Source organism: Streptosporangium sp. NPDC049248, from assembly GCF_040678965.1.
GTDB classification, from domain to species: domain Bacteria; phylum Actinomycetota; class Actinomycetes; order Streptosporangiales; family Streptosporangiaceae; genus Streptosporangium; species Streptosporangium fukuiense.
This window is the reverse complement of sequence record NZ_JBFAQY010000006.1, coordinates 63,695-120,388: the sequence shown is the minus strand read 5'-3', so window position 1 is coordinate 120,388 and position 56,694 is coordinate 63,695. Positions and strand designations below refer to the sequence as shown.

Annotated in this window: 51 protein-coding genes (1 of these 51 running past the window's edge); 20 read left to right on the top strand and 31 right to left on the bottom strand. The window is 70.1% G+C overall.

What is annotated here, in order from left to right; translation table 11 throughout:
• From AB0K21_RS14055 to AB0K21_RS14030, 6 genes are all read right to left on the bottom strand, one after another.
• Positions 1–352: the 5' portion of a hypothetical protein gene (locus AB0K21_RS14055; RefSeq protein WP_343974871.1), read on the bottom strand. 674 nt of this gene lie to the left of the window's left edge; the window shows 352 of its 1,026 coding nt (coding positions 1–352); the start codon lies at positions 350–352; its stop codon lies beyond the left edge, outside the window.
• Positions 353–438: 86 nt separating this feature from the next.
• Positions 439–1,407, bottom strand: coding sequence for a PDR/VanB family oxidoreductase (locus AB0K21_RS14050; protein ID WP_343974874.1), 969 nt, complete (start codon positions 1,405–1,407; stop codon positions 439–441).
• Complete coding sequence (locus AB0K21_RS14045; RefSeq protein ID WP_364149846.1) at positions 1,391–2,581, bottom strand: Gfo/Idh/MocA family oxidoreductase; 1,191 nt, start codon at positions 2,579–2,581, stop codon at positions 1,391–1,393. The genes AB0K21_RS14050 and AB0K21_RS14045 overlap by 17 nt, the downstream gene beginning before the upstream one ends.
• Positions 2,582–2,591: 10 nt before the next feature.
• Positions 2,592–3,941 carry a Rieske 2Fe-2S domain-containing protein gene (locus AB0K21_RS14040; protein WP_343974880.1) on the bottom strand — a complete coding sequence of 450 codons (1,350 nt, stop codon included), beginning with the start codon at positions 3,939–3,941 and terminating at the stop codon, positions 2,592–2,594.
• A gap of 72 nt (positions 3,942–4,013) precedes the next feature.
• A complete protein-coding gene (locus tag AB0K21_RS14035; protein ID WP_343974883.1) occupies positions 4,014–4,796 on the bottom strand; it encodes a citryl-CoA lyase in 783 nt (260 codons plus the stop codon).
• Positions 4,793–6,934, bottom strand: coding sequence for an acetate--CoA ligase family protein (locus tag AB0K21_RS14030; protein WP_364149844.1), 2,142 nt, complete (start codon positions 6,932–6,934; stop codon positions 4,793–4,795). The genes AB0K21_RS14035 and AB0K21_RS14030 overlap by 4 nt, the downstream gene beginning before the upstream one ends.
• A 1,425-nt stretch (positions 6,935–8,359) precedes the next feature.
• On the opposite strand from AB0K21_RS14030, the gene AB0K21_RS14025 reads away from it, so the two are divergent.
• From AB0K21_RS14025 to AB0K21_RS14015, 3 genes are all read left to right on the top strand, one after another.
• On the top strand, positions 8,360–9,460 hold the full coding sequence (locus AB0K21_RS14025) for a hypothetical protein (RefSeq protein WP_343974889.1): 1,101 nt from the start codon (positions 8,360–8,362) through the stop codon (positions 9,458–9,460).
• A gap of 120 nt (positions 9,461–9,580) precedes the next feature.
• Positions 9,581–10,363, top strand: a complete 783-nt coding sequence (locus AB0K21_RS14020) for an ABC transporter ATP-binding protein (protein ID WP_343974892.1) — start codon at positions 9,581–9,583, stop codon at positions 10,361–10,363.
• A gap of 42 nt (positions 10,364–10,405) precedes the next feature.
• Complete coding sequence (locus AB0K21_RS14015; RefSeq protein WP_343974895.1) at positions 10,406–11,275, top strand: ABC transporter permease; 870 nt, start codon at positions 10,406–10,408, stop codon at positions 11,273–11,275.
• Between the two features lie 64 nt (positions 11,276–11,339).
• Here AB0K21_RS14015 and AB0K21_RS14010 read toward each other — a convergent pair whose 3' ends face one another.
• The 4 genes from AB0K21_RS14010 to AB0K21_RS13995 are packed head-to-tail and all read right to left on the bottom strand — an operon-like array spanning position 11,340 to position 18,025.
• Positions 11,340–12,524: an acyl-CoA dehydrogenase family protein gene (locus AB0K21_RS14010; RefSeq protein ID WP_343974898.1), complete on the bottom strand. Its 1,185-nt coding sequence runs from the start codon at positions 12,522–12,524 to the stop codon at positions 11,340–11,342.
• Positions 12,525–12,548: 24 nt separating this feature from the next.
• Complete coding sequence (locus tag AB0K21_RS14005; RefSeq protein WP_364149841.1) at positions 12,549–14,882, bottom strand: CoA transferase; 2,334 nt, start codon at positions 14,880–14,882, stop codon at positions 12,549–12,551.
• Positions 14,879–15,712: an enoyl-CoA hydratase-related protein gene (locus AB0K21_RS14000; protein ID WP_343974904.1), complete on the bottom strand. Its 834-nt coding sequence runs from the start codon at positions 15,710–15,712 to the stop codon at positions 14,879–14,881. Before AB0K21_RS14000 ends, AB0K21_RS14005 begins: the two co-directional genes overlap by 4 nt.
• A gap of 39 nt (positions 15,713–15,751) precedes the next feature.
• Positions 15,752–18,025: a CoA transferase gene (locus AB0K21_RS13995; RefSeq protein WP_343974907.1), complete on the bottom strand. Its 2,274-nt coding sequence runs from the start codon at positions 18,023–18,025 to the stop codon at positions 15,752–15,754.
• A gap of 571 nt (positions 18,026–18,596) precedes the next feature.
• Here AB0K21_RS13995 and AB0K21_RS13990 point away from each other — a divergent pair.
• The 5 genes from AB0K21_RS13990 (at position 18,597) to AB0K21_RS13970 (ending at position 23,414) form a co-directional block, all read left to right on the top strand.
• Positions 18,597–19,766: a homogentisate 1,2-dioxygenase domain-containing protein gene (locus AB0K21_RS13990; protein WP_364150320.1), complete on the top strand. Its 1,170-nt coding sequence runs from the start codon at positions 18,597–18,599 to the stop codon at positions 19,764–19,766.
• Between the two features lie 53 nt (positions 19,767–19,819).
• Positions 19,820–20,671, top strand: coding sequence for a hypothetical protein (locus tag AB0K21_RS13985; protein ID WP_364149839.1), 852 nt, complete (start codon positions 19,820–19,822; stop codon positions 20,669–20,671).
• Positions 20,671–21,813 (top strand): fumarylacetoacetase, encoded by a 1,143-nt coding sequence (gene fahA / locus AB0K21_RS13980; RefSeq protein WP_364149837.1) that lies wholly within the window; start codon positions 20,671–20,673, stop codon positions 21,811–21,813. Before AB0K21_RS13985 ends, fahA begins: the two co-directional genes overlap by 1 nt.
• Before the next feature lie 82 nt (positions 21,814–21,895).
• Positions 21,896–22,333, top strand: coding sequence for an NfeD family protein (locus AB0K21_RS13975; RefSeq protein ID WP_343974916.1), 438 nt, complete (start codon positions 21,896–21,898; stop codon positions 22,331–22,333).
• 4 nt (positions 22,334–22,337) lie between these two features.
• Positions 22,338–23,414 (top strand): SPFH domain-containing protein, encoded by a 1,077-nt coding sequence (locus AB0K21_RS13970; protein ID WP_364149835.1) that lies wholly within the window; start codon positions 22,338–22,340, stop codon positions 23,412–23,414.
• A 149-nt stretch (positions 23,415–23,563) separates the two neighbouring features.
• Here the strand turns inward: AB0K21_RS13970 and AB0K21_RS13965 are convergent, their stop codons facing one another.
• A complete protein-coding gene (locus tag AB0K21_RS13965) occupies positions 23,564–24,313 on the bottom strand; it encodes a hypothetical protein (RefSeq protein WP_364149833.1) in 750 nt (249 codons plus the stop codon).
• Positions 24,314–24,631: 318 nt separating this feature from the next.
• On the opposite strand from AB0K21_RS13965, the gene tdh reads away from it, so the two are divergent.
• Both tdh and AB0K21_RS13955 read left to right on the top strand, forming a co-directional pair.
• Positions 24,632–25,660, top strand: coding sequence for an L-threonine 3-dehydrogenase (gene tdh, locus AB0K21_RS13960; RefSeq protein ID WP_343974925.1), 1,029 nt, complete (start codon positions 24,632–24,634; stop codon positions 25,658–25,660).
• Between the two features lie 141 nt (positions 25,661–25,801).
• Positions 25,802–26,974: a glycine C-acetyltransferase gene (locus AB0K21_RS13955; RefSeq protein WP_364149831.1), complete on the top strand. Its 1,173-nt coding sequence runs from the start codon at positions 25,802–25,804 to the stop codon at positions 26,972–26,974.
• A 135-nt stretch (positions 26,975–27,109) separates the two neighbouring features.
• Here the strand turns inward: AB0K21_RS13955 and AB0K21_RS13950 are convergent, their stop codons facing one another.
• A complete protein-coding gene (locus AB0K21_RS13950; RefSeq protein ID WP_364149829.1) occupies positions 27,110–27,505 on the bottom strand; it encodes a VOC family protein in 396 nt (131 codons plus the stop codon).
• A gap of 210 nt (positions 27,506–27,715) precedes the next feature.
• On the opposite strand from AB0K21_RS13950, the gene AB0K21_RS13945 reads away from it, so the two are divergent.
• Complete coding sequence (locus AB0K21_RS13945) at positions 27,716–28,630, top strand: LysR family transcriptional regulator (RefSeq protein WP_364149827.1); 915 nt, start codon at positions 27,716–27,718, stop codon at positions 28,628–28,630.
• A 634-nt stretch (positions 28,631–29,264) separates the two neighbouring features.
• Entirely contained in the window at positions 29,265–29,639 is a 375-nt protein-coding gene (locus AB0K21_RS13940) for a nuclear transport factor 2 family protein (protein ID WP_364149825.1), read from the top strand.
• 318 nt (positions 29,640–29,957) lie between these two features.
• Here AB0K21_RS13940 and AB0K21_RS13935 read toward each other — a convergent pair whose 3' ends face one another.
• The gene (locus AB0K21_RS13935; RefSeq protein WP_343974940.1) at positions 29,958–30,518 is read right to left on the bottom strand and encodes an ATP-binding protein; all 561 of its coding nucleotides are present in this window, start codon (positions 30,516–30,518) and stop codon (positions 29,958–29,960) included.
• 254 nt (positions 30,519–30,772) lie between these two features.
• On the opposite strand from AB0K21_RS13935, the gene AB0K21_RS13930 reads away from it, so the two are divergent.
• Positions 30,773–31,645: a Scr1 family TA system antitoxin-like transcriptional regulator gene (locus tag AB0K21_RS13930; protein ID WP_364149823.1), complete on the top strand. Its 873-nt coding sequence runs from the start codon at positions 30,773–30,775 to the stop codon at positions 31,643–31,645.
• The gene (locus AB0K21_RS13925) at positions 31,633–31,845 is read left to right on the top strand and encodes a DUF397 domain-containing protein (protein WP_364149821.1); all 213 of its coding nucleotides are present in this window, start codon (positions 31,633–31,635) and stop codon (positions 31,843–31,845) included. Before AB0K21_RS13930 ends, AB0K21_RS13925 begins: the two co-directional genes overlap by 13 nt.
• A gap of 112 nt (positions 31,846–31,957) precedes the next feature.
• Here the strand turns inward: AB0K21_RS13925 and AB0K21_RS13920 are convergent, their stop codons facing one another.
• The 6 genes from AB0K21_RS13920 to AB0K21_RS13895 all read right to left on the bottom strand — a co-directional run bounded on the left by AB0K21_RS13920 (position 31,958) and on the right by AB0K21_RS13895 (position 37,157).
• Entirely contained in the window at positions 31,958–32,443 is a 486-nt protein-coding gene (locus AB0K21_RS13920; protein WP_343974949.1) for a hypothetical protein, read from the bottom strand.
• Complete coding sequence (locus AB0K21_RS13915; RefSeq protein ID WP_343974952.1) at positions 32,440–32,694, bottom strand: hypothetical protein; 255 nt, start codon at positions 32,692–32,694, stop codon at positions 32,440–32,442. Before AB0K21_RS13915 ends, AB0K21_RS13920 begins: the two co-directional genes overlap by 4 nt.
• Positions 32,695–32,840: 146 nt before the next feature.
• Positions 32,841–34,259, bottom strand: a complete 1,419-nt coding sequence (locus tag AB0K21_RS13910) for an aldehyde dehydrogenase family protein (protein WP_343974955.1) — start codon at positions 34,257–34,259, stop codon at positions 32,841–32,843.
• A gap of 350 nt (positions 34,260–34,609) precedes the next feature.
• Complete coding sequence (locus tag AB0K21_RS13905; RefSeq protein WP_343974958.1) at positions 34,610–35,638, bottom strand: NAD(P)-dependent alcohol dehydrogenase; 1,029 nt, start codon at positions 35,636–35,638, stop codon at positions 34,610–34,612.
• Positions 35,635–36,846: a cytochrome P450 gene (locus AB0K21_RS13900; protein ID WP_343974961.1), complete on the bottom strand. Its 1,212-nt coding sequence runs from the start codon at positions 36,844–36,846 to the stop codon at positions 35,635–35,637. The genes AB0K21_RS13905 and AB0K21_RS13900 overlap by 4 nt, the downstream gene beginning before the upstream one ends.
• Positions 36,847–37,025: 179 nt before the next feature.
• Positions 37,026–37,157 carry a hypothetical protein gene (locus tag AB0K21_RS13895; protein WP_364149818.1) on the bottom strand — a complete coding sequence of 44 codons (132 nt, stop codon included), beginning with the start codon at positions 37,155–37,157 and terminating at the stop codon, positions 37,026–37,028.
• Here AB0K21_RS13895 and AB0K21_RS13890 point away from each other — a divergent pair.
• On the top strand, positions 37,144–37,308 hold the full coding sequence (locus tag AB0K21_RS13890; RefSeq protein ID WP_364150317.1) for a zinc ribbon domain-containing protein: 165 nt from the start codon (positions 37,144–37,146) through the stop codon (positions 37,306–37,308). The genes AB0K21_RS13895 and AB0K21_RS13890 overlap by 14 nt on opposite strands.
• Positions 37,309–37,416: 108 nt before the next feature.
• Here AB0K21_RS13890 and AB0K21_RS13885 read toward each other — a convergent pair whose 3' ends face one another.
• Positions 37,417–37,947: a pyridoxamine 5'-phosphate oxidase family protein gene (locus tag AB0K21_RS13885; RefSeq protein ID WP_343974964.1), complete on the bottom strand. Its 531-nt coding sequence runs from the start codon at positions 37,945–37,947 to the stop codon at positions 37,417–37,419.
• A gap of 287 nt (positions 37,948–38,234) precedes the next feature.
• Between AB0K21_RS13885 and AB0K21_RS13880 the strand changes: the two genes are divergently transcribed.
• On the top strand, positions 38,235–39,701 hold the full coding sequence (locus AB0K21_RS13880; RefSeq protein ID WP_364149816.1) for an ATP-binding protein: 1,467 nt from the start codon (positions 38,235–38,237) through the stop codon (positions 39,699–39,701).
• Between the two features lie 158 nt (positions 39,702–39,859).
• Here the strand turns inward: AB0K21_RS13880 and AB0K21_RS13875 are convergent, their stop codons facing one another.
• Positions 39,860–40,519, bottom strand: a complete 660-nt coding sequence (locus AB0K21_RS13875; protein ID WP_364149814.1) for a TetR family transcriptional regulator — start codon at positions 40,517–40,519, stop codon at positions 39,860–39,862.
• Between the two features lie 99 nt (positions 40,520–40,618).
• Between AB0K21_RS13875 and AB0K21_RS13870 the strand changes: the two genes are divergently transcribed.
• The 3 genes from AB0K21_RS13870 (at position 40,619) to AB0K21_RS13860 (ending at position 42,366) form a co-directional block, all read left to right on the top strand.
• Positions 40,619–41,548 (top strand): zinc-binding dehydrogenase, encoded by a 930-nt coding sequence (locus AB0K21_RS13870; RefSeq protein WP_343974973.1) that lies wholly within the window; start codon positions 40,619–40,621, stop codon positions 41,546–41,548.
• A gap of 261 nt (positions 41,549–41,809) precedes the next feature.
• Entirely contained in the window at positions 41,810–42,019 is a 210-nt protein-coding gene (locus AB0K21_RS13865) for a hypothetical protein (RefSeq protein ID WP_343974976.1), read from the top strand.
• A gap of 2 nt (positions 42,020–42,021) precedes the next feature.
• Positions 42,022–42,366: a DUF1036 domain-containing protein gene (locus AB0K21_RS13860; RefSeq protein ID WP_343974979.1), complete on the top strand. Its 345-nt coding sequence runs from the start codon at positions 42,022–42,024 to the stop codon at positions 42,364–42,366.
• 260 nt (positions 42,367–42,626) lie between these two features.
• On the opposite strand, the gene AB0K21_RS13855 is transcribed toward AB0K21_RS13860, so the two are convergent.
• The 7 genes from AB0K21_RS13855 to AB0K21_RS13825 form a co-directional block, all read right to left on the bottom strand.
• Positions 42,627–44,360: a GTPase gene (locus AB0K21_RS13855; protein ID WP_364149811.1), complete on the bottom strand. Its 1,734-nt coding sequence runs from the start codon at positions 44,358–44,360 to the stop codon at positions 42,627–42,629.
• Entirely contained in the window at positions 44,357–46,282 is a 1,926-nt protein-coding gene (locus AB0K21_RS13850; RefSeq protein WP_343974984.1) for an ABC transporter, read from the bottom strand. The genes AB0K21_RS13855 and AB0K21_RS13850 overlap by 4 nt, the downstream gene beginning before the upstream one ends.
• Positions 46,283–46,618: 336 nt before the next feature.
• Positions 46,619–47,317: a response regulator transcription factor gene (locus AB0K21_RS13845; protein WP_343974987.1), complete on the bottom strand. Its 699-nt coding sequence runs from the start codon at positions 47,315–47,317 to the stop codon at positions 46,619–46,621.
• A 67-nt stretch (positions 47,318–47,384) separates the two neighbouring features.
• Positions 47,385–47,957, bottom strand: coding sequence for a hypothetical protein (locus AB0K21_RS13840; protein ID WP_343974990.1), 573 nt, complete (start codon positions 47,955–47,957; stop codon positions 47,385–47,387).
• Positions 47,958–47,985: 28 nt separating this feature from the next.
• On the bottom strand, positions 47,986–49,260 hold the full coding sequence (locus AB0K21_RS13835; RefSeq protein WP_343974994.1) for an ABC transporter permease: 1,275 nt from the start codon (positions 49,258–49,260) through the stop codon (positions 47,986–47,988).
• Positions 49,257–49,988, bottom strand: a complete 732-nt coding sequence (locus AB0K21_RS13830) for an ABC transporter ATP-binding protein (protein ID WP_343974997.1) — start codon at positions 49,986–49,988, stop codon at positions 49,257–49,259. Before AB0K21_RS13830 ends, AB0K21_RS13835 begins: the two co-directional genes overlap by 4 nt.
• Positions 49,985–51,130: a biotin/lipoyl-binding protein gene (locus tag AB0K21_RS13825; RefSeq protein WP_343975000.1), complete on the bottom strand. Its 1,146-nt coding sequence runs from the start codon at positions 51,128–51,130 to the stop codon at positions 49,985–49,987. Before AB0K21_RS13825 ends, AB0K21_RS13830 begins: the two co-directional genes overlap by 4 nt.
• A 148-nt stretch (positions 51,131–51,278) precedes the next feature.
• Between AB0K21_RS13825 and AB0K21_RS13820 the strand changes: the two genes are divergently transcribed.
• Positions 51,279–53,138 (top strand): efflux RND transporter periplasmic adaptor subunit, encoded by a 1,860-nt coding sequence (locus AB0K21_RS13820; RefSeq protein WP_364149809.1) that lies wholly within the window; start codon positions 51,279–51,281, stop codon positions 53,136–53,138.
• Between the two features lie 89 nt (positions 53,139–53,227).
• On the opposite strand, the gene AB0K21_RS13815 is transcribed toward AB0K21_RS13820, so the two are convergent.
• The 3 genes from AB0K21_RS13815 to lhgO are packed head-to-tail and all read right to left on the bottom strand — an operon-like array spanning position 53,228 to position 56,542.
• A complete protein-coding gene (locus AB0K21_RS13815; protein WP_343980801.1) occupies positions 53,228–54,610 on the bottom strand; it encodes a HAMP domain-containing sensor histidine kinase in 1,383 nt (460 codons plus the stop codon).
• Complete coding sequence (locus AB0K21_RS13810; protein WP_364149808.1) at positions 54,610–55,341, bottom strand: response regulator transcription factor; 732 nt, start codon at positions 55,339–55,341, stop codon at positions 54,610–54,612. Before AB0K21_RS13810 ends, AB0K21_RS13815 begins: the two co-directional genes overlap by 1 nt.
• A 10-nt stretch (positions 55,342–55,351) precedes the next feature.
• Complete coding sequence (gene lhgO, locus AB0K21_RS13805; RefSeq protein ID WP_364149807.1) at positions 55,352–56,542, bottom strand: L-2-hydroxyglutarate oxidase; 1,191 nt, start codon at positions 56,540–56,542, stop codon at positions 55,352–55,354.
• Positions 56,543–56,694: the final 152 nt, after the last annotated feature.

Here is a 56,694-nt window from a genome sequence, read left to right as displayed (position 1 = left end):
CCGGGCCGTTGTAGACGGCGATCGCCGGCATGTGCGCCCGGCTGAACAGCTCCTCCTGGTCGTCGCCGATGACGACCAGGGCGTCCAGCTCGGCCTCGGCGATGGCCGCGGCCAGCCGGTCCAGCGCCTGCTGCGCCCGCAGGGCCTGCTTCTCGAAGTTCTCCGGCACGGCCCGGTCGGCGTACCGGCCGGCGGTCTCCTCGGCCAGCTCCGCGTAGGACACCACCCGGCCGTCGGCCAGGTACAGCTCCTGCTTGCGGTGGTCGTCCTTGGCGCGTTCGGCCCACAGCGCGGGCTCGATGGCCAGCAGCGGGCTGTGTGAAGTGCCGATGCCCAGCACTATCTCAGCCACTCGTTCCTCCTTTTCGGCCTTGCCGGCCCAGCCGGCCCTGTCGGCCCGTCGGTCGCGGTCCGCCCGCGGGCCCGTTCACGGGCTGCTCACAGCTCCAAGACGAGCCGGGCGCTTCTGCTGCCGGAGCAGCAGATCATCATGGTCTCGCCGGCCTCCCTTTCCTGGTCGGTGAGGATCAGGTCCCGGTGGTCGGGCGTGCCGGAGATCACCCGGGTCTCGCAGGAGCCGCAGACGCCCTCGCCACACGAGTACGGCATGTCCACCCCGGCCTCCAGCACCGCGTCAAGGATGGTGGACCCCTCGGGAATGGTCAGCGTGATCCCGGTGCGGGTCAGCTCGACCTCGAAACCGCCCTCGGTGGCCGCGTCGTCCTTGCCCGCGAAGTACTCCAGGTGGCGGCGCTCCGGAGGCAGCCCCGCGGTGGCCTTCTCGAACGCCTCCAGCATCGGCACCGGCCCGCAGCAGTACAGGTGCGCGGTGTCGCCCGCAGCGGCGACCACGGCCTCGATGTCCAGGAAAGCCCCGTCGTTCTCCTCGTCGACGTGCAACCGCACCCGGTCGGGCCGGTCACCGGCCAGCCTGGTCAGCTCGTCCAGGAACGCCGCCTGGCCACGAGCGCGCACCGCCAGGTACAGCGTCCAGTCACGGCCGAGCGCGGCCAGCCGACGCACCATGCCGAGCATCGGCGTGATCCCGATGCCGCCGGCGATGAGCACGCTGTGCTCCGCGTCCTCGGCCAGCGGGAAGTTGTTGCGCGGCGTGGACACCGTGATCGTTTCGCCGGCATGCACGTTGGCGTGAATCCACTCCGAGCCGCCGCGGCTGTTCGGGTCGCGGTTGACCGCGACCACATAGCGGTCGGTCTCGGCCTGGTCACCGCAGAGCGAGTAGCCGCGCACCAGGCCGTTCCCCAGGTGCAGGTCGATGTGGGCACCGGCGGTGAACGCCGGCAACGCCGCCCCGTCCGGTCTGCGGAACTCATAGGAGAGGACCGAGTCGGCCTCCCAGCGCACCGCCTGCACACGGACCGTCAGCGGCTCAACGGACTGGGACATGGATGGACACCTCCTGGGTGCTGAGGAAGACCTCGCGCCGCTCGCGGGCGGATTCGGCGATGGCCAGGCAGGTCCGAACGGTCTCCCGGCCGAACGCGCCGTCGTGCTGGGCGGGCCGGCCGTGCACGACCGCGTCCACCAGTTCCTGCAGGACGTTCCCCCGGCCCGGCCACCACCGCGTCCGCGGCACGGCCAGCTGCTCGACGCCGCGGTCTGTGTAGGCGGTGACGCCGTCGGCCGAGCAGCGCAGGTCGGCGCCGGCACAGGTGACCACCAGCTCGCCGAAGTGCGGCTGGTGCGGCGGGGGCAGCGGGGAGCGAGCGCCGTACCCGAAGTCGGCGGTGCGCGACCGCTGTTCCTGCTCGGGGGTGAGCGCGGCCAGCCTGCGCCGCGCGGCGCCGTGCGCGGGTGTCTTGGGGCCCCCGCCCTCGGCGATCCAACCGTGCAGTTCGTCGCTGTCGAAGTGGTCGTAGCCGCTGTACACCAGGTTGGCCGCGCCGCCGCCCTCGAACTCGATCAGCGCGGCGCACGCCCCCTCGGTGGGGCGGTCCGGGTCGAGTATGGCGGCGGTGGCGCGCACCGAACGCACCGGCCGGTCGGCGACGGTGCGGGCGATGTCGACCTGGTGCGGGATCTGGTTGTACAGGATGCCGCCGCCGCGGGCGCTGTCCAGTTCCTCGGGGCGGCGCGGCCGGTACAGGAAGTCGGTGTAGTTCCAGAGCGCGATCATGCCGAGCGGGCCGTACCCGCCGGAGCCGACCAGGTCCCGGATGAGCGCCACCGCCGGGTCGAACCCGTGGGTGTGCCCGACGACCAGGACCACGCCGGCCGCCTCGGCCGCCTTGATCATGGCGTCGCAGTCGGCGACCGTCAGTGCCATCGGCTTCTCGACGATGACGTGCTTGCCGGCCCGGGCCGCGGCGACGGTGTGCTCGCGGTGCAGTTGGTGCGGCGTGGCCACGTACACCGCGTCCACGTCGGGCTGGGCCAGCAGCCCCTCGATGCCGGGATGGACCGGCAGCCCCTCCGCGCCGGCGAACCGCTCCCTCAGTGTGGGGTCGGGGTCGGCCGCTCCCGCCAGCCGGATGCCCGGGTGGGTGCGGGCGGCCGACGCCATAACGCCTCCGGCGAGACCGAGCCCGACCAGGCCGAGCCCGAGCGTGCGTGCGCTCATCCGACGACCCCTACTCGACCGGGACCGGTCGGCATACGCCGGTCGCCCGGGTCTCCTCGCCGTAGACCGCCATGAACTCGTCGAAGCTCGCGATGGGGGTGAGCTTGCTGATCGCGCGAACGCCGAACGCGTCCGGGTCGGCGACGACGGCCGGTTCCACGCCCTTCTTCAGCGCGTCGGTAAGGTTGATCAGGATTCGCCGGGCGGCGACCACCGCCCGGTCGGAGCTGACCAGGTGCTCGGCGGACCGGTCGATGATGCCGGGGTCGGCACTGCCGATGCTGCGCGAGTTCTCGGCGAGCGCCCGGTCCTGGTCGTGCACGCCCCAGATGCCGGTGAAGTTGACGGTGCGCTGCACCTCCCGGTCCAGCAGGTAGTCGTTCTCCTTGCTGGCGAGCGGGAGCCAGGTGTCGATCGCGTACCCGCCGGGCAACACGTACCGGCCGCGTTCCATCCGCGGCGGGAACAGTGCGCCGCTGTTGTAGTAGCTGTCCAGTTCCTCCTGCCCGATGGGCTGGTCGACCCGGTAGCCGAAGGTGAAGACGGTGGTGTGGTTGTCGTCGACCGGCACCCAGGCCCGGCCGCCGCCCGAGACGAAGCCGCCCGGTGCCCGCGGGATGAGGCTGAACATGGGCAGGATGAACTGGGTGACCCGCCACAGGTATTGACCTTCGTGCTCACGGCGGGCGCCGTAGACCAGGCCGTACTCGGTCTGCCGCAGCTCGATGTGCGGGGCGGCGTCGCTGGACATCTGCGCGCCGGTCGATTTCTGCTTGGTTGTGTTCTTGTCGAAGTCGCGGTGCAGCCAACTGATGTGCGAGCTGTCGATCTCGCCCTCCATGCCCTGCGACCAGTTGGTGCGCTGCAGCCAGCGGGCGGCGAACGCGTGCTCGGCCGGGACGTTGGCGTACTCCAGTGCGGGGAACGGCGGCTGCGTCTCCTTCGGCCCCATGTAGATCCAGACGACCCCGGCGCTCTCGTGCACCGGGTAGGCGGTGATGCCCACGTTCCTGCGGATGTCCGGGGCACCGGGCGGCACGTTGGGCGTCTCCATGCACCGGCCGCCGGTGTCGAACTTCCAGCCGTGGTAGACGCAGCGCAGCCCGCCCTCCTCGTTGCGCCCGAAGAACAGCGGCGCCAGCCGGTGTGAGCAGTACGCGGCGACGATGCCGACCTTGCCGGAGGAGTCCCGGAACGCGACCAGGTCCTCACCGAGGATGCGCAGCCGCACCGGGGGACAGTCCGGCTCGGCGACTTCGGAGGTCAGCACCGCGGGCAGCCAGAACCGGCGGAACAGCTCGCCCATCGGCGTGCCCCGCCCCACCCGGGACAGGGTCTCGTTCATGTCAGCGCGCAGCATGGCGGCACTCCTCGGCGGCTCTGCGGCCCGGGTTCTCCGCCCGGTTCGCGTTCCTCTTCAGGTCCGGACTCCTCATCGGGGATCCCCTGGCAGCTTGTTCCGCTCGTCCTGGCGCAGCACCAGATCCCACAACTCCTGGCCGATCGGGGCCTGCTCGTCCTCGATGAGGTGGCCGAGCAGTCCGGCGCACCGGCCGACCAGGGCCAGGCCCCGGGCCAGGTGCAACGGCAGGTCCATGCTGAGCACCATGGCGCCGACCGCCCCGGCGGTGTTGGCGGGCAGCCGCCGCGAGTACACCGTGGAACTGGTCTCGTCCAGGGCCAGCAGCAGCCGCCAGTACCGACCGAAGTAGCCGTTGCGCTCGGACACGGCGCGCAGCACCGGGATCCGCGGATCGCCGTCGACGTGGATGTTGTGGCCGAGCCCGTACAGCGGCGCCCGGGCGGCCCGGCGCGCGGCGGCGAACTCGCGCGCGGTCTTGGCGACCTCCTCGTCCGAGCTGTCCTCGGTGAGGTCCCGGCCGGCCTCGCGGAGCATGACCGCCGCGTCCTGCATGGCGCCGAGGAACACGCTGCCGGCCCCGAGCAGGCCCGCCGCCACCGCCGCCTGCGGCGCCTCGGGGGCGCCGAGGTAGGTGAGCCGGGCGGCCAGCGCGCTCGGGGTGAGCCCGTGGTCGGTGACGGTCACCATGATGGCGTTGAGCATGTCCTTCTCGTTGCCCTCGCACCGGCGCCCGATGGTGACGAGCAGGATCATGTCCACGAAGTCGATTTGCCCGATCAGCTCGTTCGCCAGGTCGTGGCCACGGACGGTGATGCGGTCCGGGGTGGTCTGCCCGATTTCGGTCTTGATCACTGGGTTGCCTCCACGGACCCGGCGGTGACCAGCACCGCGTCCAGGGCGACGACGCCCTGTCCCGCGGGCAGCACCCGCACCGGGTTGAGTTCGAGTTCGTCCACGACCGCGGCATTGGCCTCGACGAAGCGGGACACGTTGACCAGCAGGTCGACCAGGGCGTCCACGTCGCCGGGCTCGCCGCCGCGCACACCGTGCAGCAGGGCGGCGCAACGCGGCTCGTCGACGAGGGCGCGGGCCTGGTCCGGGGTGAGCGGCAGCAGCCGCCGGGACACGTCACCGAACAGCTCGACCAGGACGCCGCCCAGGCCGAAGGTGACGACCTGGCCGAACACCGGGTCGCGGGAGACACCGACCAGGACGTCCAGGCCGGCCGAGGCCATGGCCTCCACCAGCACGCCGCCGACCTCCGCGTCCGGCCAGGCGGCCGGCACGGCCTCCCGGATCCGGTGGTAGGCGGCGCGGACCTGCCCGGCGTCGGCGAGGCCGACGGCGACGCCGCCGACGTCGCTCTTGTGGGTGATCTGCGCGCTGACCACCTTGAGGACCACCGGGTACCCGACGCGCTCGGCGACGGCGACCGCCTCGTCCGCGGTCGTGGCGACTCCGGAGGCCGGGACGGGTACACCGTGCCGGCCCAGCAGTTCCTTGGCCATCGGCTCGGTGTGCACGATCCGCTCGCCGCCGGACGACGCGACACCGAGTGGGCGCCAGCCCTCCTGGTGGGTCCAACGGCCCCGCTCGACCCAGCGGCGCAACGCCGCGGTGCCGTTGCGAACGCTGCGCACCGGGACCAGCCCGCCCTTGACCAGCTCGTCGTAGCCGGGGCCGAGCCGGTCGCTCATCCACACCGGCAGGATCGGCGTCTCGGTCTCCCGCTGGACCTGGGCGATGGACGCGCCGATCGCCTCGGTCAGCTCCTCGTAGTCGCAGGGGAACGGGTAGAGCACCAGGCCCACGTCGGGGTCGTCGGCGACGGCGCGCAGGCTCTCGTAGCCGATCTCGGTGCGGGTGAGGATGTCGGAGGTGGCGTCGACCGGGTTGGCCACCGCGGCGTAGTCCGGCAGCACCTCGCGCACCCGGGCCAGCGTCTTGTCGGAGAACTCGGCCAGCTCCAGCCCGGCGTTGCCGACGGCGTCGGCGCCGAGCGCGCAGCCGCCGCCGGAGAACCCGTACACGGCGATCCGCTCACGCCCGGTGGGCCGCTTGCGGGCGAACAGCGCGGCGGTGTCGATCAGCTCGTCCATGTCGTCGACCTCGACGACCCCGGCCTGCCGGAACACCGCGCTGTTGACCTCGGCGGCGCCGGACAGCGAGCCGGTGTGCGAGGCGACGGCCCGCGCGCCGTAATCGGAGCGGCCGACCTTCAGCGCGATGACCGGCTTGCCGCGCTCGGCGGCGTACAGCGCGGCGTCCACGAAGGCAGGGCCGTCCTTGACACCCTCCATCGTGCTGGCGATGACGGTGATGGCGTCGTCGTCGGCGTAGTGGCGGATGAAGTCCGCGACGGTCAGGTCGACCTCGTTGCCGGTGGACGCCCACAGCCCGACGCCGACGCCGCGCTCCATGGCCTGCAGGAAGCAGCGGCCGATGCCGCCGCCCTGGGTGGCCAGGCCGATCGGGCCGGCGAACTGGTCCAGGTGGAACGATGGGGAGAACATCAGGCCGAGCCGCCGGTTCAGGTTGCACAGGCCCGGCGAATTGGGTCCGTAGATGCGCATCCCGGACTCGCGGCCGATCTGCGCCATTTCCGCCTCGGCCCGCTTGCCCTCCTCGCCCATCTCCCCGAACCCGGAGGTGAAGACGATGGCGAACCGGGTCCCCTTCAGGGCGCACTCGCGCAGCACGGAGAGCGTCTGCGCGGCGGGGACGACCAGCAGGGCGACGTCGGGGGACTCCGGCAGGTCCAGCACGCTCTGGTAACAGGGCAGGTCGTGGATGGTCTTCTTGCTCCGGCTGATCAGGTACGCCGTACCAGTGAAGTCCGAATGGTCGAGGAGGTTTGCGACTGTTCGTGATCCAAGGCTGCCCGGGCGGTCCGATGCCCCAATGATCGCCACAGATGAAGGGTTCACCAGCCGGGACAGGTCCACCCGTCCGACCAGACCCGTGGCCGCCTCGCTACCGGCCGCTCCCATGCGCTACCCCGCTTCCATTTCATGTTATTTCGTTGCACCTTACGAGATATCGCGGCTTTGAGGCAATGACCCCGACTCATCCGACCGCCGGACAGCCCCACCGGACACACCCAGGCGCATGTCCAGGGCGGACTCCTCGGTCGCGACGAAGCGCCCGAACTCGCACGAGCAGGCGGACACGCCGGCCCACGTGACGGTGAGGCAGTGCTCACAGCTGGTCACCAGCGGAGGGACCGGACCCGCGGCGGGGTCCCCAAGGAGGGGGCGGGCGCTCATCACGACCCCGCCCCGGCGACTACTGCGCCTACTGACACGATAACCCCCAAGGATCGACTACTGCGACCTTTCGTGATGTTACACGAAATATCGCTGTTTGTGGGGGGCGCCGAAGCCGAAGGCCGACCAGGGCGGCCAGGTGCGGTCGAACCTGCTTCGACATATGGGAAAGCACTCTCAGACCGGCCTGTCGATCCCACCGGGGTCCACCTCTCCCGCCATACGGCACCACCTGACTACGGGGAGTCGTGACTTAAACCGGGATTACGGGATCTATCCATAAGGTCCGAAGGCGCTGCCCGACAGCGCGCCGGGCATCGGCCCCACGGGGATTCGGTGTCGGCAGGACGGTGCCGGCAGGACGGTGCCGGCGGAACAGGGCCGCCCGCCGCGGAACACGGGACCGGCCACCGCGGCGCGGACGCCGGAACCGGCGCCCCGGACGAACACGGGGCCCGGCGAGCGTGTCCGGGCCGCCAGGCCGCCCGTATCCGCGATCGACACGCCCGACTACACCCTCTGTGGGCGTTTCATTACTATTTCGTCAAGACACGTAGTATTTCATCGTTATTTCGGGATACGCTACGGCACGTCGTTACCCAAGACAAGGGTGCCGGCACCGCGGCGCACGACCGTTCGCCCGCCGTCGGCACCGTTCCGGAGCGGACACACCAACCCACCGCCCCACCCGGAGCTCGGCCCGTCATCGCAGGACGAGTCGGACAACCAAGCGGAACGCCGGATACGGTCCTCCGCAGAGACGAGGCCGCCGCATCCTTGACGCGGTGCGCCTCAGACCATATTTTTGCACGAGATATCGTCATACATTGTGAGATATCGAGGTCGAGATGCTCGACGAAGTATCTGACTGACCGGTAGCCGGACCTCCCGGCCCGGTCGGCTCCGGCACCGCGAGGACACCTGGGCGTGTCACCGGCACGTCCGCCCGCGCCGCCAGCGACCACATCCCCAAAACGACAAGTCACCAGCCGACCGTGAGCGCCATACCGGCGAGCCAGCAGTGCCGCGCCGGTGTCAGGCGACCCCTGATCCCCCCGTCATCGAAATCCCGCCATCACCGGCCGTCATCTCCTCCCCAGCGATGAACGGCCTGCGGGATTGATCCGCAGCCCATGAGGAGGCTGAACGATGCGTCCCAGCTTGAGGCTGATGGCAGTGGCGATGCCGCTGGCCCTCACCCTGGCCACCGCCGCCTGCGGCGGCGACTCCGGCGCCACAGAGAAGCGAGAGGTCAGTGCCTTCTCCGCCACGGGCGACGACGCCCTGGCCGCGCAACTGAAGCCCAAGCCACTCGCCGAGCGCAAGACGATCAAGATCGGCATCTCGTCGATCGTCGGCTCCTACGCCGCGGTCGCGCTCGCCGACAGCCTCGGGGAGTTCGAGAAGGAGAACATCCAGATCCGGTTCGAGTTCCTGCAAACGCAGGATGCGCTGGTCATGATGACACAGGGCAAGGTGGACGTGCTGGCCACCCAGGTCTCCCCCGGCCTGCTCAACCTCATCGCGTCCGGCGAGGACATCCGGATCGTGTTCCCCGGCGGCGGCCGGCCCGAGAGCACCGACCAGGGCCTGTACGTCAACAAGAGCATCTTCGGCGACAACGGGAAATTCGACCTGACCGACCTCAAGGGCGTCAAGCTCGCCGGTCCCGGCGGCAACCGCCCCGCACTGTGGGCCTCGCTGTTCGAGCACCTGAAGAGCAACAACGTCGCCATCGGTCCCAAGGACGTCGAGTGGCAGGACCTGACCTCAGCCGACTCGGTCAACGCGCTGCGCAACGGCGCGGTCGGCGCCGCCTACGCCTCGACCCCACACCAGAAGGTGGTGGCCGATGACGCGTGCTGCGAGTTCGTCAAGGGTGCGATCGCCCCGACCACCGGCGTCTTCTACATGTTCGACGACCGCCTGATCAAGGAAGACCGGGAGACCGGGCTGGCCTTCACCAGGGCGATGGCCAGGACGACCCAGAAGTACCTGCTCAAGGACTACCGGCAGACCAAGGAGGTGGTCGCCGCCCTCGCCGCGGCGCAGAAGATCCCCGAGGACTCCATCCGCACCACCGAGCCCTCGGCCTTCGAAGCGGACTACAACCTGCACACCGAGAACGCCTCGATCTACCAGGGCTACTACCGCGACATCGACAGCGGGCTGCTCCAGTACAAGGACGATCTCGGTGAGCAGGACCTCTTCAACACCTCCTTCGCCGAGGAACTGAAGAACGCCGGCTGAGCCTGGCGGCGGGGCCCCGCTGCGGCGGGGCCCCTTTTCACCTATCGGGCACCGGATGACGACGGCAGGGAGCGACCGCCGCCGGCCGGAAGAGCCGAGAACCGGAAGAGCGGAGAAGTCGTGAACGACAGTAGAGTCGCGGTACGCGGCGTGGAACGGGTGTTCGCATCCGGTGGTTCCAGCGTCCAGGCCCTGGGGCCCATCGACCTCGACGTCAGGGACGGGGAGTTCCTCTGCATCGTCGGCCCGTCGGGGTGCGGGAAGTCCACCCTGTTGCGCGTCATCGCCGGGCTGCTGAGCCCCAGCGCCGGCGAGGTGTCACTGCGCAGCACCAGCAGGGAGGCCCCGCTGACCTCGGTGGTGTTCCAGGACTACAGCATCTTCCCGTGGAAGACCGTCGAGGCCAACGTCCGCTTCGGCCTGGACATCGCCAAGATCCCGGCGACCGTGTCCAGGGAGCGGGTCTCCCGGTGGCTGACCCGGCTGGGCCTCGCGGACTTCGCGTCCGCCTACCCGTCCACACTGTCGGGGGGCATGAGGCAGCGGGTCTCCATCGCCCGCGCCTTCGCGGTGGAGCCGCAGATCCTGCTCATGGACGAGCCGTTCGCCGCGCTGGACGCGCAGCTGCGCCAGATCATGCAGGCCGAGCTGCTCGAGCTCTGGCAGGAGGACCGCAGGACCGTCATCTTCATCACCCACAACCTGGACGAGGCGATCCTGCTCGGCGACCGGGTGATGGTGATGAGCTCCCGGCCAGGGCGCGTGGTGGCCGAGTTCGAGGTGCCGTTCGAGCGGCCCCGCTCGGCCGACATCCGCCGCAGCTCCGAGTTCGCGGAGCTGGAGGGCGAGATCTGGGACCGGTTGCGGTCCGCGATGGAGCCGCGCTCCCAGGTGTCCGCGTGAGCGGGCGGCCGGAAACCGTGGGGAAGTGAAGAGGTGGGAACGATGACCGACCTGGTACAGACGGAGAAGCGGGCGCGGGCCGGCGGGGAGGGCGGTGACACCGTCCTGCGCCGACCGGACCTCGCCGAACGCGACCCCGTCCGGTTCCAGCGGCGCCGGGTTCTGGTCGACAACCTGCTGCGGTTCGGCACGCCCGTCCTCATCCTCGCCGTATGGCAGGCGATCTCCAGCAGCGGGCTGGTCGACCAGCGGTTCTGGCCGCCGCCGAGCGAGATCGTGGTCTCCTTTGTCGAGCTGCTCTCCTCCGGCCTGGTGATCGAGGCGGCGTCCAGTACGCTCCAGGTGCTCATGCTGGGCTACCTGGGCGGATCGCTGGCCGGCATCCTGCTCGGCGTGCTGCTCGGCAGCATCCGCAAGCTGCGCACCGCCATCGAGCCGATCATCAGCGCTCTGTACACCGTGCCCAAGCTCGCGGTGCTCCCGCTGCTGCTGATGGTCTTCGGGCTGGGCATGACCCCGAAGGTGCTGCTGGTGGCGTTCGGCGTCTTCTTCATCGTGGTGATCTCCACCATGTCCGCGGTGGCCGGCATTCCCGAGGGCTACCTGGAGCCGGCCCGGTCCTTCGGGGCAAGCCGGCTGCAGACGTTCCGGCACGTCACCCTGCCGGCGATGGTGCCCGAGGTGTTCACCTCACTGCGCATCGCCATCGGGACCGCGGTGCTGCTGGTCATCGGCATCGAGTTCGTGCAGGGCCGGGACGGCCTGGGCTTCCTCATCTGGAATTCCTGGCAGGTGTTCCTGGCGGACCGGATGTACGCGGGCATCGTGACGGTGTCGCTGATCGGCGTCGCGCTGCAGTCCGCGGTCACCTGGATCGGCCGCCGCGTCGCCCCCTGGGCCCCGCGCCGGTAGCACATGCGAGAAGGCCGCCGTCCCTTGGCAGGGGCGGCGGCCTTCTCGCATGTGCGCGGCCGGGTCAGAGGTCGCGGGCGATGGACTGTTTCATGATCTCCGAGGTCCCGGCGTAGATCCGCAGTACCCGATTGGAGGTGTAGATCCGCGAGATGGGCGTCTCGTCCATGAAGCCCATGGCGCCGAACAACTGCACGCACCCGTCGATGACCCGGTTGGACATCTCACACAACCACAGCTTCCCGACGGACCCCTCGGTGGCGGTGGCGACGCCGCTGCGCACCTTGCGCACCATCTCGTGCAGGTACGCCCGACCGACCTCGATCTCGCTCTTCATGTCGGCCAGCGCGAACTTCGTGTTCTGGAACTCGAACAGCGGGCTGCCGAACACGACGCGCTGCTTGACGTACTCCACCGTCTGCTGGAACGCCAGCTCGGCCTGGCCGAGGGCGCGGAAACCGATCTGCAGCCGGTCCAGCGCCAGCGAGCCCATCATGATCCGCATCGCGCCGCCCTCACCGCCCAGCACGTGCGAGGCCGGGATACGCACCCGGTCGAAGTGCAGCTCGGCGGTGTTGCCGGCCGGGAAGCCGGTGGTGGCCAGCTTCCGGCGGGTCACTCCGGCCATCTCGGGCGTGACCAGGAACATGGTCAGGCTGCGCCCGCGCCGCTCCTTCGACGTCTTGGCCACCACGTACAGCATGTCCGCGATGTCGCCGTTGGTGATGTACGTCTTGTCACCGGACAGCACGTAGTCGTCGCCGTCTCGCTCCGCGAAGCTGCGCATGGCCAGCACGTCGCTGCCCGCGTCCGGCTCGGTGATGGCCATCGACTGGATGGCCTCCCCGGCCAGGATCCTCGGCGCCCACTCCCGGATCAGCTCCGGCGACGCGCCGTCCAGGAAGGCACCGGTGGCGAGGTCGGTGCAGTACAGGCTGCCCACGGTGCCGTAGCACTGCGAGCGGGCGATCTCGTAGGAGAGGATGACGTTGGCGATGGGGCTCGCGCCGGGACCGCCGTACTCCTCAGGGATCACCGCGCCCAGGATGCCGGCGCGGCCGGCCGCCCGCCACACCGCGTGCCGGGACGCGCTGTCGGTGCCCAGTTGGTGGAAGGCGGGCTCGATCTCCTTGTCGAGGAAGGTCCGGACAGTCTGCCGGTACAGCTCCTCCTCCTCGTCGAACGGCGCGTGGTAGGCCAGCTCGGGCGCGACCGACGGACCGTCGAACGCTCCAAAGTCAGCGGTCATGGTGGAACTCCTCGGTTGGATATGTCATCGGACGACACCGGCCCGCAGCAGCTCCTCGGCCTCGGCATCGGTGTAGCCGAGTTCGGCGAGGACCTGCCGGGTGTGCGCGCCATGGCCGGGACCGCCGGGCAGGTCGTCGGCCGGGGTCTCGGTGCGGGAGAAGGAGACCAGCGGGCCGAGGCAGCCGGTCAGCCGGCCGTACCGGTCGTCGGCGCGGTCGGCGAGCAGACACGCGACGGCAGGGTCGCGTTCCGGCCCGGCCCGTTCCACCCGCTCCAGCTCTGCCAGGCCGTCGGTGCGGCACTCCTCGGCCCAGACGCCCACCTCCGCCAGGGCGGTGAGCAGGGCCGCGGCGGTACGCCCGGCGCAGACCTCGTCGAAACGGGCCGCGACCGCACCGTCCCAGGCGGCACGCGGCAGCGGCGGCTCCCCCGGCAACATGACCCGCCACATGGCCAGCGCGGCCTCCTCGGTGCGCGCGGCGATCGCGATCCAGCCGTCCGCGGTCCGGTACAGCCGCTCTCCGGGGTGCACGCCCTGTAGCGCCCCGTCCAGCGGCGGCGCCCCGCGCAGCGTACCGTCGGCCTCCCGCAGCAGGTCGGACAGCAGGAACATGCCGGCGTTGAGCAGGCTGACCCACATGTCTCCGGCCCGGCCCGCGGTCCGGCGCCCGTACAGCGCCATCAGCACGGCGACCGCGCCGAGTGCGCCGGACACGTAGTCCAGGTAGGGCGTCCTGATCCACAGCGGCGGGCCGTCCGGTCCGCCGGCACGGCGCTCCAGACCGAGCAGCGCCTGGATGACCATGTCAAAGCCGGGTGCGTCGGCCCGAGGACCGGTCGGCCCGAACGCGAACGCCTGGAGGGTCACCGCGTCCGGCCTCACCGCGCGCACCGCCTCGGGCGAGACGCCCATCCGCTCGGCCGCCTTGGGGCGCAGGTTGTGCATGACCACGTCCGCGCGGGCCAGCAGGCGGCGCAGCACCTCGGCTCCCTCGGGGGTCTTCACGTCGACTGCCAAGGCCCGCTTGCCCACGTGCGCGGCCAGGAAGTGCCGTTGCAGGCCGCGGTTGGGGTCGCCGCCAAGCGACTCGACCTTGAGCACGGAGGCGCCCAGGTCGGCGAGCAGCCGGCTGGCGAACGGACCGGCCACATAGGAGCCGAAGTCGAGGACGGTCACCCCGGCCAGCGGCGGCCCGCCTCCGGTAGGGCCGGTTCCCGCCGGACCATCCGTCTCCACCGGAGCGCGCGCCGAACCGAGGAAGCCGATCACGTTTCCGGGCCCGGTGGCCCCGCCCCGGTCGACCAGTAACCCGTTGGCGGCGAGCTGCTCGTCGTCCAGGAACTCGCCCAGATCGAGCACGGGCGCCGCGGGCAGCCCCTCGACCTCGGCTGCGGCCAGGATGCCGGCCCGGTCCAGCTTCGCCACGTGCGCCGCGATCAGCGGCCGATCGCCGAAGTAGGTGTCCGGTGAGGCGCCCACCCGGGGTATGCCCCTGTCGGCCGGGTCGACCGGCACGTCGATGCCGAGGATCCGGTACAGCTTGGCCACCGCCGACGGCACACCCATCACGAACTGCACGTAGCCGCCGTCGGCGCACTGGAAGATCAGGTGTTTGACGTCCTTCGGGGTGACCTTGCCGAACTCGGCGTCCGGCCGCTCGGCCCGCATCCAGAACGGCGTCATGAACAGCGCCGCCCCCTGCTGGAGGGAGGCGCCCACCACCTGACCGCGCCCGCTGCCGGCCCGCTCCAGCAGTGCCGTCCATACCCCGAGTGCGGCCAGCATGGCCTGCCCGTAGGTGGGGAACGGCACGGCGAAGTACAACGGCCGGTCGCTGAAGTGCTCGGCGACCATCCCGGTGCGGGCCTGCACCAGCAGGTCCACTGCGGGTGCGCCCGGCGCGTGCCCGGCGGCGTAGCCGGTCAGGTGCGCCACGACGAGCCGCGGGTACCGGTCTGCGAGGTCCGCGGCGTCGTGCCGCGGGGTGACCGCCGGATGATCCTCGCCGCCGACCAGGCATACGTCGGCCTGTGCCAGCAGGACGTCCAGGTCGGCCGGGTCCGCCGGGACGGTCACCGACCGCCAGCCACGGTGCGCCGGATAGACCTCGTCGAAGACCTCGTCGCCGGACGGGGCGACCCGGTGCACGACCGCTCCGGCGTCGGCGAGCAGCGTGCTCACCAGTGCCGCGGCCATCCCGGTGCCCAGGTCGACGACGCGCAGCCCGTGCCCCGGCAGCCCGCCGCCGGACGCCGCCGGGCCCGCGCCGCCACCTCCGGGGTTCCCGTCTCCGTGCCCTCCGGGGGAATGGCCGCCGAAAGGGTGCTCGGCGCCCATCCGGTCCTGCCCGCTCACCTGGCCTGGAAATTCGGCAGGCGCTTCTCGGCGAAGGCCCGGCCGGCCTCGCGGAAGTCCTCGGTGAGATCGAGCCGGGACAGCTGCATCTGCTCGTCCAGCGCGGTCGCGATCGGCACCCACTGCTTCCGGGTCACCCGCACCGCGTCCCGGGTGGCCAGCGGCGGCGCCTTGAGCACCTCGCGGGCCAGTTCCTCGGCGGCCTTCAGGTGCTCGCCCGCCGGGACCAACCGGTTGACCAGGCCGAGCCGGTGCAGTTCCTCGGCCTTGATCCGGCGGCCGGTGATGAGCATCTCCGAGGCGAGCTTCGACGGCATGAAGGTCTTGATCTTGGCCCAGGTGCGCGAGCCGGACATGCCGGTCGTGGTCTCGCTGATGGCGAACCGGGCGTCCTCGGCGGCCACGATCAGGTCGCACTCGGCGGCCAGGTGCGCGCCGCCGCCCAGCACATAGCCGTGCACCGCCGCGATGACCGGCTTGTAGTTGGCCGTCCGGCCCAGCCAGCCCTCGCCGCCGGTGCCGCGCAGGTGCTGGGCGCCACCGACATGGCCACTGCGCACCGCCTCCAGCGCCTTGGCCTTGCGGGTGGCGTCGTCGGCACCGAACGAGAACGAGCTGTGCTCCTTGACGTCGAGCCCGGCGCAGAACGCCCTGCCCTCACCGTGGATGATCAGTACCCAGAGATCGTCGTCCAGGTCGAACTCCAGCAGTGCGGTGCGGATCTCGGACTCCAACTCGTCACTGAGCGCGTTGAGCCGCTCGGGGCGGTTCAACTTCAGGTAGGCCAGACGCCCGTCGGCGGTGAACTCGATGGTCTTGTACTCGGTCATGCGGTCATACCGTCCTTGAAATCGTGCTGCGGATGCCGTTCAGGTGGCGGGAATCTGGTCTGTGAGCATCCGGCCGCCGGGGGCGGCTCGGACGATCCCGGCGCGCTCCAGGCGGGCTCGCTCGTCGGCGGAGTAGCCGGTCTCGGCCAGCAGGGCGGCAGTGTGCTCACCGGAAAGCGGCGCCGAGCGGAAGCCATCCGGAGCCGGGGTCCAGCCGGAGAAGCCGATCAGCGGACCGAAGCAACCGGTGACCCGGCCGTACCGGGGGTCCGGCGCGCTGATCACCAGACCGGACCGGCGCGCCGCGTCGTCGGCGAGCATCGCCGCGAAGGCGTCGCCGGTGCACCGCGTCGCCCACACTCCCGCGGCGCCGAGCAAACTCAGAGCTTCGTCGCAGGTCAGGCGGCCTATAGCGGCGGCGATGGCGTGGGCGGCCGCCTCGCTCCATTTCGATGGCGGGCCGAGCCCGGTCAACTCCAGCGCGTCCGAGAGCGCGGCGGCCATCGACTCGCCGTACGCGGCGACGGCAAGCCAGCCGTCCATGGCCCGGTACAGCGCCTCGGTCGGATGGAAACCGGTGCGGTCCGCGGACAGCACCGCGGCGCCCGCGATCGAACCATCCGGCTCCCGCACCAGTTCCCCTCGCAGGAACATCGCCGCGCCGAGCAGGCTGGTGTGCGCGTCCACCGGGGCGCCGGTCGCGTCCCGCTCGTACAGGGCCGTGAGCAGGGCGATCGCGCCGAGCGCGCCGGCGCAGTAGTCCACGAACGGGGCGCGGTACCACAGCGGCTCGTTTCCCTCTCCGCCCGCACGCACCTCGTGCCCGCACAGCGCCTGCATCACCATGTCGAACCCGCCGCGCAGCACACGCGGCCCGGTTCGCCCGTAGGCGGTGGTGTGCAGATACACCAGGCCGGGCCGGCGCTCCCGTAACGAGGCGGCGTCCACACCAAGGCGCTCGGCGACGCCGGGCCGGAAGTTGTGGTGCACCGCGTCGGCCGTGGCGGCCAGCCGCCGTACGATCTCACGCCCCTCGGGGGTCTTCATGTCGACGACGATGCTGCGCTTGCCGCGGTTGGAGGTCAGGGTATTGCGGACGCCGGTCAGATTGGACAGCCCGGTCGGCGGCTCGACCTTGATCACGTCGGCGCCGAGGTCGGCGAGCAGCTTGGAGGCGAACGGCCCGGCCACCCAGTTACCCAGGTCGATGATCCTCAGACCGGCCAGAGGTGCGCTCTCGCCGCACCGCGCCCGCCGCGGGACGGGTCGCGCCACCGGCGGGTCCCCCGCCACCGAAAGGTCCACCGGCCCAGCCGGATACTCCCGCCCGTCCGGGGCGGTGGTGACCAGCCCTGCCGCGCGTACCTGCGGGTCGTCGAAGAACTCCCCCGGTGCCAGCACCGGCTCCACCGGGACACCGGCCGCGGCGAAGGCCTCGACCAGTTCGTCGCGCGGGAAGCGTGCCGCGTACCGGCCGAACAGGTCACGGTCGGCGAAGTAGTTCTCCGCGCCGCGGGCCAGGCTGGGGACACCCCGGTCGGCGGGGTCGACGGGGCCGGGGATGCCCAGCACCCGATGCACCCGGGCCACTGCCCCGGGCACGCCGAGCACGATCTGCAGATATCCGCCGTCCGCGCAGCGCAGCACGAGGTGCTTCACATCCCGCGGCGGCACCGTGTCGAACGCCTGGTCAGGGCGTTCGGCGGAGAGCCACAGGTGCGGCCAGAACAGCGCCAGCCCCTGCTGCATGGAAACCCGGACCCGGCCACCGCGCCCGGTGCGCCGGCGTGCGTGCAGCGCCGCCCACACGCCTATCGTGCCGAGCAGGGCGGCACCGTACAACGAGGGGGCGAACGCGAGCTGCGTCGGCCGGTCGCTGAACTGCTCGAACACGAGCCCCGTCCGAGCCTGCACCAGCAGGTCTACGGCGGGCGTGGGGTCGTTCGTGCCCTGGACGTAACCACCGATCTCCAGCACGATGAGCCGGGGATGCCTGGAGAGCAGCTCAGCGAGCTCAAGGCGCGCCGGCGGTCCCGCGTCCGGGTGGTCCTCAGCGCCGACGAGAAGGACATCGACCGAGGCCAGGACATCGTCCATGCCGTTTTCGACATCGACCTCCGTCCAGTCGCGGGACCATGACCGCAGCGCGGGATATCTCTCGGTGAACGGGTCGGGTCCCGTCCGCGCGGTCCGCAGGACGGTCACCCCGGAGTCGTGCAGCAATCGCGCCACGATGGCCGTCGGAAGTCCGCTCCCGGCTTCCAGCACACGTAGTCGCGTGATCGAACCGGGGCGCTGTACGACTCGGCTCACGCCGGGCTCCCCCACTCGTTCACCGGGCGACCGTCTTCCCGCCGACACACCGACAGCCGGACACCGCGCGTCGACTCACGCATCGACGGCTCTCACAAGCCTCGGAACGGCTTCTCTGCCCCTCGGAGTCCACGGCGGCCTTCCAGACATACCAGCAACTTCGATATTTCGTTACACACTACGACACCTCGCATACGTGAGCAAGGGTGCCCACAAAACCACTCAATGGGCATAAAACCTGACATCACCCCGTGTCACAGCCCCTCCCACCACGGCCCGCAGACCAGAGTCGGCCGATACCCGCGACCCAGGGCGAGGGGAGGGTGTCCGACGGACCAACCCGCACCACCACACAGGGATGCGTCGCGCCACAGGCCGCGACCGCCGGGTTCCCGTTCTCCCGTTACGAGAGAACCGGTTCGCCGCCGCGGAGTCTCGCCACGTCCAGGCCCGGCAGGCGGCCCGGGACTCCTCGGTGTGCGGTGACGTTTGACATCCATCCCGCCCTGACAGATGGTTGTTCGTATAAAGGACATGCATGTCCGGTAAGCGGACAGAGTGGGAGAAGCGGATGCCGTACTACCGGGTCGTGGGGGAGATACCTCGCAAGCGGCACGTGCAGTTCCGGCGGCCCGACGGCGGGCTGTACGCCGAGGAGCTGATGGGTGAGGAGGGGTTCTCCAGCGACTCGTCGCTGCTCTACCACCGCCATCTCCCCACGGCGATCCTCAAGGCCGAGGCCGTCGAGCCGACCGAGGCCGGCCGGCTCGTCCCCAACCTGCCCCTCTCCCCCCGTCACCTGCGCACCCAGGACCTGCCGGTCGGAGGCGACCTGGTCACCGGGCGCGGGCTGCTCGCCGGCAACGCCGACGTCCGCATGTCGTACGCCGCGAGCGAGACGCCCAGCGAGCTCTACCGCAACTCCATGGGCGACGAGTGCGTCTACATCGCGAGCGGGCGGGTCAGATTCGAGTCGACGTACGGGGTGATCGAGGCCGGGGAGGGCGACTACGTCGTCGTCCCCACCGGGACCATCCACCGCTGGGTGCCGCAGGGCCGCGTCACGGCGTTCACCATCGAGGCCGCGGGGCACATCCGTCCCCCCAAGCGCTACCTGTCCACCCACGGCCAGTTCCTGGAGCACGCCCCCTACTGCGAGCGGGACCTGCGCTCCCCCGGCGAGCCCCTCGTCGTCGAGGGCGAGGAGGTGCCGGTGCTGGTCCGCACCCGCGGCGGGCTGACCCGGCTGGTCTACCGCGACCACCCGTTCGACGTGGTCGGCTGGGACGGCTGTCTCTACCCGTACGCGTTCAACATCAACGACTTCGAGCCCGTCGTGAAGCGCACCCACGCCCCGCCGCCGGTGCACCAGACCTTCGAGGGCCCGAACTTCGTGATCTGCTCGTTCTGCCCCCGGCCGCTCGACTTCCACCCCGACGCGGTCCCGATCCCGTACAACCACCACAACGTCGACTCCGACGAGCTGATGTTCTACGCGGGCGGCGACTACACCGCGCGCAGGGGCTCGGGCATCGATGTCGGCTCGGTCTCGCTGCACCCGGCCGGATTCACCCACGGCCCGCAGCCGGGCGCCGTCGAGGCGGTCATCGAGGCGGTCAGGCAGGGCCACACCCAGACGAGCGAGCTGACCGTGATGGTCGACACCTTCCGCCCCCTCGACCTCGGCCCCGCCGGCCTGTCGGTGGAGGACCCCGGCTACGCGTGGACGTGGGCCCGTTGACGGGCGGGCCCCTGGGCATGACCACGGGCCCGTCACCGGGTAGGGGCGAGAGCATGGCTGCAGATATGAGCACGGACATGGGAACGGGAACGGCGCCGCTCTTCCGCGGGCTCGTCGACGACGCCGGACTGTTCCCGCCGACCGGACTGCCGATGGCCGAGGCCCTGGAGCGGCACAGGAACGACCTGGCCGGCAACGACCCGGTGCTCACCCACCGGTTCCTCTGCCCGGCCGGCCGCCTGGAAGAGCTCCGCGACCACCTGACCTTCCCGATCCGGCTCGGCCTGATCATGGACACCCCCGCCCTCCCGCCACTCGACGGCCTCGCCGTCGAGCTGGTCGAGGTGCGGCAGGCGGCGGACGAGACGCCTCAGGCCGTGTCGGAGCGGCTGGCCGACGGGCTGCCCGGCGGGGCCAGGCTCTTCGTCGAGGTGCCCCTCGACGGCCGTGGCTCCCTGCCGCGCGACGGCTCGGGCCCCGGCCTGAAGTTCCGCTGCGGCGGGCTGACCGCCGACGCCTTTCCCGGTGCCGCCGACCTGGGCGCCCTCATCGCGCACTGCGCGGAGTACGGTGTGCCGTTCAAGGCGACCGCGGGCCTGCACAACGCGGTCCGCCACTTCGACTCCGCGCTGGGCGTGGACCGGCACGGCTTCCTCAACCTGGTCCTAGCGGTCTGCGCGGCGGTGGAGGGCCGCGACCCGGTGCCGGTGTTGAAGCTGACCGACGTCGGCGAGTTGGTGCGGCTCGCGCGGGCCGTGCCCCAGGAGACCGCGACGCGCGCCAGGAAGCTGCTGGTCTCGTACGGATCATGCAGCACGAGCACCCCGATCGAGGACCTGACGGCCCTGGGCCTCGTCGCCCGGCGTCCGCGCGCGACCACCCACACAACAAAGGAGAGCAAGTGATGGCTTGGGGCCCGGAGAACCTGCCCTACGGAGTCTTCTCCCGCCACGAGGGGGAGACCCCTCGCGTCGGCGTCCGGTACGGCGATCAGATCGTCGACCTGGCCGGGGCCCTGCACGACGAGGTGTTCGCCACCGGCTCGCTCAACGCCTTCATGGCCAGGGGTCCGGTCGCGTGGCGCGACACCCGCGCCCTGATCCAGAACAAGCTCCGCACCGACCTGTCGGTGGTCGAGCCGCACCTCGTCCCGCTGGAGCAGGTGACGCTGCACCTGCCGATCGAGGTGGCCGACTACGTCGACTTCTACTGCTCGCTGGAGCACGCCTCCAACCTGGGCCGAATGTTCCGCCCCGACGAGGAGCCGCTCAAGCCGAACTGGCGGCACCTGCCGGTCGGCTACCACGGCAGGGCCGGGACCGTCGTCGCCTCCGGCACCCCGATCACCCGGCCGTCCGGGCAGCGCGGCGCGGGGGTCTTCGGCCCATCCGTCAAGCTGGACATCGAGGCGGAGCTGGGCTTCGTCGTCGGCGCGCCGACGACCCTCGGCGACCGGGCCGGACGCTTCGAAGACCACGTGTTCGGCGTGACCCTGGTGAACGACTGGAGCGCCCGCGACATCCAGGCCTGGGAGTACGTCCCGCTCGGCCCGTTCCTCGGCAAGTCCTTCGCCACCTCGATCTCACCGTGGATCACCCCGCTCGCCGCCCTGTCCGAGGCCCGCGTCGAGGGCAGGACGCAGGATCCCGAGCCGCTCGGCTACCTGCGCCGCGACGAGCCCTGGGGGCTCGACCTGCGGCTGGAGGTCGCGGTGAACGGCGAGGTCGTCTCCCGTCCCCCTTATCGGGACATGTACTGGACGCCGGACCAGATGCTCGCCCACATGACCGTCAACGGCGCCGCGCTGCGCACCGGCGATCTCTACGCCAGCGGCACGATCTCCGGCACCGGGCCGGGCGAGCGCGGCTCGCTGATCGAACTGACCTGGAACGGGACCGAGCCGCTCAAGCTGCCCGACGGCTCTGTCCGGACCTTCCTGGAGGACGGGGACACCGTTACGATCACCGCGACGGCCCCGGGACCCGACGGAACCGTGATCACCCTGGGCGAGGTGTCGGGCAGGATCTCACCCGCGAACCGCCCCTGACAGGCGTCGAGTAGAAGACATACGGTAGGGAAAGGAACCTCCCCGACGTCCGACCCGTTGAACAAGGCAGGAGGGCCGGAGCATGGATTACTGGGTCATCTGGCTGATCCTGGCAGTCGTGCTGGGAATCGCCGAGATCTTCACCCTGACCACCGCTCTCGGCCTGCTCGGGGGGGCGGCCCTCGTCGCCTCCGTCGCCGCCGGCCTCGGACTGCCGATTCCGCTCCAGCTCCTGGTCTTCGCCGCCTCCCTGGGGGCGGGGGTGGTCGCGATCCGGCCCATCGCCAGGCGTCACCTCAAAGGGCTGCAGCCCCGGAGCCAGCGGTTCGGGATCCAGGCGATCGTCGGCAGATCCGCGTACGTGCTACGCGAGGTGACCGGCCAGGACGGCCGGGTGCGGATCGGCGGCGAGGAGTGGTCCGCCAGAGCCTACGACGAGACCCTGGTGATACCCGCCGGGGCGACCGTCGACGTCATCGAGATCGAGGGCGCGACCGCTCTCGTGTATCCGCGGGAGTGACTTCATGGACGCTCTGCTCATAGCTGTGATCCTCATCGTCCTGTTGGCGGTGTTCACCGTGGTCCGCTCGGTGCGCATCGTCCCGCAGGCGCGGGCCCGAAACGTGGAGCGGCTCGGCCGCTACCACAGCACACTCAAGCCCGGCCTCAACTTCGTGATCCCGTACATCGACCGGGTCTATCCGATGATCGACCTGCGCGAGCAGGTCGTCTCCTTCCAGCCCCAGCCGGTGATCACCGAGGACAACCTGGTCGTCGAGATCGACACGGTTCTGTACTTCCAGGTGACCGATCCCCGGGCTGCGGCGTACGAGATCGCCAACTACATCCAGGCCGTCGAGCAGCTCACGGTCACCACGCTGCGCAACGTCGTCGGCTCGCTGGACCTGGAGATGACGCTGACCTCGCGTGACACGATCAACAGCCAGCTCCGCGGCGTGCTCGACGAGGCGACCGGCAAGTGGGGCATCCGGGTCAACCGGGTGGAGATCAAGGCCATCGACCCGCCGAAGAGCATCAAGGAGGCGATGGAGAAGCAGATGCGCGCCGAGCGTGACAAGCGTGCGGCGATCCTCAACGCCGAGGGCCAGCGGCAGTCGCAGATCCTCACCGCCGAGGGTGACAAGCAGAGCGCGATCCTGCGGGCCGAGGGTGACCGGAGCGCCGCGATCCTCAAGGCCGAGGGCCAGTCCCAGGCCATCGACGAGGTCTTCCAGGCCGTGCACCGCAACGACCCCGACCCCAAGCTGCTGGCGTACCAGTACCTCCAGGTGCTGCCCGAGCTGGCCAAGGGCCCGAACAACACCTTCTGGGTGATCCCCAGCGAGGTCACCTCGGCCATCCAGGGCGTCTCCAAGGCGTTCACCGAGGCGCTGCCGCAGTCGTCGGCCACCCGCGAGGCTCCCAGGGTCAACGAGGCCGCCGAGGAGGAGCGGAAGCAGGCCGAGCAGGCCGCCGCCGAGGCGGTCGCCGAGGCCGCCGAGGCCGACCTGGGCCCCCGCCAGCTCAACGCGGCCCCGCCCTCCCTGCCCACCGACGGTCTCACGGTCCCCCAGGAGGAGCAGCACCGCACCACCCCTTGAGCCCCTGCGGCTTGTACGGGGAACGCCCCCTGAACCCCACTCCCGGCTGTCCCCGAACGGCCGTTCGGACAGCCGGGCACCGGCCCGGCCCCGTGTCTCCGGCGGCGATCGTCGCCGGAGACACGGGGCCGGTGTGAGAGCGCCGGGTCTCAGACACGGCCGGCGCCGATCTTCTTCAACCACACGTCACAGTTCTTACAGGCGCTGCGCGCCTGCCATTTCCCGGACGTGCTGTTCCAGGTCTCGGCGTGGAAATAGAGGGTTTCCGCCTTGATTTCAGACTTTTTCGTGATTTTCCTGGCGATGAGGAGCTTGTTCATGGCGTCGACCTCCGCGCAGGCGTTCACCGGCCAGTCCTCCACCTGGGGCACGCCGACCAGCAGTTCCTCCATGACCGCATGCCGCTTGTCCGCGTAGGTGTAGGCGCCACTGGTGCCGGTGTAGGTCTTTCCCGTGATCGTGTCGGCGAGGCCCACGATCACCGTGCCGACCGCGACCCCCTTTCCTCCGGGGTGCTTGTTGCGCAGGCTGACGGCCTCCTCCCGGGCACTGGCGGTGATCCTCTCGTGCCGTGCCTTCGCCTGCGCCTCGGCCTCCTGGCGGTCCGCCTCGGCCTTCTTGGTCAGGTAGTAGGCCCAGCCGCCCCCGTCGTTGTCGTTCACCCAGTCGATGAACGCCGCCCGCGCGCTCGCCTCGCTCGTACCACCGATGATCGCGGACTCCAGACGCCTCAGCCTGTTCATCAGAAGCTCGACGCCGTCCTTCTCCCTGTCCACGATCGTCATCTTCCTGAAGAATCCGTCCAGCAGCGCCCAGGCGCCGAAAGCCCATTCCTTGACGCCTGTGGTGGGGACCCGGTCGCCCACCGTGGGCGGGGCGACGTACGGCTGATCGGTCATGGCGTGCCTTTCCTTTCGGTTCGCACCAGCATCCGCGCGAGCGATGTACGACCGATTACCGAGCGATATATTCCAACTGCAACCAGTGAAAAGGCGCCGCCCAGAAAGGGACGCCGCATTCCCGGCCCCGATCCGAGCCCGCCGGACGGCAGAGGCCGCACGCCTGTCCGATTTAAGGTCAAATGCCCGGGTACATCGTTAGTCCTCGGGGGTCGAGCGTGAAGCAACGCTGTGGGCGGGGTTAAGAAAACCGCGATGGACACCCCCGAAGGCGGCCGGGCACAGTGCGTAGGGTTCGGAGTTGAGGGGGGATCCGCGATGAAAGCGCTGGTCAAGGAGAGGGCCGAACCCGGCCTGTGGCTGGTCGACGTACCGGAACCGTCGGTCGGCGCCGGGGAGGTGCTGATCAAGGTGCTGCGGACCGGGATCTGCGGGACGGATCTGCACATCCGGAGTTTCGACGCCTGGGCCCGGCAGACCCTGCGAACGCCGCTCGTCGTCGGGCACGAGTTCTGCGGCGAGGTCGTCGAGGTGGCACCGGGCGTGGAGGACATCGCCCCCGGTGATCTGGTCAGCGGCGAGGGGCACCTGGTCTGCGGCAAGTGCCGCAACTGCATGGCCGGACGGCGGCACCTGTGCCGCAGCACGGTCGGGCTGGGGGTCAACCGGGACGGCGCCTTCGCCGAGTACGTGACGCTCCCGGCCTCCAACGTCTGGGTGCACCGGGTCCCGGTGGACCTCGACGTGGCGGCGATCTTCGACCCGTTCGGCAACGCGGTGCACACCGCCCTGACGTTCCCGATGGTCGGCGAGGACGTGCTGATCACCGGGGCCGGGCCGATCGGGCTGATGGCCGCCGCGGTGGCCACCCACGTGGGCGCCCGCAACGTGGTCATCACCGATGTCAGCCACGAACGGCTGGCCATCGCGAACAAGCTGGGCGTCACCCTGGCGCTGAACGTCGCCGAGAGGTCCGTCGCCGACGGCCTGCGTGAGCTCGGCATGCGGGAGGGCTTCGACGTGGGTCTTGAGATGTCCGGGAACCCGCGGGCGCTCCGCGACATGATCGCCAACATGTCGCACGGCGGGAAGATCGCCATGCTCGGGCTGCCCGCCGAGGAGTTCGCCGTCGACTTCGCGACCATCGTGACCTCGATGATCACCATCAAGGGCATCTACGGCCGGGAGATGTACGAGACGTGGTACGCCATGTCCGTGCTCCTGGAGAAGGGCCTCGACCTCTCCCCCGTGATCACCGACCGCTTCTCCTACCGCGACTTCGACGCGGCCTTCGACACCGCCGCCGGCGGCAGGACCGGCAAGGTCATCCTGGACTGGACGGCCTGATGTCCGGCGCGGCTTCGACACCGTCACCGTCGCCGGCAGGGTCACCCCGGACCTGGACCACCTGATGTCCGGCTCCCACCGCGACTCCGACACCGCCGCCGGCGGCAGGACCGGCAAGATCACCTTGGATTGGACCGCCTGATGTTCGACAACGTCCGCGACGACTTCCGTACCACCCTGAACGAGATCGCATCCGCCGGGCTGCTCAAGCCGGAGCGGGTCATCACCACCCCGCAGCGCGCCGACATCGCCGTGGCCGGCGGCGGTGAGGTGCTGAACTTCTGCGCCAACAACTACCTGGGCCTGGCCGACCACCCCGAGGTGATCGCCGCCGCCAAGGAGGCCCTCGACCGCTGGGGCTTCGGCATGGCCTCGGTCCGCTTCATCTGCGGCACCCAGGAGGTGCACAAGGAGCTGGAGGCGCGACTGTCGGCCTTCCTCGGCCAGGAGGACACCGTCCTCTACAGCTCGTGCTTCGACGCCAACGGCGGCGTCTTCGAGACCCTGCTCGACGACCGGGACGCGGTGATCTCCGACGCGCTCAACCACGCGAGCGTCATCGACGGCATCCGCCTGTCCAAGGCCCGGCGGCTGCGCTACGCCAACCGCGACCTGGCCGAGCTGGAGGCGCGGCTCAAGGAGTCCGCCGACGCCCGGCGCAGGCTGATCGTCACCGACGGCGTCTTCTCCATGGACGGCTACGTCGCGCCGCTGGCGGAGATCTGCGACCTGGCGGAGCGGTACGGGGCCATGGTGATGGTCGACGACTCGCACGCCGTCGGCTTCGTCGGCAGCGGAGGCGGGGGCACCCCCGAGCTGCACGGTGTGCGGGACCGGGTCGACATCCTCACCGGCACGCTCGGCAAGGCGCTCGGCGGGGCCAGCGGCGGTTACGTCGCGGCCCGCAAGGAGATCTGCGAGCTGCTCCGCCAGCGCTCGCGCCCCTACCTGTTCTCCAACTCCCTGGCCCCGGTGATCGCCGCCGCGTCGCTGCGCGTCCTCGACCTGATCAGCGGCTCGGACGAGGCCCGCACCCGGCTGCGCGCCAACACCGAGCGGTTCCGCATCGGGATGATCGAGGCCGGGTTCGACATCCTGCCCGGCGACCACCCCATCGTCCCGGTGATGATCGGCGACGCCGCCGAGGCCGCCGCGATGGCCGAACGCCTGCTGGAGCTGGGCGTCTACGTGATCGGCTTCTCCTACCCCGTCGTCCCGCACGGCCAGGCCAGGATCCGGGTCCAGCTCTCGGCGGCCCACTCCACCGAGGACGTCGACCGGGCCCTGGAGGCGTTCGCCACGGCCCGCGGCTGAGTTCCGCTCCCGGCCTCGCGGATGGGCACTCGTCACGGCCCCGTTGCCGTGACGAGATCGCCGCGACGGGATCACCGGGGCTCGGCCCTGCTCGCGCACGACGCGCGGGACCGACCCGCGCCGTTCGCCCTCCGGTCAGCTCTCCACGTTCGGCGCGAACAGGTCGACGCCGTTGCCGTCCGGGTCGTGGATCACCGCGTACCGCTGCCCCCAGAACGCGTCCCACGGCTCCTTGTCCCCCTCATATCCGAGAAGGACCAGCTGCTCGTACGCCTCGTCCACCTCGGCCGGAGTGTCGAACCGGAACGCCAGCGACATCCCCTGCCCGTTCCCGGGCCGCCAGTCGGGGTAGAACGATTGGATCGTCTCGACCGTGTCCCAGGCGAGGCGCAGGCCGCCGGGCAGGACCGCCTCGACGTGCGGCTGCCCGTCGGCCTCCGGCGGCACCTCCAGGCCGAGCAGCCGGTAGAAGGCCAGCGAGCGCCCCATGTCCTCGACGACCATGCCGATGACGTCCAGCTGGGCTTTCATATCAAGTCCTCCGATCACGGGTTCGCGGTGGGATGTCGTGAGGTGTCCTGGATCGCGGACCGCCCCCGGTACGGCTCAACCTAGCCCCGCCTCCCGGCTGCGGTCTTGTAGGAAACGGACACGGTCGGCGGACGGTTCAGCCGGAATCGTGCCGACGGGAGCGTGACCCCGAGGACATCGCGTACGAACGACCTCGGGGAGAATACGGAGGTGATAGAGACACGGCGGCTCAGGACCCTGCGGGCGGTGGCCGACCACCGCACGGTCACCGCGGCCGCCGCCGCGCTGCACCTGACCCCCTCGGCGGTCTCCCAGCAGCTCGCCGCCCTGGAGCACGAGGTGGGCCACCGGTTGCTCGACCGCGACGGCCGGGGCGTACGGCTGACCGCCGTCGGCCGCATCCTGCTGGGCCACACCAACGAGATCCTCGCCCAGCTTGAGCGGGCCGGGGCCGACATCGCCGCCTACACGGCCGGTACGACGGGCGAGGTGAAGGTGGCCTCGTTCGCCACCGCGATCGGGCTCCTGGTGGCCCCGGCCGTCGGCGTCCTGCGGGACTCCGAACCCGGCATCCGGGTGCGGGTCCTGGACGCCGAGGGCGACCAGAGCCTCACCATGGTCCTGGACGGCTCGGTGGACGCGGCCGTGGCCGTGGAGTATCGCGGGGCCCCCGCCGAGGACGACCGGCGCCTGTCGCGCATCCCGCTCTACTCCGAACCGTTCGACGTGGTGCTCTCCCGGGACCACGCTCTCGCGGAGCGCGAGGTGACGGTCGCGGACCTGGCCGGGGAGACCTGGATCGGCCCCTACCCGGGCAATCCCTGCCACGACGTGATCGCGCTGGCCTGCGAGCACGCGGGCTTCACCCCCGAGTTCGCCCACTCCTCGGACGACTTCAGCGCGGTGGTCGCGCTGGCCGCCGCCGGGGCCGGGGTGGCGATGGTGCCCCGCCTGGCGCTGCGCGGCACCGACCTGTCCGGCGTCGAGATCCGCCGGGTCGCGGGCCCGGAACGCCGGGTCTTCACCGCCGTACGCCGGGGCGCGGAACGGCACCCCCTGCTCGTCCCCCTGCTGGACGCCCTCCGGCACACCGCGACGGCCCTGGACCGGGCCTCGTCACCGTGACGAGATCGCCGCGGAGTTCCCGGTGGAGGGCCCGTCGTCACCGGGTCCCGGGGCACCGGTTGGAGATCGTCCCTGTCCCGGGCACCCGCGCCGGTCATCACCTCGCGGTGCCTGCTCTCCCCTCCGCAGGAAGCGATGGAGGTGCCCGAGGAAGAGACGATGTCTGCGACGGTAAAGGTGACGGCTCGTGACGACCACCATCAGGGTGACCGCTGAGGTCATCCCAACGATCACTGCCTGAATCACCGGATACATATCGCCCACCTGTCCGAAAAATCCTCCTTTAGCGAACTTATTCGTTGACCGGCGGGCTCATGGATGCATCGTGACCTGCGCTTTTACTCAGGCAGCTCAAGGCGCGAGCCCCTTGACGGCGGCCTCACCCGGTGGTCTCCAACAGATCTTCGTCGGCGAACACGGCCGGGGCACTCCCGAACCACACGGCGCAGGAGACCGGATCGGCCTCCTCATCGACACCCTCGGCGAGGCGCTCGGCGACGCAGACCCATCGGCCGTCATCGCGATGCGACGATCGATATTCGGTATGGCCGAAGATACGTTCGGTTCATGCGAAACATCGCAGCGCCCATCGTTCCCATCTTCGCGACGCGGATCCGCTGGCTAGTATCGCGACGTGACGGACGACGCCCTCCACGACCATGCCATTGACGCCTTCATCGCGGCGGCCAATGCCGATGACCCGGCGCGGCGGGCCACGCTGCTGAGTCGTGCCCTCACCGGCGACGTCGTCTTCTGGGGGCCGCTGGGCCGAGGGGTCGGGCGCAAGGCGGTCGAGGACTTCATCACCGAGGTGGTGCGGGGGCACCCGTCGGGCCCCACCCGGATGGTCCGCACCACCCGGGTGGACGCACCGGGAGAGTGGGCGCGTTTCGGGTGGCGCTACGAGGACGCCTCAGGCCGGAGCCTGCTGACCGGGATGGACGTGGTGCACGTCACCATCGAGGGGGACATCGACGAAATAGTGATCTTCGCCGACCCGCCGGAGTGATCTCCGATTTACCCGGGTGCCGGACGCGCTCCAGCACATCGCGACGACACCGCGTCGGGCCCGTCTCCGCAAGTCTTCGATGTGGCCGAAGATGCGTTCGGTTGTACCGAAGCGTCGTGGCACCCATCGTTTCCGTGCGGCGAGGCTCGCGAGCAGGCTCCGGCATCGAGATAAGACCCCCGGCGGGGTGCTCCAACGGGGGAAGTGGAGCTGGAGCGGCATATGTCGCAGGTTCTTCGTGGGGGACGACCTACGTGCCGCTACCCGCCGAGGGTGGTTCTGATGGCTCCCAACGAGTACCGGGAGCAGCGCCTCACCCTATTGAGGCGGAGGCATCCAGGCGAAGGCGGGCGTTCCAGGGAGAAGATCATCCGGAGGCGGCGGGGCTGACGTCTCGATGGGACCCTCGTCAGAGGGCGGAACGACGGGAAGCTCGCACCAGACGGTCCGGCCGGGATGCCGGCCGTGGGAGCGGTAGCCCCAGTTCCCGCCGGAGAGCATGCCGACGATCGCCAGTCCCCGGCCGTTCTCCATGAGCAGACATGCCGGGTCCGCCCGAGCGCACGGTTCCTCAGTGCTCAGGCCCGTGTCCGCGACCTCGACGCGCAGCAACCCGCCGTACGCCAGCAACCGCAGCACCAGCGGATCGTTACCGGCGGTCCCACCATCGGAAGCCCTGGTGCCGGAGACCTCGGCCTGCCCGGCGACCCCGCGCCGGGCGTGCCGGACCGCGTTGGTCACCAGCTCGGACACGGCCAGCCGCGCGTTCTCATAGGCCGGATGATGCTCCCCCAGCCATTTACGGACCTCCTCCCGCGCCCGCGAGGCGGCCTCGACATTACTGGGCAGAAGTATTTCGCTGAACGTCTCCGGTTCCATGGAATTGCCCCTTCCGACCGAATCAAGCCGACCTGCTTTCACCGGAGCCATTAACTGACATCCCGTGGCAGCCATAGCTCGACAGGTACACCGTCCCAAACTCCGAGGCACAGCGGAAGCCGATCCGCGCTTATCACGGGTTCACAGTTCACGAAGTAAGTTCACAACACTGTGAACCCGCGAGAACTTAATATCCATTCCCCCGGCAATGAAAATGAAGGAGACTGCTAAAGAGGCAACGAGAGGAGACCGAGATGAGCATCGCCGTGGAGCCGGAGCCCGAGCCGGACTCGGAGCCGGAGTTCGATACGTATTCATACGAATCCACACGCGTTCAATTCGGCAGAGAGCTACGGAAATACCGGATTTTGTCTGGATTTACCCAGAGGCAACTCTGTACCGTGGTCCCCATCGCCGTGAGCCATCTGAGCATGTTGGAGAACGGTCACCGGGCGCCCACCAGGAAGCTGGCCCACCAGCTGGACGAGGCATTCGACCTGGGCACCACACTCGTCGACCTACTGGACCGCCTGGACCGTACGGCCGCCCAACTCCCCCAGTGGTTCCGCCCCTGGCTGGAGTTCGAACGCGAGGCGGAGTCCATGCGCATGTGGGAGCCTCTGATGGTGCCGGGCCTTCTCCAAACCGAGGAGTACGCACGGGCCGTACTAAGCCGTGAGCCCGACATCACCGACGAAGAGGCCGAAGAACGCGTCGCCGCACGGATGGACCGGCAGGGCATCCTCAGGAGACCGAAACCTCCAACGCTCTGGATCGTCCTGGACGAGGGCATCCTGCACCGCCCCATCGCCGATCCAGAGGTGATGAGGGGCCAACTCCAGCACCTTCTTGAGGCTGCGGAAAGCCCCTGGATCTTTCTTCAGGTGCTCCCATACGATGCACACAGTGTGATTGGCCTGCTAGGCGGCTTCGTAATAGCGGACATGTCAAAAAACGCACCTCCGGTGGCCTACATCGATTCCCAAACCATCGGGAATCGAGTAAGCGAGAGGCTCGAAGAGGTGAAAAGGCTAGGATTCAGGCATAACCTAATACGAGCGGACGCTCTCCCTCGGAGCGATTCACGCGACATGATCAAGGAGGCGATTCAGAGATGGACGACCTGACCCAGGAACTCCGCACCGCCCACTGGCGCAAATCCACGCTCTCTGGGAGCGACGGAAGCAACTGCGTCGAAATCGCCAACCTCTCCAACAACCACCGAGCCATCCGCGACAGCAAAAACCCCACCGGCCCCTCCCTCATCCTCACCCCCCACCAGTGGACCACCTTCGTCACCACCGTCAAGAACGGTGACTGCGACTGATCTCAAATGCACCCCCGCCAAGAAACCCCCCGGTTACGCCTTCGGGGGGTTTCTCTGTGTGTCAGAGGAAGTCAGTCACTCCGATCGATTGGATCACCGGCGCCCATCACAGTCAGCTCCAGTTCTCGGGCGGACCGTCCTGTAGGTCCTCGACGCTCACTCCTGGCAGGTCGTTGAGCAGTCGCCCCCACACCTGCTTTCCTGCGAGCGTCAGCACGGTGCGATCGGTCCGGTTACCCCAGTAGGCAGCCTCTGCCACGTCGATCGGCACCATATCGACTCCGAGGTCCGCCCAGGTGCCGGAGATCCCTCGCTGGGCATCCCCGTCGAGGTCGAATTTAACGGGGTCGTATCCAACGCCGAGTTTCACGACAACCTCATCGAGGGCCGGCCGGGGATTACGGGCCAGGAGTTCCGCGTCCAGATATTCTCGCTGGTCCATGGTGAGGTGTGCTCGTGCGGTGATCACCGACACGGCAGGCAGGAGAAGACCGTCAGGGACACGACGTTTGATCGCATGGACCACGCCGACTGCCTGGTCGTGCCCTTGGGCGTAAGCGGTGATGAGCGAGGTGTCGAGGATGAACTTGGCACTCACGCCGTGGCCCGGCCGGCGTACTTGGCGATCAGTTCCTCGGCTCGACGCTCACCGGCGGCGAACCCCTCGGGGTTGGAGGTGCGGATCGCCTCGATGCGACGCGCCTCTCGCTCCTTGGCAGCCCGGTAATCCTGCTGCATCTGTCGGTGAACAGCCTGAGCGATGTACTCGGCAGGCGTGATGTCCTGACCGGTCTCGGCAATCCACTGCCTGGCCTCGGCGAGCAGATCGGCGGGAAGTTCGTTGCTCATGTCCCGAGCGTAGTGCAGGCGCGTTGCACAGACCGGGAATCGATTGAGAGCTTCACAGTGCAGAACATCGGCAACACCCCCGGCCGGCTCAAAGAGCCGACCGAGGGCGCAGGTTAATGATCAAGATGAGAACCTGGTCCAGAACGTCAGGCCCGCGATACGTAGCGAGTCTGCACCTCGGTGAAGGTCTCGAGACCCCAGCGGCCCTTTTCCACCCCGAGGCCACTGTGCTTGACACCTGTAAGCGGCTGGGAGAAGCCGAGCGTGGACTGGTGGGTGTTGACCCACACCTGCCCGGCCTCCAACCGGTCGGCGACTGCGTTGGCACGGTCGAGGTCCGCACTCCACACCGAGGCGCCGAGGCCGAAGTAGCCGTGGTCGGCCTGGGTGACGGCCTCGCCAAGGTCGGCGTAGGGGACCACCGGAAGGACCGGCCCGAACTGCTCTTCGTCGACGACGCGCATCCCTGCGGCGGCGTTGGCGACGATGGTGGGCGGGTAGAAGTAGCCTGGCCGGTTCTCGGGCCGGCCACCGGCGGCCACCGTGGCACCTTTGGTGTTCGCGTCCTCGACGAGCGCGGACACGAAGTCGAGCTGCGCGCGGTTCTGCAGTGGCCCCATGTTGGTGTTCTCGTCCAGCCCTGACCCGAGCTTCACCGATGGGACGAGTTCGACGAGTGCGTCGACGAGTGCGTCGTGCAGGTGCGCAGGGACGTAGATGCGCTTGATCGCGATGCAGACCTGCCCGGAGTTGGTGAATGCGGCCCAGAAGAGCTTCGGTGCAATCGCCTCGACATCGACATCGTCGAGCAGGATCGCCGGGTCGTTGCCGCCCAGTTCGAGGGTCACCCGCTTGAGGTCCTTGGCGGCGGCCGCGGCGATCGCCTTCCCGGTGGGAATCGAACCGGTAAAGGTGATCTTCCGCGGGACGGGGTGGTCGACCAGCATGGGCCCGAGTTCGTCGGTGCCCGACACGACGTTCAGCACCCCCGCCGGGAACACCTCGCGCAATATCTCCCCGACACGGAGCGTGGCGAGTGGGGTGTAGGGCGACGGCTTGACCACCACGCAGTTGCCGGCCGCTAGCGCTGGGCCGATTTTGAGGCCCATCATGTACGCGGGAACGTTCCACGGGGTGATCGCAACGACCGGCCCCACCGGACGCCGCAACACCTCCACTCGCTCGGTCTCACCGTCGCTGAGGACTTCGCCGGCTACTTTGAGGTCGGCGAAGTACCGCAGGGCGGAGATCACGCCCATCACCAGCCCCTTGGAGAAGGCCAGCGGAGCGCCGAGCTCAAGGGTCGAAAGCCGGGCGATCTCGTCAATCGAGGCAGCGACCGCGTCAGCGCCCTGACGCATCATCTGTGCCCGGGCGTCCACTGACTCGGCAGCCCACCCGGGCTGCGCCGCCGCCATCGCCGACATGACGTCTTCGACGTGCTCCGCCTCCGCGGCGGGGGCGTGCGCGGCCACCTCCCCCGTCGACGGGTCCACGACCGGAAGCGAGCGCGGTGTCCGTACGGCCCGGCCCCCGATCGTCATCGTCAACTTCGCGTCCGACATCCCGCGCCCTTTCTCGAGCCTGTCCTCATTGCGGTTGAGTATGTAGTAGCCGCCGAAGCGGTCGCTCTTGGTGACCTGGCCTTGGTGCGAGCACCCGGTGGCACTCCACCTCCGGGTCGTACAAGTCCAGGGTGCGAAGGTCCCGGGTCGGACTCGTGGTCGAGGTCACAAGCCGGTCCTTTTGCGAGGCCGTGCTCCGGGAAGTGGCTGCTGTGCCGATAGGAATTTGCGACCACGTCACGGCTCGTCCCGGTCCCAGGATGGAGGTGTCCGTGCGTCGTGTAGTGGGCTGCTGCGATCGCCGCACCCGCGAACACTCGCCGGAGCGGTGGACCCGGCTTCGTCCCGCGTCAGTCCAGTGTGATGACCGCGCGCCCCTTGACCTGGCCGTTCCTGAGTCGATCGTAGACGGCGTCCACTTCGGCGAAGGGGTACTTCTCGACCTCGACTCCAATCGCTCCTGACGCTGCCAGCGCGACGACCTCGTGCAGGTCGGGGATGGACCCCATCCCGGAGCGGGTGACCGAGGTGTCGCGCTGCAGCGAGCGATGATCGACGGTTATCGATCCGCCTGCGCCACCGATGAGCGTGATCTCGGCCATACTTCCCGCTGCGGCGGCGCAGAAAGCCCCGCTGGCGTCGCTCCCGACGAAGTCCACGACGAGGTCGGCACCACGGCCCGCAGTCACCTCCTTCACCGCCGCCGCGGCGTGGGGCCCTGCCAGGATCGCGTGGTGGGCACCGAGCTTGCGCGCGAACTCGAGCTTGTCCTGGCTGATGTCGACGGCGACGACGGTGGCGGCCGAGGTCGCCCGCGCGATCTGGACCGCCAGGTGCCCGAGCCCTCCGACGCCGACGACCACGAGCGTCGACATCGGCGACACCAGCTTGTGGGCGGAGCGGCGGATCGCGTGGTACGGCGTCAGACCGGCGTCCGCCAACGGAGCGGCCTCGAACACGTCAAGGTTCTCTGGCAGCGGGACGACGTAACGCGCGTCGGGGACGAGCTGATAGTCGGCCAGCCCCCCATCGCGGCCGATCCCGGCCAGGTTCGCCCCGTTGAAGCACCAGTGATCCAGTCCGCTCGCGCAGCGGATGCAGCGTCCGCACCCCCACGAGATGTAGACCAGCACGGGCTGCTCAACGTGGAGCCCGGTCACGCCCTCGCCCAGCTCGGCAACCCACCCCGACACTTCGTGCCCCAGCGTGAAGGGCAGCGGGGGCGTGAAACCGGCTTCGGCGTCCATCAGGGTGACGTCAGTGTGGCAGGCGCCGACCCCCGCGACCTTGACCAGCACCTCGCCCGGTCCCGGTCGGGGAGTGGGCACCTCGACGACTGCCGGCGGCTCGCCTGGCTTGATCAGACGGAACGCTCTCATCCGGTCGTCCTGGCGCCTGCGGAGAAGGTGACGGGCAGGGTGGCCAGCTCCCGGCGGAACCCGGGGAGCCACTCGACGTTGTCCGGATCCTTCAGCCGGTAGTCCGGCAGACGGCGCAACACCTGCTCGATGACGACCTGCATTTCGAGCCGGGCGAGGGGTTCTCCGACGCAGCGGTGGATACCGACGCCGAACGACAGATGCGGGTTGGGCTTGCGCTCGAGGTCGACCTCGTCCGGTCGATCGAAGACCTTGTCGTCACGATTTCCGCTGCCGAAGAGGATTCCGACCTTGTCGCCGGCCTTGAACCGGTGCCCGGCGAACTCGCAGTCCCGGGTGACGGTCCGGGCGAACATCTGCGACGGCGCTTCGAGCCGGAGAATCTCGTTGATCGTGGCGGGGATCAGCGCCGGGTCGTCGATCAGCCGCTGCCGCAGCTCCATGTCGAGGCCCAACATCAAGAACGTGCTCGTCAGCGACCTGATCGTGGTGGCGTGCCCGGCCTCCCCGACCAGGATCGCCATTCCCAGCACCTGGTCCGGGGCCAGCGGCGCGCCGTCCACCTCCGCGGTGACGAGGAGGCTGAGCAGGTCGTCCTTGGGGTCGGCCCGCTTGCGGTCGAGCACCTCCCGGAAGAACGACATCAATTCACGGGCGACCTCCTCGTTCTCGGCGAGCAGTTGCTCCCGGGAGGTCTGCAGCAGCCTCGGACCGAAGCTGCGCAGCCGCTGCCACTCACCGTCTTGCAGGCCGAGGAAAAGTTCGGTCAGGCGCGAGGGGACGACCTCGCACAGCTCCGCCTTGAGGTCGGCCTCGCCCCGCTCGATGAAGGCGTCGATGAGCTCGGCGGTGACCTCCTCGACGTACTCCCCGAACTTCGCGACCTGCCTGGGCCGGAACAGCGGCAGCAGCAAGGCGCGGAAGGCCTTGTGCTCGGGCGGGTCCGCCTCCAGGGGAAGGGCCGGGATCGGCAGTCCGAAATGGGGAATCGTGACACCCTGGCCGGATGCGAACAGGTCAGGCTGGGTGAGCGCGGCCTTGATGTCCTCGTATCGCGTCAGCATGTAGTAACCGCCGAAGCGATCGCTGTGGACCACCCTGCTCTTGGAGCGCAGGTCCGCGTAGCGCTCGTAGAGCTCGTCCTGCGCCCCCGGCTCGTTGAGATCGAAGGTCGGTAGCTGTGCCGCGTTGGACATCGCCGTCTCCATGTTCCTGTCTCCTAAACTCGCGGCCATGGCGCCCGCTCGTTGCCGAAACGTTGGGCGGGCTGTCCACCCCACCGTGATGCCGTGATTCAGCAGGCATCACTAGGATCATGAGTCACGAAATTTCGTGGGATACTATGAAGTATCGCTGCACGCAACCTATGGCACCCTCCCTCCGGGAGTCAACAACCGATGAAGGCGTCGACGTTGAGAGTGCTGGGCGTCGAAGGGCCGAAGCCGCTCTCGGACTGCAGGCGGTGCGCCTGAGCGATGACGCCAACACCTTGAACGACGCCGAGGATCTCGACCCACATTCTGGACAAGAGGAACCGGCCCGATCAGGCCACCTTCTCCTGCACGTCGTGCGGTTTCGCTGAGCACGCCGACGTCAACGCGGCCCGCGACATCGCCTCGCGCGGTATGGCGGGCTGGGCAGTGAGTCACGCTGCCGACGACGCGGCCTGAACCGTCGAACCCATCGACGGCGAGGAGCTGCACGCTCGGTCGTTTACGACCGAGACCCAACCGGCTCGAACATAGGGGACATGGTCCCGCCAGGGGCCGTGCTGCGGATCAGGGCTGGGACGCCGCGATGAGTTTCGCGACGTCGGAGGCATAGACGGTCGTCCAGTGCGGATGCAGCCGGTAGTAGACCACGTCGTTGTCCCAGTCGAAGGCATCGTCGCCGTAGAAGTCCTTGAAGTACGCGAGCAGGTCCGGCCAGTCCGCGGCCGGCTCGCCGTCCTGGGGGTTGAGGATCTCCACCGTGCCGTGCGTGAACACGCCAAGCTCCTCACCGCGCATGTGCGCGGCGCTGACCGCGGGCCGGGCGGCGAGGTGGCGGGCCTTGGCGGCGTTGCGCGCCGTGCCGAAGTGCCACTTTCCGTGCAGGAAGTGCCCGTCCACACCGCTGATCCGCGGCTCGCCCTTCGCCGTCACGGTGGACAGCGCGAGGGGGCACATGCCGGTGAGAACCTGGGTGAGCTGCTCCGCGGTCAGGGTGCGCTCGCCGCTGATGATCGAGCGGAGGTGCGAGGTGGAGCGGGAGAGGGAGGCGTCGAGAAGGGCCTGAAGCTCTTTGAGCTCCTCGGGCGTTTCGCGCATTAGAGTCCTTGTCCATCCGTAGGGCCCGGTCCACACGCCGTCGACGCCGACCGGTGAATCCATGTTCCACCCAAAACCCGACACCTTGTGTCGTATTTCCTCACCCGTCTCGCGGCCCTCGGCGGGCCGCCCAGCCGGATGCCACACCCGGCGACACCGACGGCATGCGCGGCGGCGGGATCTCCCCTGCCTGCGAACCCCGGCCTGGGCGCCCGCTCACTCTCACTCCTGAGAGTCAATGATGAGTTGACCTATAATAAACATGCTCATCATTAATGGGGGTGATCATGGACAAGCCCGTAGGGATGTTCGACCGTGACTACGAGTGGTCGGAACTGTCGCGCTTCGTCCGCTACCCGGGACCGGAGGCAACTCTGGGCGTGGTGTCCGGACGTCGTCGTCAAGGTAAGACCTTCCTGCTGGACGCGGTCTGCCGGGCGACGGGAGGGTTCTACTTCGCCGCGACCGAGGCGACCGAGACCGAGTCTCTCCAGCAGTTCGGTACGGCACTCGCCCGCCATCTCGGTGAGCCGGTCCCGCGCAGGTTCGCGCACTGGGACGAGGCCATCGAGTTCCTCATGACCATCGCCGCCGGACCGACTCCCGTGGTCATCGATGAGTTTCCCTATCTGGCCAAGGCGTCTCCGCAGCTTCCCTCCCTGATCCAACGGGCCCTCGGCCCTCAGGGGCAACGTCAGGGCAGCGCGATACGGCTCCTGCTGTGTGGGTCGGCACTGTCCTTCATGGGGTCGCTGCTCGCGGGAACCGCGCCGCTCCGTGGCCGGGCGAGCCTGGAGTTGGTGGTCCCCACTCTTGACTACCGGTTGGCCCGGGATTTCTGGGACATCTCCGATCCCGCCCTGGCGCTGCTCGTCAACGCCGTCGTTGGCGGCACTCCCGCCTATCGGCGCGAGTTCACCCTTGGCGACGTCCCCGACGGCATCGAGGACTTTGGACCGTGGGTGATCCGCAACGTGCTCAACCCGGGGCGCCCGCTGTTCCGTGAAGCCCGCTTCCTCCTCGCCGAAGAACCGGAGCTACGGGACGTCGCCCTGTATCACGGTGTTCTGTCGGCGATCGCGAACGGCAACCACACCCGCGGCGGCATCGCCGGATACCTTGGCCGCAAGTCCACCGACCTGAGTCATTCCCTGACGCTCCTGGAAGACGTCGGAATGATCGCCCGAGATCCGGACGCCTTCCATGGAAAGCGTTCCACCTACCGCATCACCGAACCCATTCTCAGCTTCTATCACGCGATCATGAGGCCGGAATGGACCGACCTGGAGCGTCCCGGTTATGCCGGGCAGGTCTGGGACCGTTCGCAGACGGCGTTTCGCAGCAAAGTCCTCGGTCCACACTTCGAACACCTCGCCCGCACCTGGACACGCTGGTACGCCCATTCCGAAACCCTCGGTGGTCTGCGTACCCACGTCGCCTCCGGGATCCTGCCCGACCCGGCGGCCAGGAACAGCCACGAAATCGACGTCGTCGTCTTTGGTCGTGACAGCGAGGGTAAGGAGGTCATCCTCGCGATCGGTGAGGCGAAGTACGGCGACGTCATCGGCCGCGGCCACCTTGAGCGCCTTGAGCGCCTCCGTGAGCTGCTCATCCGCCGCGACGACCGCGCCACCCCCGGCACCCGGCTGCTACTGTTCAGCGCCACCGGCTTCATGCCTCAACTGCGAGAAGCCACGCAGACCCGCGTGGATGTACAACTCGTTGACCTGGCCCGTCTCTACGAGGGTGCCTGAGCTTCCGACGTTCGAAGATCGTCACCCTTGCCGAGGGCGACTCGATCACCTTCCCCCGCAGCCGCCCGCACGTCGTCGGCGACCCCTCGGAGACCGTCACCGCCGTCGCGACGTGGCTCATCGTCCGCCGCCGGTATCCGGGCGTACGGCCGAAGACGTCACCCGGTTTCCTCCCGCAGGCCGAGGGTCAGCGTGAGGCTGCTCGGGATCGCGGCGAAGGCGTCGCGGGTGTGGGCGGCCAGTTCGGCGCGGGTGGGGGCTCCGGGCCGGGATGTCCATGTCTCCAGGGCGCAGTGGAACGCGGCGACGAGCATGTCGAGGGCGAGCCTGAGGCGCAGGTCGCGCGGATCGGCCAGGTTGAACCTGCGGTGCAGGACCGCGAGTGCGGCGCGGCTGGTGCGGTCGCAGAAGTGCAGGCCGTGCGCGTCCATCGAGGGGGTTTTCTCCGCGAGTCGGCGGCTGAGCCGAACACGGTCCTCCCAGCCCTCGGTGGGCATTCGGTCGAGGGCGGCGAGCAGGGCGTCCTGGAGCATCTCCAGGACGGAGCGACCACCGGGTTCGCGGGATTCGAGGTCGTCGAGAAAGACGGTCCACAGATCGTGGACGGGCGCCATCGCCACGTCTTCCTTACTGCTGAAGTTACGGAAGAAGGTGCGTTTGGAGACCTCGACCGCCGCGCAGAGCTCGTCGAGTGTCGCGCCGTCGAAACCCCGTTCGGTGAACAGTTCCAGAGCGGTGTCGATCAGCGCCTGGCGGGTGCGGAGCTTCTTGCGCTCGCGCAGCGGCAGCCGGTCGGCGGGAGTGATCGGTGTGGTCATCGCGGCCAGTCTAACGGAGCATGAATGCCCCTTATAGGCTTATGCCACTCAGTGGCATTATGATGATCGCCGATGCCCTCACGAAAGGCGTACAGACCCATGCGTGCTCTGCTTGTCGACCGTTCCCTAGCCGGTGGACTGCGATTCGGCGAGGCCCCCGATCCCGATCCCTCCCCCGGCCAGGCGCTGATCAGGGTGGCCGCGACCTCCCTCAACTACGGCGAGGTCAAGTTCGGCCTGGAGAACGCACCCGAGGGCAGCGTGCCGGGCTGGGACGCGGCCGGGGTGGTGGAGCGAGCCGCCGCCGACGGCTCCGGCCCGGCCGCCGGCACCCCGGTGGTGACGCTCGCCGCCGACGGCGCGTGGGCGGAGCTGCGCGCCGTCGACACGGAGCTGATCGGCACGGTGCCGCAAGGCGCCGACCTCGGCGCGGTCGGTACCGTCCCGGTGGCGGGCGCCAGCGCACTGCGTGCCCTGCACCGGCTCGGCCCGATCGTCGGCAGACGGGTACTGATCACCGGTGCCACCGGCGGAGTCGGTCGGTACGCCGTGCAGCTCGCCCGGCTCGGCGGCGCGTACGTGGTGGCCTCCACCGGTGACCCCGAAGCGCACGGCGACGGCCTGCGGGCGCTGGGTGCGCACGAGGTGGTGGCCGGGCCGTCCGAGGTCGACGCCCCGGTGGACGGCATCGTCGAACTGGTCGGCGGACGCCAACTCGTGGACGGCTTCGACAAGCTCGCCGAGGGCGGCACACTCGTGTCCGTCGGGCACGCGACCAGCGACGGCGAGCACTTCCCGTTCGGGGCGCTGTTCGGCGACCAGGGCCGCCACGACCGCTCGATCGTCACCTTCTTCCTGCTCGCCTGCTCGGACCTGGCACCGGACCTGACCTGGCTGGCCGGGCAGGTCGCGGCCGGCCGCCTGGACCCGCAGATCTCCTGGCGGGGCGGCTGGGACAAGGCCGCCGAGGCGGTCGAGGCTCTCCGCGGCCGCAGGCTGCACGGCAAGGCGGTTCTCGACATCGGCTGAGCCGGTCGCGTTTCCCCGATTCGCGAACGGCGGGCAGGCGACCAGACGCTCTTTCCTTGATGATCCGGGTGTTTCCGCACAGCGGGGCATGCGGAAACACCCGGATCACGGAAGAGTCGGCAGCGCCCTTTCGGCCCCACTCCGAGATCCGCCGGCAGGCCCTCCGTTGGAAATGAAAACGATTCTTTACATGACCTTGAACATGACTGTATGTTGTCTCTCGATCACCCTACGCACTCAAACGAATGTAGGTGAGCAACCATGCCGGACAACGGCACCGAACACCCCCCGGACCCCCGGGTGGCGTTCGCGGACGCCACGGCGGCCAGCACGGGAGAGACGAGCGAGCGGCCGGGAGCGGCCGACCGCGTCGCGGTCGTCGCGAAGAGCGACGACCACCTTCCCCCGGTGGCCGGCGAGGCGCTCGACGACAGGCCCCTCGCCCTGCGATTCACGGAAGCGGAGGAGTAGACATGCAGCTGCGTTTCCGTAACCGCTACGGCTCCAAGGTGTGGGTCGCGATCATGTTCTACAGCCCTGACGGCTGCCGCGACTACGGCCAGTGGGGCACCCGGGGCTGGTGGGCCATCGACCCGGGCGGCGAGGCGTTCGTCCTCAACACCAACAACCGCTACGCCGCCTACTACGCCGAGGCCGCCAACGGCGCCGTCTGGACCGGCGCCTACGGCCCGATGTACGTCTATCAGAACGCCTTCGACTCCTGCATCAACATCGGCAGCACCGCGGCCAGGCGCGTGGGCACCCGTCTGATCGACATGAACGGCTACTCCACGTACTACGTCAACCTCGTCGCCTGATCCGCCTCCTCACCTGACGCCCCGACCGGCACCGACCGTCCGGCCCCGTGGTGAGGACCCAACTGAGCGCCTCCTGCGTGACGGACACCGATCTCCCTTCTCCGGGTCCGTCCCCTTCTACCGGGAGGCGCTCGCCCCCAGAGCATCCGCCGGAAACCGCACGGTACCGGACCGCCTCCCGCCCCGCGCATCGAGACCCATGCCGACGAGCACGTGACCTTCGGCAGGCTTCGCCAGGCAGGGTACAAGGCCCGTCCACCTCACCTGCGAGTCCCGTTCCGGGCCAGCGTGACCGCTTCGGCGAAGCGGTGGTATCGGGCCAGCTCCTCCTCCATGGGATCGAGCACCAGCTCGCGGGCGACCTGGTCGACACTCGCCCGCAGCGCCCTCGCCGCCCTGCGGGCGCGACGCCGGCCGCCGAGCCAGGAGGCCACCCGGGAGAGCAGCGCGATCAGCAGGCCGAGCAGGACACCCCCGATCAGCAGCGTGGTGGGCCAGGGCAGCTCTCCCGCGGTCGGCAGGTAGAGCTGCGGAAGTCGTAGGTAGTCGATGGCGACCAGGGCGAGCAGCCAGGCCCCTCCGGCGAGCACCGCCGCCAGCGCCAGCCACTGGGCCAGCCCGGCCAGCCGCCACCACAGGGGCCGCCGGGCGGCACCGAGAGAGGTGGTGGCCACCGCTCGGTCCAGGCCGTCCTCCAGCTCGTCCTCGTGTGACCTCGCCGCCTGCCGCACGGCCGTCGTCCACGGCGCGGGCAGCCCGGCCGAGGCGCCTCTCGCGGCCTCCCTGATCGCGTTGTCCATCCGGGAGCGCTGCACGACCGTCGCCACCGGAATCGAGGTCCTCCCGACGATGTCCCCCTGCTCCCCGGAGGCACGGCTGCCGGCGTCCAGACGGAGGCGGCGGAGCGGGTCCGGCCGCAGGCGGCGGATCCACCGGGTGGGCGGCCATCCGGTGGCGGCGACCGAGCGGTGCCGGTGGGACCTGGCCACGGCCTCGACGACGGCCGGCACCCCGGCGGCCTCCGACAGCGCGTCCCCCAGCGGCTTCACCAGAGCGTCCATCGAGAGGTTCTCGCCCGGAGTGGTGGCGCTGGACGCCTCTCCGAGCACGTCGGCGGCCATGCCGGTGTCGGCGGCGAGGCGGGCGGCCCAGGACCGCCGGCCGGCGACCCGGGAGGCGAGCAGGGAACGCAGCTCGGGAACACCCGCGCCGGTGCGGGCGGAGACCCCGATCACCGGCACCCCGGCCAGCCCGTCGGCGTCGAGAAGCCGCCGGAGGTCTTTCAGGCACCGCTCGGCGGCGGCCGGGGAGAGCCGGTCGATCTGGTTGAGGACGACGACCATGACCTCCCGGTGCCGGGCCAGCGGCCTGAGGTAGCGGTCGTGGACCGCCGCGTCGGCGTACTTCTGCGGATCGAGCACCCAGACCAGCAGGTCGACCAGCTCGACGAGCCGGTCGACCTCCAGCCGGTGCGAAGGCTCGATCGAGTCGTGGTCGGGCAGGTCGAGCAGGATCAGTCCGGCGGCCTCCCCGTCCATCCCGGGCGGCTGCCCGGCGGGCACGGGAGCATCGGGGACGAGACCGGGGGCGGGCGTCTCGGAAACGCCGGGAGCGACGCCGGCCGAGCCCGAGGTGTCCAGGAGTTCGTGGCGGCGGGGGACACCCAGCCAGTCGAGCAGCGGTCCCGCGCCGCCGCCCTCCCAGAGGGCGGCCTGGGCGGTCGAGGTGGTCGGCCGGGTGACCCCGACCGTGGCGAGCGAGGTGCCGGACAGCAGGTTGAACAGCGAGGACTTACCACTGCCGGTGGCTCCGGCCAGCGCGACCACGGTGTGGTCGACCGACAGGCTCGCCCGTACCCCGGCGCGGGAGACCACCGAACGCGCCACGGCGACCGTCTCGGCGTCCAGCCGCCCGTCGGCCAGGTCGGCGGCCCGCGCCAGCGCGGCCAGCCGGTCGTCCAGCGAGACCGCCTTCTCCCTGCGCAGCAGCTTCACGCCTCGCCCACCTCTCCGGCGCCGGTGGCGCGCGACCCCCCGTCATCGGTCCCGCCACTCATACGTGGGACGTCGCCGCCGGGCGGATGCGGCCCTTGCCCGCCCGCCGGGCGCTGGACGCCACCGGACCGCCGTCGGACATCATGGACCACCTCGGCTTCGGGAGCGGAGCCCGGTGAGAGGGCGGCCCTGCGGTCCGCGACGGGCAGTTCGCGCAGGTGCTCGCGTACCGCGTCCGCGGTGGCACGGAGGGCGGGGGCGGTGCTCTCGGGCGGCTGGACGGCGTCCAGCAGGGCGGTGAAGCGGTCGGCGTCCGCACCGAGCAGGATCGCCACCCGGGCGCGCAGGTCGGAGCGGGCCTTGACGGTGAGGGTGCGGACGGCCTGGTCGCCGAAGACGGCCTCCAGGACCTTCTGGCTGAGCACGCTGGTGCCTCCGGCGATGCCGACCTCGATGCCGGTCAGGCCGCCGGTCGAGGCGAACACCGCGAGCATCAGCAGCAGCCCGGCGCCGTTGAGTCCGAACGAGGTGATGCGGGCGGTGGTCCGCTTGTCCGCCCCCTCCTTCCTGACCAGGTCGAGCACGTACGACTGCCAGCCCCTGACCGCCTCCTGAGCCCTGGCGGGCAGGTCGGCGGAGGCCCGGCCGAGGCGCCCCGCGGTGGCGACCCCGGCACGCTCCAGCAGGGCGCGTCCCGCCGGGTGCGACGACCACGACTCCATCAGGCGCTCGGCGGCACCGTCGGCCGAGGCCCTGATCAGTGCCTCCACCCCGCTCTCCAGCGCGACCCGCAGCTCGCTCTCCGGCGCGGGCCGCCCGGTGACGAACGCCACGACCCGGTCCCTGAGCCGGCCGACCCGGCTCTCCAGGGAGCGCATCAGGTCACCGGTCCCGATGAAGTCCTGCCAGCGGGCCAGGACCTCTCCCCGCAGCAGCGACCCGTCCCGCATGCCCTCGTCGAAGGAGGCGAGGCCCACGGCGTAGGCGGCGTCCGCCATCGAGCGCAGTTCGGCGGCACCGGCGTGCTGGCGCTCGACCGCTCCGGCGAGCGCGGGAACGCGGGTGGAGAGGCTCTCCAGCGCACCGGACAGGGTGTGGCGCACCACGTCGGCGCGGGAGCGGGAGTCGGCGGCGATGGCGGCGAGCCAGTCGGCGACCGGCTGGACCGCCTGGCGCGGCAGCCGGGCGTTCTCCTCGGGCAGCACCAGCTCGGGCACCTCGAAAAGCCGGGTTCCGCCCAGGCCGTTGGCCTCCAGCAACCGTGCCAGGTCCTTGCGCACCACGCCCAGTGCCTCCGGCGGCACCCGGGAGAGGATGACGGCCAGGGCCGTGCTCCGTTCCCTGGCCGAGCGCAGGAAACCCCAGGGGACCTCGTCGGCGTACCGGGCGGCGGTGGTGGTGAACAGCCACAGGTCGGCGGCGGCGAGCAGCTGGGCGGCCAGCTCGCGGTTGGCGGTGACGACCGAGTCGATGTCGGGGGCGTCCAGCAGGGCCAGTCCCGGCGGCAGCGCCTCGGTGGTGACGACCCTGAGCGTGCCGGGCTCGCCCCTGCCGCTCCCGGTGACGCGGGGCAGGCCGGGCAGGATGTTCTGGGCGGTGAACCAGTCGCGGTCGGCGGGACTGGTGACCAGGGTGGGTGCCATCGTCGTGGGCCGCAGCACGCCGGGCTCGGAGACGTCCGTACCGACCAGGGAGTTCACCAGCGTCGACTTGCCGGCCCCGGTGGAGCCGCCGACGACGGCGAGCAGCGGGGCGTCGATGGCGCTCAGCCGGGGGATGAGGTAGTCGTCGAGCTGGCCGGTCAGCTCGCGCAGTGCCCGGCGGTCGGCCGCCACGTCGCCGATCGCGAGGGGGAACAGGTCACGGTCGAGATGTCGCCGCAACTCTCGCAACGTCTCCAGCAGACCGTCGTTGTCGCCCATACGGTCGATCCTGCCCGACAGGACGCCCCTCTAGACGCGATCGGTGCCACCGCTCACCCGGGTCACGGCGGCGAATCCGGCCGGCATGTCGCCGCATGCCCCCCTCAGACGAAATCGGCCCCACCGCCTGACCGGGTTACGGGGGCGAACTCGGTAAAGCGGTGGGGCCCAGCCCTCGGATCCCGGCCGCGGACCGTGCCGGACTCGTCTCCCCCGCAGCTGGAGGCGAGCCCGAGTCCATCGGATGGCTCCGAGGAGATCGGGGGTCGTGCAGTGTCTATTTGAACACACAAAACTCAGAATCAGGTCAGGTAGTGCTGAATATCAGCTGAAAATTCAATCACCGTGCGGGGGGCGCAGCACGTACCCCACCCCGCGGAGGGTGTGGATGAGCCTCGGCTCGGCCGTGTCGACCTTCCTGCGCAGGTAGGAGACGTAGGACTCGACCACCCCGGCGTCACCGCCGAAGTCGTAGTTCCAGACGTGGTCGAGGATCTGCGCCTTGGACAGCACCCTGCCGCTGTTGACCATGAAGTAGTGCAGCAGCTTGAACTCGGTGGGCGACAGCCGCACCGGGACACCGGAGCGCCAGACCTGGTGCGCCTCCTCGTCCAACTCCAGGTCACCGACCTGCAGGCGGGCCGGCAGGTCGAGGTCTCCCCTGGTACGCCGGAGCACGGCCCGGATGCGGGCGAGCACCTCCTCCAGGCTGAACGGCTTGGTCACGTAGTCGTCGGCCACCCGCAGCCCGGCGACCTTGTCGTCGGTGCCGTCCCGCGCGGTGAGGAAGAGCACCGGCATCTGCCCGCTCATCTCCCGCAGCCGCCCGGCCACGGCGAAGCCATCCATGTCGGGCAGCATCACGTCCAGCACGACGAGGTCGGGGCGGATGCGCTCGGCGAACTGCATGGCCTCCCGGCCGTCCACCGCGGTCACCACCTCGAACCCGGACAGTCGCAGGCTGGCCGAGAGCAACTCCCTGATATTCGGTTCGTCGTCCACGACCAGCAATCGGGCTTCCACTCTGTCCAGCACCCCCCGAGGCTCGCTCACCTCTCTGGAACGAAGCTCAGCCGAAGCTGAACGTTTCCTGGGAACCGGCTCACCGCCGGCCACCCCCCTCGTTGATCACGGTCGCGCTGACCGAGCCGTCCTCGGCCCTGGCTCCCTGTACGACCACCGTGCCACCGGGCTTGAGGTCCGCGACCTTGCCCTCCTTGGTGAGACGCACGGATGTCTCGTCCGTGGTGTTCACCGTCACGACGGATCCGTCGGTCGTCTGGAGGTAGACCTTCTCGCCCTCCACCCGCTGCACGGTGCCGACGGTCATGCCACCTCGGCCGCCACCGCCCTGCCCCGGCCCCTGGCCCGCGCCCTGACCCCCCTGCTGCCCGTTTCCGAAACCGCCGTATCCCGCGGAACCGCCGGGGCCCGCGCCCTGCCGCGTCACGGCTCCCGGGGCACCGACTGGACCGGACGTGACGCCCATCGTCTTCTGCGCCTGGATACCCACGATCACCCCTGCCACGAGCATCACCCCGGCGCCCAGCACGAGGGTGAGCGTGGACAGCCGGCGCGGCGGCCGGGCCGCCAGCTCGCTGTCCAGGTCCCCACGGAACGGGGAGCCCTCCAGGGATCTCCCCGCCGGGACCGTCTCGTCGGCGTTGCCGCCCATGTCTCTCTCCTTGCCTAAGCCGTACGGGTCACTCGTGGCGCAGGGCCTCGATGGGCCGGAGCTTGGCCGCCCGGTTGGCCGGGTAGCCACCGAAGAACAGCCCGATGCCCACCGAGACGCCGAGGGCCAGCGCGATCGAGGACGGTACGAGCACCGGTGAGATCCCGGCGATCGTGAAGCGGGTGCCGGCGAACGCGATCGCGACGCCCAGCAGGCCGCCCAGCAGGCTCAGCACCGTCGCCTCCAGCAGGAACTGGCCGAGGATGGCGCTCCTGGGTGCGCCGATGGCCTTTCGGATGCCGATCTCCCTGGTCCGCTCGGTGACGGTGACCAGCATGATGTTGGTGATGCCGATGCCGCCGACCAGCAGGGAGATGGCGGCGACCGCACCGAGCAGGGCGGTGAAGATCCCGATGGTCGAGCTGACCGTCTCCTGCAGGGTGGCCTGGTTCAGGATCCGGTAGTCCGCGGTGCCCGTCGGGGTGATGCCGTGCCGCTGGTTGAGCACGGCGGTGACCTCGGCCTGCGCCGAGTCGGTGGCGTCCGCGCCGGTCGCCTGCACGATGATGGAACCGAGCGCGCCGAACCCGGTCAGGCTCTGCTGCACGGCGGGCAACGGCACGATGGCCACGTCGTCGGCGTCCTGCATGCCCGTGGAGCCCGACTCCTTCAGCACCCCGATCACGGTGAACGGCACGCCTGAGACGCTGACCGGCTTGCCGACCGGATCGGCGGTGCCGAACAGCCCCTCGGCCACGGTCCGCCCGATCACCATGACCTTCCTGGCGGCGATCACGTCGTCGTTGACGAAGTAGGTGCCGCTCTCGACGGGCTTGTTCGTCGCCTCGAAGTAGCTGGGGTAGGTGCCCACGAGCTGCGCGATCGGGTGGCTGGCGCCCTCGTGGACCGCGGTGGCCGAGTTCGCGGTCACCACGGGCGACACGCTCCGTACCGAGGGCGCCTGCTCGCGGTCGGTCAGCGCTCTGGCGTCCTCCAGGGTGAGCGACCTGGCCTGGGTACGCGGGCCGGAGCTCTGTCCCGCGCTCACCCGGCCTCCCCCGATGCCGCCGAGACCGCCACCGCCTCCGCCACCGCCCCCGGCGAAGGACGCCGAGATGGTGAGGGTGTTGGCGCCGAGCCGCTGGATGGACTGCTGGATGCTCTGCGAGGCTCCCTCGCCGAAGGCGACCAGCAGGATCACGGCCGCCACCCCGATCAGGATGCCGAGCGTGGTCAGGAAGCTGCGCAGCTTGTTCGCGGCCAGCCCGCGGAGCGCGAACCGCAGGATCTCCAGCCGGCTCACGCGATGACCTCCGGCATGCGGGGCGGGAGCCCGTCGACGGGGGCCTGGCGGCGGTCCTCGATGATCTGGCCGTCCACCAGACGGATGACCCGCTTGGCGTGAGCGGCCACGTCGTCCTCATGGGTGATGATCACGATTGTCCTGCCTGAGACGCTGAGCCCGTCGAGGATGCCCAGCACGTCCTCGGTGGAGGCGGTGTCGAGGTTGCCGGTCGGCTCGTCGGCGAGGAGGAGGGCGGGCGCGGTGACCAGCGCCCTGGCCACGGCCACCCGCTGCTGCTGGCCGCCGGAGAGCTCGTTCGGCTCGTGGCGGACCCGGTCGGAGAGACCGACCTGCTCCAGGGCCGCCAGGGCGCGGGCCCGCCGATCCGCGGCGCCGACCCCGCCGTACGCCATGGGCAGCTCGACGTTGGCGAGCGCGCTCATCCGGGGGATGAGGTTGAACGACTGGAAGACGAAGCCGATCTTCCGGTTGCGGAGCACGGCGAGCCGGCGCTCGTCCAGCGAGCCGACATCGGTGCCGTCGATGTGGTAGTCGCCCGAAGTGGGCACGTCCAGGCAGCCCAGGATGTTCATGAGCGTGGACTTGCCGGACCCGGAGGCGCCCATGATGGCGACGTAGTCGCCCCGTTCGACGCTGAGCGAGACACCGCGCAACGCACGGACCTCGGCGTCTCCTCGGCCGTACACCTTGGTGATGTCCCTCAGGGAGAGGACGGGGACGGTCATCTGCCGGGCCCTCCCCCACCGCCGAAGTTACGACCGCCGCCACCGCCACCGAGACCGGGGAGACCGCCACCCTGCTGGGTGGTCCCGGTGGTCGCCGGGCGGACCACCTGGTCGCCCTCGTTCAGCCCGGATCTGATCTCGGTGAGCGTGTCGCCCTTGACCCCGGCCTCCACCTGGACGGGCACCTGCCGCCCGTCACGCAGGACCGTCACCGTGCTGCGGGAACCCGTGGTGGAGATCACCGTGGAGGAGAGCGCGAGCACGTTCTGCACGCTCTCGACGACGACCCCGACCGTGGCGGTCTGGCCCAGCCTGACCTCGTCCGGCACCTCGGTGAAGGAGATCGTCACCGGGTACTGGACCACGTTGTTGCTGGTGGTGGCGGTCGGCTGGATCTGGGTGACCTTCCCGGCCGCGGTGACGCCGTTGAGCGCGTCGAACCCGATGGAGGCCGTCTGGCCGACCTTGAGCCGGGTGACGTCGGACTCGGTGAAGGTGCCGACGAGCTGGAGTCTGCCGGTGTCCGCGATGTCGATGAAACCGCCCGAGCCGCTCGCCGCACCGCCGGAGGAACCCGAGCCGGCCGCGCCGCTCGCATTGCCCGCGGCCTTGGTGGAGGAGCCCGAGGAGCCCGAACCCGAGGAGCCCCCGACCGTGCCGTTGATCGCGGTGACCGTACCGGAGAACGGCGCCTTGATGACCGTGCCGTCCACGGCGCGCTTCGCGGCCCGGTAGGTGTTCCTGGCCGTGATGTACTGGGCGTAGGCCGCGGCGGTCGAGGTGTCGTCGTCCGCGGTGTCGAGGGCGGCGGCGGCCGCGTCCAGGCTCTCCTGCGCCGAGTCGTCGTCCAGCCTGGCGAGGATCTGGCCCTTGGTGACCTTGTCCCCCACCTTGACGTAGATCTTCTCGACGGTGCCGCTCGACGCGAAATCGAGCGCCCGCGCGCGGGCGCTGGCCACGGTCCCCGAGGCGGAGACGGAGGCGGTGACGGTGGCCCGGGTCACCTGCACGGTCCGCACCGCGGCGTCGGCTGACGAGGCCTCGCCGCCGAGGGAGGAGTAGGCGATCACCGCGCCGCCCAGCAACAGGACCCCGAGGGTCCCGTTCACGATCAGCGCTCCGCGCTTGGTCGACAGCTTCACAGCGCTCGACCCTGGCGTACCAGGCTTGGGCCTACCCCGGCAAAGGCTGAAGATTTCCTGTAGACCGTGTCTTACCGCTCAGGATGCACAGCAAACCTTCAGGCACCTGTGAGCATGCTGTGAATCAGACGGTCCAGGATTGTCCGCCATGAGACCGACCCATCTGTCGAAGAACCTGCGCGTGGGAGGGCTTGCCCTCGCCGCCCTCGTCCTGGTGGGCGCGGGCGCGGTCGTCGTGCTCGACGGCGGCTCCGACCAGGCCCCCCGGGTGGAGCTGGCCTCCGCCAGGCGCGGAACGGTGACCGCCGCGGTGTCGGCCGCGGGCAACACCGTGGACGACGGCACCAGGGACCTGGCCTTCGGCGGATCGGGAACGGTCACGAAGGTCTACGTCAAGGCCGGGGACAAGGTCGGCAAGGGAGATGTGCTCGCCAGGATCGGTTCCGCGCCCGCACGCGAGCGCTACGCCGCCGCGAAGGCGCAACTCGCGGCGGCCGAGGAGGCGCTGGAGGAGGCGGGAAACACGACCGGAAGCACGACCGGAAGCACTGCGGGGGATGCGACGGTCGGAGCTCCCCAGCGGCAGCAGCCGACACAGAGCCGGACCGGGACCGACCGGTCCGATCCCACCGGGCAGACCGGGTGCGAGCCCACCGCGACACGGCCTCCGGGGGCGGGTGCCACCCCCACACCGACCGGGCCGAGCGCCCCGGCGCCCGAACCGACCGGAACGGAGCGGGAGGTACGGGTCGTCCCGGCCGCCGGTGTCGCACCCGCCGGATATCGCCTCATGACGGCACCGGTCACCCCGACGCCCGTACCTGACCCGGCGCGCTCCTCCGCTCCGGCCGCGCTCACCCGGACCTCGCCCGTGACGCCCACGGCCACCCCCACCCCGTCGGCGGCGGGACGGCCGGGGGGCGACTCTCCCCAGCCCGCCCCGACGGTCACCGTCACCGTGACGGCCGCTCCGACGGTGACGGTGACGGCCACCGCGACGGTCACCGTGACCGCGAGGCCGGACGGTGGCGGGCCGTCCGCGACCTCGGAGCCGACGCCCACGTCCCGGCCCTCCGGCCCGACGACCGGCCCGGATGGGCCCGCGGGACCGACGGCCCACCCCGGGCCGACGGCCGCCCCCACCGGCACGGCCGGGCCGACGGCGACCGCCAGGCCCACCACGGTCAGGACGCCGACTCCCGGGCCCACCGGATGCCCCACCCAGAAGCCGGGCGCGAACACCGGCGCCGACGCCGGTGCGAACACGGGCGCGGACCGGAACTCCGGGCAGGCCGCCAAGCAGGGCACCGCCCCGAACACCGGGCAGAGCGGCGGCGCCGGGCGGGGGACGCTCAGCGTGGAGCAGGCCGAGGCCCGCGTGAAGCAGGCCCGGGCGGAGCTGACCGACGCCAGGGAGGAACTGGCGGGCGTGCGGATCGTCGCCCCCGCCGACGGCACCGTCATGTCCGTGGCCGGCGCGGTCGGCGACAGCGCGGGCACCGGGACGTTCCTCACCCTGGGAGACCTGGACGAGCTTCAGGTGGAGGCGCTGTTCACCGAGTCGGACATCGGCAGCCTGGAACTGGGCCAGCAGGCGGCGATCACCCTGGCCACCCGGCAGGGGGAGCGGTACACAGGCACCGTGACCGGCATCGCCCCCACCGCGACCACCACGGACCGCCTGGTGAGGTACGGCGTCACGATCGCGTTCGACGAGCCCCCGGCGGACCTCATGGTGGGCCAGACCGCCTCGGTCACCGTGACCGTCGCCAGGTCGGCGGAGGCTCTCTACGTCCCGGCCCAAGCGGTCCGGACCAGTGCGGGGGTCTCCCGGGTCACCGTGCAGGGCGGCGTCGAGCGGGTCGTGGAGACGGGCGTCCGGGGTGACCAGTACATCGAGATCACCTCGGGGCTGGCCGAGAACGACCGGGTGGTGATGCCCGGCGGCGCGGCCGGCGGGGAGTTCCCCGACAGCAGCTGGCCGGAGGCCGGCGCCGGCGCCCGCTGAGTCCGGACGGCCACCGCCGGCACGGGAGCCGGGGTGGGGTCGCCACACCCCGGCTCCACCCGGAACAGCCGGCGTCGTGCCGGCGGTGGTCAGCCGGACTCGGGGGCGAGGGGGAGGAGCACCCGGAACGTCGCCCCCTTGCCGACCTCCGAGTCCACGGCGACGCTGCCGCCGTGAGCCACCACCATCGCGGCCACGATGGCCAGGCCGAGCCCGCTCCCGCCGTCCTCGGGGGCGCGGCGGCCCCGGGCGGAGTCGACGCGGTAGAACCGCTCGAAGACGCGTTCGCGCTGCTCGGAGGTGAGGCCGGGCCCCTCGTCCGCGACCTCGATGACGGCCATCCCGTCATCGGCGGAGAGCACCACCCGCACGGGCGTCCGCTCGGGAGTGTGGGTGAGCGCGTTGGTCATGAGGTTGCCCACGACCTGGCGGAGCCGTACCTCGTCGCCGGAGACGATGAGCGCGGAACCGTCCACGGACAGCGTGACCTCGCGCTCAGGGGCGAGGATGCGGGCGTCGTGGACGGCGTCGGCGGCGATGGCGAGCAGGTCGACCGGGCGCATGACCAGCGGCCGTTGCTGGTCCATCCGGGCGAGCATCAGCAGGTCGTCGACGAGCAGGCCCATCCTGACCGCCTCGGACTCGACCCGGCGCATCAGCGGCGCGGCGTCGATTCCCGGTCCCTGCCGGTAGAACTCGGCGAACCCCCGGATCGAGGTCAGCGGCGTGCGGAGCTCGTGCGAGGCGTCCGCCACGAACCTTCGCATGCGCTCCTCCGACCTGCGCGCCGCGGACTCCGACTCCGAACGGGCCCGGAAGGCGGTCTCGATCTGGGCGAGCATGCCGTTGAGCGACTGGCCGAGGCGGCCCACCTCGGTGCGCGGGTCGGCATCGGGGACCCGGCGGCTCAGGTCTCCGGCGGCGATGGCCTGGGCGGTGCGCTCGATCTCCTCCAGCGGGCGCAGGCTCCTGCGTATGATCAACACCCCGGCCCCGGCGAGCATCAGCATCAGGCCCCCGCCACCGAGCAGTTCCACCAGCGCGAGCTGGCCGACGATCTGCCGGACCTCGGCCATGTCGACGGCGACGACGAGGTTTCCGCCGTCGTTCAGCGGGACCGCACGGGCTCGCCAGTCGCCGCTGTCGAACGGCCGGTTGTCCTGGCCCTGAGGCACCGACGGTCCCGGTTTGCCCTCCACGTCGGCGCCGCTGTAGGCGTCGACGACCTTGCCGCTGGAGTCACGGAGCTCCAACCTCGCGTCGGGCGACAGCGGCCTGCCGATCGGCATGACTCCCCGGCTCATCCGGCGCAGCGCGGTGTCGACCGTCAGGTCGATCTGGGTGTCGACCCGGTCGATCAGGTAACCACTCATGATCGAGACGCTGCCGAGCCCGATGAGGGTGAGCGCGATCATCAGCAGGGCCAGGATGACGGCGATCAGCTTCACCCGCAGCGGGGTCGCGTTGAGCATCACGGCGTCGGCGGCAGGCGCAACACGTATCCGACGCCGCGCAGCGTGTGGATCAGCCGCGGGTCCGTGTTGTCGATCTTGCGACGGAGCACGGAGACGTAGGACTCCACGATCCCGACATCACCCCGGAAGTCGTAGTCCCACACGTGGTCGAGAATCTGGGCCTTGGACAGCACCCGCCCCGCGTTCGCCATGAAGTAGCGGAGCAGTTTGAACTCCGTGGGTGACAGCGCCACCACCTTGCCCCTGCGCCACACCTCGTGGCTCTCCTCGTCGAGCTCGATGTCCGCGAAGTTGAGCCGGGGCTGCCGGGGGACGAGATCGCCGGAGCCGGTACGGCGCAGCACCGCCCGGATCCGGGCCACGACCTCCTCCAGGCTGAACGGCTTGGTCACGTAGTCGTCCCCGCCCAGGGTCAGCCCCCGGATCTTGTCCTCGATGGCGTCGCGCGCGGTGAGGAAGACCACGGGGGTGTCGCTGCCGCCACCGCGCAGGCGCCGTACGACGTCGAAGCCGTCCATGTCCGGAAGCATCACGTCGAGCACGATGAGATCGGGCCGGTGCCGCTGGACGGCGGCGACGGCGTCCGTACCGTTGCCCGCCGTGTTGACGCCGAACCCGGCGAACCTCAGGCTCGCGGCCAGAAGCTCAAGGATGTTCGGCTCGTCCTCGACGATCAGCAGACGTGCCTCGGGTGAGTCGGTCACTGGTCTATTTTCACCGGCCCACATGAGAAAGCAGTTAACTGGTCAACACAGAGGCTAACCCCACAATATGTCTGGCAATGGCCAGGCTGGAGGTTGCCGCCGGGGAAGGGGCGTTGCGCACGAGGGCGACGCGGCCGTGCACGTCGATCGCGAAGTCGTCCAGCATGCCGCCGGAGGCGTCCACGGCCTGTGCGCGGACGCCGCCGGTGGTCCTGACGAGGTCGGCGGAGGTCAGGGCCGGGACGTAGCGGCGCGCGGCCCTCAGAAACGACCTCCTGCCCATCGAACCGGCCACCTCCCTGATGCCGGTCAGCCAGTGCCGGGCGGCCAGCCGCCGGGTGCCACGCCAGGCCAGAATCCGGCCCAGCTCCGCCAGGTCGACGTCCCGCCAGGAGTAGCCCTCCAGTGCCAGCGCCATGACCGCGTTGGGGCCGACCAGCACCTCGCCGTCGATCCTCCGGGTCAGGTGCACGCCGAGGAACGGGTAGCGGGGGTCGGGAACCGGGTAGACGAGCCCTCGGACCAGGTCCCTCGCCGCGCCGGCCAGCGCGTAGTACTCACCGCGGAAAGGGACGATCCGTACGTCCCCGGTGGCCTTGACCATCCGTGCGACGGTGTCGGTGCCGAGCCCGGCACAGACGATCAGCCGGTCGAAGCTCAGCGTCCGCTCCCCCGCCCGGACCTTCACCCCGCTCGCGGTCTCCCGTACCGCGCGCACCTGATGTGAGAGCAGCACCGATCCGCCGTTCTCCGCCACGTCCGCGGCCAGACGCCTGGCGACGGCCGGGAAGTCGGCGATCGCGGTGCGCGGGGAGTGCACGGCACCCGTGCCGACGGTGTGCGGCTCGATCTCCCGCAGGCCCAGCGCGTCCAGCTCGGCGATGCCGGGAACCCCGTTCGCGCGGGCCCGCTCGGCGATCCGGCGCAGCTCGGGCCGCTCGGCCGCGGTCGAGGCGACGACGAGCTTGCCGACCTCGTCGTAGGGAATGCGGTGCTCGGCGCAGTACTGCCGCAGCAGTGCCACCCCCTCACGGCAGAGCGTGGCCTTGAGCGAACCGGGCCGGTAGTAGATCCCGGCGTGGACGACGCCGCTGTTGTGCCCGGTCTGGTGGGCTCCTACGCGGTCCTCCTTGTCCAGCACCGTCACCCTGGCCCCGCGGGTCAGCGCCGCCTCCCTGGCGACGGCCAGACCGACGATCCCCGCACCGACGACCCCGACGTTCATCGCCGCCCCCCGTCCGCACCTCGACCCCGACACCCACCGCCGACGCCCACCCACGAACTGGCGACGGCCAGACCGACGATCCCCGCACCGACGACCCCGACGTTCATCGCCGCCCCCCGTCCGCACCTCGACCCCGACACCCACCGCCGACG

Excerpts from the sequence above, each read along its gene's own strand:
- AB0K21_RS13900 (WP_343974961.1), bottom strand. The coding sequence starts at position 36,846 with ATGGAGACGGCGATGTCCAACGCGGCACAGCTACCGACCTTCGATCTC.
- AB0K21_RS14040 (WP_343974880.1), bottom strand. The coding sequence starts at position 3,941 with ATGCTGCGCGCTGACATGAACGAGACCCTGTCCCGGGTGGGGCGGGGC.
- AB0K21_RS13950 (WP_364149829.1), bottom strand. The coding sequence starts at position 27,505 with ATGAAAGCCCAGCTGGACGTCATCGGCATGGTCGTCGAGGACATGGGG.
- AB0K21_RS14030 (WP_364149844.1), bottom strand. The coding sequence starts at position 6,934 with ATGGGAGCGGCCGGTAGCGAGGCGGCCACGGGTCTGGTCGGACGGGTG.
- AB0K21_RS13885 (WP_343974964.1), bottom strand. The coding sequence starts at position 37,947 with ATGCGCGAAACGCCCGAGGAGCTCAAAGAGCTTCAGGCCCTTCTCGAC.
- AB0K21_RS14010 (WP_343974898.1), bottom strand. The coding sequence starts at position 12,524 with ATGACCGCTGACTTTGGAGCGTTCGACGGTCCGTCGGTCGCGCCCGAG.
- AB0K21_RS13935 (WP_343974940.1), bottom strand. The coding sequence starts at position 30,518 with ATGGAACCGGAGACGTTCAGCGAAATACTTCTGCCCAGTAATGTCGAG.
- AB0K21_RS13840 (WP_343974990.1), bottom strand. The coding sequence starts at position 47,957 with ATGGGCGGCAACGCCGACGAGACGGTCCCGGCGGGGAGATCCCTGGAG.
- AB0K21_RS13905 (WP_343974958.1), bottom strand. The coding sequence starts at position 35,638 with ATGAGAGCGTTCCGTCTGATCAAGCCAGGCGAGCCGCCGGCAGTCGTC.
- AB0K21_RS13915 (WP_343974952.1), bottom strand. The coding sequence starts at position 32,694 with ATGAGCAACGAACTTCCCGCCGATCTGCTCGCCGAGGCCAGGCAGTGG.
- AB0K21_RS13910 (WP_343974955.1), bottom strand. The coding sequence starts at position 34,259 with ATGTCGGACGCGAAGTTGACGATGACGATCGGGGGCCGGGCCGTACGG.
- AB0K21_RS13870 (WP_343974973.1), top strand. The coding sequence starts at position 40,619 with ATGCGTGCTCTGCTTGTCGACCGTTCCCTAGCCGGTGGACTGCGATTC.
- AB0K21_RS13975 (WP_343974916.1), top strand. The coding sequence starts at position 21,896 with ATGGATTACTGGGTCATCTGGCTGATCCTGGCAGTCGTGCTGGGAATC.
- AB0K21_RS13850 (WP_343974984.1), bottom strand. The coding sequence starts at position 46,282 with ATGGGCGACAACGACGGTCTGCTGGAGACGTTGCGAGAGTTGCGGCGA.
- AB0K21_RS13895 (WP_364149818.1), bottom strand. The coding sequence starts at position 37,157 with ATGTGGGTCGAGATCCTCGGCGTCGTTCAAGGTGTTGGCGTCATCGCT.
- AB0K21_RS13860 (WP_343974979.1), top strand. The coding sequence starts at position 42,022 with ATGCAGCTGCGTTTCCGTAACCGCTACGGCTCCAAGGTGTGGGTCGCG.
- AB0K21_RS14045 (WP_364149846.1), bottom strand. The coding sequence starts at position 2,581 with ATGAGCGCACGCACGCTCGGGCTCGGCCTGGTCGGGCTCGGTCTCGCC.
- AB0K21_RS14050 (WP_343974874.1), bottom strand. The coding sequence starts at position 1,407 with ATGTCCCAGTCCGTTGAGCCGCTGACGGTCCGTGTGCAGGCGGTGCGC.
- AB0K21_RS14000 (WP_343974904.1), bottom strand. The coding sequence starts at position 15,712 with ATGACCGAGTACAAGACCATCGAGTTCACCGCCGACGGGCGTCTGGCC.
- AB0K21_RS13865 (WP_343974976.1), top strand. The coding sequence starts at position 41,810 with ATGCCGGACAACGGCACCGAACACCCCCCGGACCCCCGGGTGGCGTTC.
- AB0K21_RS13955 (WP_364149831.1), top strand. The coding sequence starts at position 25,802 with ATGTTCGACAACGTCCGCGACGACTTCCGTACCACCCTGAACGAGATC.
- AB0K21_RS13970 (WP_364149835.1), top strand. The coding sequence starts at position 22,338 with ATGGACGCTCTGCTCATAGCTGTGATCCTCATCGTCCTGTTGGCGGTG.
- tdh (WP_343974925.1), top strand. The coding sequence starts at position 24,632 with ATGAAAGCGCTGGTCAAGGAGAGGGCCGAACCCGGCCTGTGGCTGGTC.
- fahA (WP_364149837.1), top strand. The coding sequence starts at position 20,671 with ATGGCTTGGGGCCCGGAGAACCTGCCCTACGGAGTCTTCTCCCGCCAC.
- lhgO (WP_364149807.1), bottom strand. The coding sequence starts at position 56,542 with ATGAACGTCGGGGTCGTCGGTGCGGGGATCGTCGGTCTGGCCGTCGCC.
- AB0K21_RS14025 (WP_343974889.1), top strand. The coding sequence starts at position 8,360 with ATGCGTCCCAGCTTGAGGCTGATGGCAGTGGCGATGCCGCTGGCCCTC.
- AB0K21_RS13820 (WP_364149809.1), top strand. The coding sequence starts at position 51,279 with ATGAGACCGACCCATCTGTCGAAGAACCTGCGCGTGGGAGGGCTTGCC.
- AB0K21_RS13815 (WP_343980801.1), bottom strand. The coding sequence starts at position 54,610 with ATGCTCAACGCGACCCCGCTGCGGGTGAAGCTGATCGCCGTCATCCTG.
- AB0K21_RS14015 (WP_343974895.1), top strand. The coding sequence starts at position 10,406 with ATGACCGACCTGGTACAGACGGAGAAGCGGGCGCGGGCCGGCGGGGAG.
- AB0K21_RS13810 (WP_364149808.1), bottom strand. The coding sequence starts at position 55,341 with ATGTGGGCCGGTGAAAATAGACCAGTGACCGACTCACCCGAGGCACGT.
- AB0K21_RS13925 (WP_364149821.1), top strand. The coding sequence starts at position 31,633 with ATGGACGACCTGACCCAGGAACTCCGCACCGCCCACTGGCGCAAATCC.
- AB0K21_RS13985 (WP_364149839.1), top strand. The coding sequence starts at position 19,820 with ATGGCTGCAGATATGAGCACGGACATGGGAACGGGAACGGCGCCGCTC.
- AB0K21_RS13990 (WP_364150320.1), top strand. The coding sequence starts at position 18,597 with ATGCCGTACTACCGGGTCGTGGGGGAGATACCTCGCAAGCGGCACGTG.
- AB0K21_RS13875 (WP_364149814.1), bottom strand. The coding sequence starts at position 40,519 with ATGACCACACCGATCACTCCCGCCGACCGGCTGCCGCTGCGCGAGCGC.
- AB0K21_RS13880 (WP_364149816.1), top strand. The coding sequence starts at position 38,235 with ATGGACAAGCCCGTAGGGATGTTCGACCGTGACTACGAGTGGTCGGAA.
- AB0K21_RS13965 (WP_364149833.1), bottom strand. The coding sequence starts at position 24,313 with ATGACCGATCAGCCGTACGTCGCCCCGCCCACGGTGGGCGACCGGGTC.
- AB0K21_RS13930 (WP_364149823.1), top strand. The coding sequence starts at position 30,773 with ATGAGCATCGCCGTGGAGCCGGAGCCCGAGCCGGACTCGGAGCCGGAG.
- AB0K21_RS13830 (WP_343974997.1), bottom strand. The coding sequence starts at position 49,988 with ATGACCGTCCCCGTCCTCTCCCTGAGGGACATCACCAAGGTGTACGGC.